Consider the following 57,671-nt stretch of genomic DNA (forward strand, 5'->3'; position numbering starts at 1 on the left):
CGGACGCGTCTTGGATTGCTTAAAAGAAAACGGCTTGGAACAAGACACCATCGTAATTTTTTATAGTGATAACGGCGGCTTGGCGACCGCCGAAGGCTCGCCGACCACCAACAAACCGCTGTGCGAAGGCAAAGGCTGGATGTATGAGGGCGGTACCAGAGAGCCGTTGATCGTGCGCTGGCCGAGCTATATCGCCGCCAACTCGATTATCGAAACCCCGATCACCTCCACCGATTTCTACCCGACGTTGTTGGAGTGCGCCGGTTTACCGCTCTTGCCACAGCAACATTGCGACGGAATCAGCATTTTGCCGACCCTGACCGGCGAAAGCCAACAAAGCGATCGTGCGCTGTACTGGCACTATCCGCACTACAGTAACCAAGGCTGCACGCCCGGTTGCTCGGTGCGGGAGGGCGAATGGAAATTACTGGAGTTTTTCGAGGACAATAAACTGGAATTGTATAATGTTTATCACGACATTGCCGAAACCAACGATGTCAGCCGCCAACATCCGGACATTACCGCCCGCCTCAAAGCCAAACTGGATCAATGGAAACAGCAGGTCGGCGCCAGAATTCCACAGCCGAACCCTAACTATCAACCCTAGGGCTTCCTGACAATTCGATTTACGGGACACCCTAAGACTTGAGCAAACAAAGTGCGGTCTGAACCGACCGCACTGCACTGCTCGATGCCAACAGAGGAACGCTATGCCGACCACTCACACTTTTTCGCCCCACCAATTGCAACATTGCCAAGTGACCTTACTACACACGCTGGAAAAGGGCACGGTTATCTACTCGCAGGGAGAAAGCGCAAAAGAGTTCTATTTTGTGCAGCAAGGCTTGATCGGACTGTATCATCTGCTGGAGAGCGGCAAAGAGAGCCTGCTGCGCATCTACCGCCACAATGATTATTTCGGCTTCCGCACCCTGTTCGGTGAAAATTGCTATCATTGCAGCGCAAAAGTACTGGCCAATGCCGAAGTGCTACATATTCAACCGGATAACATCCCAAATTTTATTTTGCACAACCCCGAAGTCAGCCATTTTCTACTCAAAAAATTGGCTAACGAACTGCAAGACGCCGAACACCGCCTCGCCAAAGCCGCCTATAACAAAAGCTTGGATCGCGTGATCGACAGCATTTATTTTCTCACCGAAAACTACCCCGATTATCCTTGGACTTATCGTGAAATCGCCGAATACGCCGGCTGCGAAACCGAAACCGCAATCCGAATCAGCAAAGAGCTGAAACGCAACGGTTTGCTCAAAAACACCCCGCACCCGTCAAAACTACAAAAATCAGCCGGTTAAAACTAGTGAAAGCCATTGCGAAATATCCCAAAACCATAAAAATTTACGAATAATAAATTAATATAACCGTGCTTTTAACTGCTACAGAAACTACTAAAAAAATAAATTTAGATAAAAATTATATTTCTATTTTAGAATAGGTGATTTGACTAGTTTTTATCAAAAATTAATCAAATAAAATCTATACCATACATCGTCTAAATTCAGTTGGCGTCATTGCATATCTTTTCTTAAATAACCTATTAAAATTTTCAATATTATTAAACCCAATAAATTGACTAATCTCTGACACTGTTATATTAGTTTCTTTTAGTAAGATCTCAGCCTTATTAAACTTTATATCTTGTACAATCTCAGTAAAGGATTTCCCAGTGTAATCTTTAATCAACTTTGAACAATATGGCATAGAATAATAAAATTGTTTTGCTACAATCGATAACGAAACCGATTGGTAATTGTCCATAATGAAATTTAATATTTTGCTTATTTCATCACTATTTTTCGATTGGTAACGAGGCAGTATAATACGATCTTCATACTTCTGTAATAACTTAGCAAATAGAATCATTAATTGGTTAGTTAATATCAATTCATAATAATTATTTTTCTGCTGAAATTCTGACAACATTTCCAACACCATTTTTTTGATTTTTTGATCTTGTGCAGTGGCAATCACTAAAAACGGGCTATATTTTTGCGCATATAAAAACTGATTAAAAAATATCGAAATAATATTATTGTCACATAACATATTAAAGAAAATATCGTTAAAAGTGCTACGGCGAATCACAATATTAATCACGATACTCTCGTCAAATACCGCAATCGCATGCTTAATATTCGGCGCAATCAGACAAAAATCCCCGGCTTCCATCACCAGCGTCTGCTGCCCTATTTTCTGTTGGCAACGCCCGGAAAGCACATAAGAAAATTGAAAGAAGATATGACTATGCCAAAACTCCGGCGTAAAGCGATTATGCTTGGTTAATACGACATTATTCTTGCTATTTTCATCAAAAAACCATTCATCATGCATATGCTGATAAGAACATTCTTTGATATCAGGGATAATCAAACGCCGCTCAAGTGCGTCTTTTAGGTTGAGCGAAGCTAAAAATGCCTTCAACTCAGCCGGTGTTTGACGAGCAAGATAGTACTGCCGGTAAAACAGTTCATCCTCGTTAAAATCCATAAGTAATTGTTCTAATTCAGTAATACCCATCTCTCATTCCATTTTGTGATCTTTATCAAGAATTCGATAAAGAATATAAAACATCAATAAACTTGATTATAAAACTCAATATACATAATTTTATGCGTGATTAAAATTCATTTGTAGATTGATGATTAACTATTTTTAAGTAGAGGTAAATATGGAAAAACGTTCTCCTGACCTCCCCAAAGTCAGCCGCAGAAATTTTTTAAAAGGCTCGACTGCAGGATTAACAACAGTTGCAACCGGTATCTCGCTGCCATTTGCTAGCAAAGCCAAACAAAAGCCGATGCAGGCGCAAGACATTGTGCCGGACAAAACCGTTTGGAGTATGTGCTCTGTCAACTGCGGTAGCCGTTGTGCCTTAAGATTACATGTCAAAAATGATGAAGTGTATTGGGTGGAAACCGATAATACCGGTGATGACTCTTACGGCAATCATCAGATCCGAGCCTGTCAGCGTGGGCGTTCCATGCGTCGAAGAATGAATCACCCTGATAGGTTAAATTATCCCATGAAACGGATCGGCAAACGTGGAGAAGGCAAGTTTGAACGAATTTCATGGGATGAAGCCTTAAATACTATTGCCGATAATCTAAAACGTATCGTTAAAGATTATGGCAATGAAGCGGTGTATATCAATATTGCATCGGGTGTGGTCGGTGGTAATATTACCCGAGCTTATTATTCTATTATGAATCGCTTTATGAATAGCTACGGTGGACATTTAGATTTTTACGGCAGTTACAGTGATGCTCAAATTTCCCGAGCGATGCCATATACTTACGGTTCAAATTTAGGTAATAGCTCTTCGGATATTGCCAACACCAAATTGGTGGTGCAGTTTGGTAATAATCCGGCAGAAACCAAAATGAGCGGTGGCGGCATTACCTATCATTTAACGCAAGCCCGAGAGCAATCTAAAGCGAAAATGATTGTGATCGATCCGCGTTATACCGATACCGCAGGTGGGCGTGAAGATGAATGGATCCCGATTCGTCCGGGCACGGATGCGGCTTTAATTGCTGCGCTGGCTTATGTGCTAATCACAGAAAATTTGGTGGATCAGCCATTCCTAGATAAATATTGCGTAGGCTATGATGAAAAAACCTTACCGCCTTCCGCACCAAAAAACAGTCATTATAAAGCCTATATTTTAGGTGATGGTGATGACGGCATTGCCAAAACCCCAAAATGGGCGGAACAAATTACCGGAATTCCAGAGGCAAAAATTATTCAATTAGCCCGTGAAATTGGCTCAACTAAACCCTGTTTTATTACACAAGGATTGGCACTACAGCGCAAGTCAAATGGAGAATTAGCTAGCCGAGCAGTCGCAATGTTGCCGATTTTGACGGGTAATGTAGGTATTCATGGGGGCAATTCCGGTGCACGTGAAAGTACATATACGCCCACACTAACTCGTTTTCCTATCTTAAAAAATCCGGTGAAAGCCAAAATTTCTTGTTTTACATGGACTGATGCCATCGAAAGAGGGGCAGAAATGACCGCACTTAAAGACGGCGTACAAGGCAAAGAAAAGTTGGATGTACCGATTAAATTCTTATGGAATTATGCCGGTAACACCATCATCAACCAGCATTCCGATATCAACCGTACCCATGAGCTGTTACAAGATGAATCAAAATGCGAAATGATCGTGGTGATCGAGAATTTTATGACCAGCTCGGCAAAATATGCGGATATTTTATTGCCGGATTTAATGACTACCGAGCAGGAAGATATAGTACCGAATAACGATGCTTGCAATATGGGTTATTTGATTTTCGGACAACCTGCCACATCGGCAAAATTTGAACGTCGTTCAATTTACGATATGTTATCCGATTTGGCTAAACGCTTAGGACAGGATACCTACCAAGCTTTTACCGAAGGACGAACACAGTCTGAATGGCTACAATTCTTATACGCAGATATGCGAGCCAAAGATCCTAATTTACCTTCTTATGAAGAATTCAAACAAATGGGGATTTTCAAACAACAAGACCCGAGAGGGCATTTTGTGGCATATAAAGATTTCCGTGAGGATCCTGAAAATAATCCATTAAAAACGCCATCAGGCAAAATTGAAATTTACTCTGAGCGTTTAGCGGAAATTGCCAATACATGGAAGCTCGATGAACAATCAGTCATTCATCCTTTACCGATTTATCATAGCGGTTTCAATGGCTGGGATGATCCGAAACGCAACACTTATCCATTCCAACTTATTGGTTTCCATCATAAAGCGAGAACTCACTCAACCTATGGCAATATTGATGTATTGCAAGCGATGACAAGGCAAGATGTGTGGATTAATTCCGTGGATGCGCAACGTTTGGGCATCAACAATGGTGATATGGTACGAGTATTTAACGAAATCGGTGAAACACGTTTAGCCGCCAAAGTCACACCGCGCATTATGCCAGGGATTGTGGCAATGGGGGAAGGGGCTTGGCATACTGCAAATGTATGGGGAGATAAGATTGATCATAATGGTTCGATCAATGTCCTCACCACCCAACGCCCTTCGCCACTGGCGAAAGGTAATCCGCAGCATTCTAATTTAGTGCAAGTTGAAAAATTATAAGGAGTAACGCATGGAACAATATGGTTTTTACTTTGATAGTCAACGTTGCACCGGCTGTAAAACTTGTTCGTTGGCATGTAAGGATTACAAAGATTTAGGTACGGATGTGAATTTCCGCCGTATTTATGAATATGTGGGTGGTGATTGGTTACAACAGCCGAACGGTTGTTGGGAGCAAAATGTGTTTGCTTATTACACCTCAATTTCTTGTAATCATTGTGATGAGCCGGCTTGTACTAAAGTCTGCCCGACCGGTGCCATGCACAAAAATGAAGATGGTTTTGTGATAGTGGATGAAGGTATTTGTATCGGCTGTCGCTATTGCAATATGGCGTGTCCGTATGACGCACCGCAATATGACGCACAGAAAGGACATATGACCAAATGTGACGGCTGTTATTCACGGGTGAAAACAGGACAAAAACCAATCTGCGTCGAATCTTGTCCATTACGCGCCTTGGATTTTGCCCCGATTGCGGAATTGCACGCGAAATACGGCGATGTGGCAGGAATTGCCCCTTTACCTAATCCGAGTTATACCCAACCGAATTTGGTGATTACGCCAAACAAAAACAGCAAACCGAGTGGTGATCAAACCGGTTTCCTAGGCAATCCACGGGAGGTATAAAATGAACGGCTTGCATGAACTACCTTTAATTATTTTCACCGTGTTGGCACAGTCTGTGGTCGGTGCAACGTTGGTACTGAGTTTGTCCCAGAACGAGATTAAACAAAAGAATACAAAACTATTTATTTTATTAGTCTTAATGGCAGCCGGTTTTCTTGCCTCAATTATGCATTTAGGTTCTCCGCTGCGCGCTTTTAATTCGTTGAACCGTATCGGCGAATCGATGCTCAGCAATGAAATTGCCAGTGGCTCAGTCTTTTTCGCCGCACTCGGATTATACTGGTTGCTGACGGTATCAGGCAAAATGCCGGCAAACCTTAACAAAATTTGGCTGATTGTTACCGCACTTCTCGGCTTGGTGTTTATGTATATGATGAATCAGGTATATCATATCAGCACGGTGCCGACTTGGAATAGCAGCCTGACCAGTTATAGTTTTTACCTGACTGTTATGACAGCCGGTTTTTGTTTAGGCTATGCCCTGTTTCGACAAGCGGCATGGCTACGTACAGTGATTGTTATTGGGATCTTTGTGATTGCAATACTGATCGTTTATCAAAGCCTTGAGCTGGCGGCAATTCGCTCATCAGTACAAAATGCCCTAGATCTAGTACCTGATTATATGCTCTTAAACATGATACGCTTATGTTTACTGGCTGCCGGCGCTTATCTTCTCTTTCGCACCACCCCGTCGTTACTCTATCTTGCTGCGATCTTGATGATTGCCGCTGAAATGATCGGACGGATATTATTCTACGGCTTGCACATGACCGTCGGCACGGCGGTTGCCGGGTAGAATTACAACACACTTTATTAGGGTGTCGCCATACACCCTAATAAATTTTCCTTTCTATTATACCCCTTCAGATATTGGTTTTTAAGCTGAATAAATCTTCGCCCGCCCTGCTTTTCTTGCTTTCTCAGTCGCAGAGTGTCAAACTGAGCACATTCCCCATAACAACAATAAAAACAACGTAAAAAAGGAGACATTATGTCAAAAGATCCCAATTATCAGGCGGAAGCGGAGAAATATGAAAATCCGATTCCAAGCCGTGAGTTTATTTTACAGACCATTCGCCAACACAATGCGCCGATGAAGCGGCAGGATATTCTGACCGCACTTAACATCACTGACGAAGAACAAATCGAAGGTATGCGCCGCCGTTTGCGTGCGATGGAAAACGACGGGCAGTTGGTGTTTACCAAACGCCAATGCTACGCACTGCCGGAAAAATTATCGCTGCTGAAAGGCACGGTGATCGGGCATCGCGACGGTTACGGTTTTTTGCAGGTGGAAGGCTCGGTCGGCGGTAAAAAAGAAGACGATTGGTTTATTCCCAACGGACAGATGCAGCGCGTGATGCACGGCGATTATGTACTGGCGCAGCCGAACGGGTTTGATCGCCGTGGGCGGCAGGAAGTGCGGATCGTGCGGATCTTGGAAAGCCGTAAAAAACAGATTGTCGGGCGTTTCTTTATGGAATCCGGCATTGCCTTTGTCGTGCCGGACGACAGCCGGATCAGCCACGATATTCTGATTCCGAACGAACACCGCATGGGCGCACGCATGGGGCAGGTGGTGGTGGTCGAGCTGCAACCGCGCACCCGCAACCATAATCCGGTCGGGATTATCACCGAGATTCTGGGCGACAATATGGCACCGGGCATGGAAGTGGAAATCGCACTGCGCAACCACGATATTCCGCATATTTTCCCTGAAAATGTGTTGAAACAGGTGGACGGCTTAAAAGAAGAGGTCAGCGAAGAAGCCAAACAAGGACGGATTAATCTGTGCGATCTGCCGTTAGTCACCATTGACGGTGAAGACGCACGCGATTTTGACGATGCGGTTTATGCACGCAAAAACGGCGACAGCGGCTGGAAGCTATGGGTGGCGATTGCCGATGTGAGCTATTATGTACGCCTGAAAACCGCACTTGATGCCGAAGCACGCAATCGCGGTACGTCGGTTTACTTCCCGAACCGCGTTGTGCCGATGTTGCCGGAAGTGCTGTCGAACGGGCTGTGCTCGTTAAATCCGCAAGTGGACCGGTTGTGTATGGTCTGCGAAATGGACATTTCCAAAAAAGGCAAAATGACCGGCTACAAATTCTACGAAGCGGTGATGAATTCCCACGCCCGTTTGACCTACAGCAAAGTGTGGCGGATTTTAGAGGGCGACGAAGAATTGCGCCAACGCTACGCCCTGCTGGTACCGCACTTGGAAGAGTTGTACAGCTTGTTCAAGGTGCTGCACGACGCGCGCCAAAAACGCGGTGCGATTGATTTTGAAACCATCGAAACCCAGTTTATTTTTAATCCGCAAGGCCGAATCGAACGGATCGAACCTGTGGTGCGCAACGATGCGCATAAGATCATCGAAGAGTGTATGATCCAAGCCAATATTGCGGCGGCAACTTTTGTGGAAAAAGCGCAAGAGCCTGCGCTGTTCCGCATTCATGCCGGTCCGGGAGAAGAAAAATTGATGGGCTTCCGCAGCTTCCTCAACGAGTGCGGTTTAACCCTCGGCGGCGGTTTGAAACCGACACCGGCGGATTACGCCGAATTGATGACACAGGTGAAAGAGCGCCCCGATCATGAGCTGATTCAAACTATGTTGTTGCGCTCGCTCAGTCAAGCGGTGTATTCCGCCGACAATATCGGGCATTTCGGCTTGGCATTGGACAACTACGCCCATTTCACCTCGCCAATCCGCCGCTATCCTGACTTGAGCCTGCACCGCGCGATTAAATATCTGATCGCCAAGCAGCAAGGCAGCAACAAACGTTCCACCAGCGGCGGCGGTTTCCACTATCTGTTGGACGAAATTGATCTGCTCGGCGATCACTGCTCCACCACCGAACGCCGTGCCGACGACGCCACCCGCGAAGTCGCCGACTGGCTGAAATGCGAATATATGCAGGATCACGTCGGCGAAGAGTTCGACGGCATAATCTCCAGCGTCACCGGCTTCGGCTTGTTTGTGCGCCTGAACGACTTCTTTATCGACGGCTTGGTGCATATCTCTACCCTCGATAACGACTATTACCAATTCGACAGCGCCGGACAACGCCTAATCGGCGAAAACAGCGGCATGTATTACCGTATCGGCGACAAAGTGCGGATCAAAGTCAGCGCCGTCAGTCTGGAACAGAAGCAGATCGATTTCGCAATGGTATCCAGCGAACGCAAACCGCTGCGCGAAGGCAAAACCGCCAAAGATCGCCTTAAGAAAAATGTGCGCTATGCCGAAAGTTTGGAAAAACGCCTGCGCGACGGCAGAAGCGGCAAAGCCGATCCGGCACGCGCCGAGAAAAAGAAACCGTCGCGCAAAAGCGGCGCATTCAGCAAAAGTAAAAAACGCAAATAACCCGATATAAGGAGAACGCCTATGACTGACTTTATCAAAACACGAGCCGCCGTAGCCTGGGCGCCGAATGAACCGTTAAAAATCGAAGAATTGGATTTGATGCCGCCGCAAAAAGGCGAAGTGTTGGTGCGGATTGTCGCCACCGGTGTTTGTCATACCGACGCTTATACTTTGTCCGGCAAGGATTCGGAAGGGATTTTCCCTTGCGTGCTGGGACATGAAGGCGCCGGTATTGTCGAAGCGGTGGGCGAAGGCGTGACCAGCGTGGCGGTCGGCGATCATGTGATTCCGCTTTACACCGCCGAGTGCGGCGAATGTAAATTCTGCCGTTCGGGTAAAACCAACTTATGTTCCTCCGTGCGTGAAACCCAAGGCAGAGGCTTGATGCCGGACGGCACGGTGCGTTTTTTCAAAGACGGACAGCCGATTTATCACTATATGGGCTGTTCGACCTTTTCCGAATATACGGTGGTTGCCGAAGTCTCATTGGCAAAAGTGCAAAAAGAAGCTCCGTTGGAAGAGATCTGTCTGCTCGGCTGCGGCGTTACCACCGGCATGGGTGCGGTGATCAACACCGCTAAAGCGAAGAGCGGTGACAGCATTGCGATTTTCGGACTGGGTGGGATCGGCTTGGCGGCGATTATCGGTGCGCGCATGATCGGCGCCAGCCGGATTATCGGCATTGACGTCAATCCGGAAAAATTTGAAATGGCGAAAAAACTGGGCGCAACCGAATGTATCAACCCGAACGATTTCGACAAACCGATTCAGGAGATGATTGTCGAAATGACCGACGGCGGTGTGGATTATTCGTTCGAGTGTATCGGCAACGTTGATGTTATGCGTGCCGCGTTGGAATGCTGCCACAAAGGCTGGGGCGAATCGGTGATTATCGGCGTTGCCCCTGCCGGAGCGGAAATCCGCACCCGCCCGTTCCAACTGGTCACTGGTCGCGTGTGGCGCGGTTCGGCATTTGGCGGCGTGAAAGGGCGCACTCAATTGCCGAAAATTATTCAGCAATATTTGGACGGCGAATTTGCCTTGAGTGACTTTATCACCCATACCATGCCGCTGGAGCAGATCAACAGCGCCTTTGATTTAATGCACGAAGGCAAATCTATCCGCAGCGTGATTCATTATTAACGCTACAAAGTGCGGTCTGACCGCACTTTTTCCTTTCTGTGTGAGGAACTTATGACCACATTGACACTGATCAGCAGTAATAAAATGTTCGATGGACTACATCAACGCTACCGCCATTTTGCCAATAGTACCCAATGCGAGATGACCTTTGCCGTCTATCTGCCGCCGCAAGCACAAAACGGCGCAAAAGTGCCGCTGCTCTATTGGCTGTCGGGCTTAACCTGTAATGATGAAAATTTCTCTACCAAAGCCGGCGCACAGCGCTTGGCGGCGCAATACGGTTTTGCGCTGGTGATGCCGGACACCAGCCCGCGCGGCGACAATGTGGCAGATGACGATCACTATGATTTGGGGCAAGGCGCCGGATTTTACCTGAATGCCACTCAACAACCTTGGGCTGAACATTACCGTATGTACGATTATATCGTCGAGGAATTGCCGTCCTTACTGGCACAGCACTTTCCCCTGAATGGACAAGCGGCGATTTTCGGGCATTCGATGGGCGGACACGGTGCGTTGATGATTGCGTTGAAAAACAGCGAACGTTTCAGTTCTGTTTCCGCCTTTGCGCCCATCGTCAATCCAAGCGAAACGCCATGGGGACAAAAAGCCTTTTCTGCCTATTTAGGCGACGATCGGGCGGCATGGGCGCAATATGACAGCTTGCAACAACTGGCTCATGCCAAACGCAAACTGCCGATATTAATCGACCAAGGCGACGCCGATAATTTTTATCCTGAGCAGCTGCAACCGCAAAAATTCGTACAAAGTGCGGTTGAACACGGTTTTGCGATCGAATTTAATCTGCATTCGGGTTATGATCACAGTTACTATTTTATCGCCAGCTTTATCGAACCGCACTTTGCGTTTCATGCCAAATATTTCGGCGCATAATCCGGCGGCTTTTATGGTATCTTAACTAAAATCATTTCTGGCTAATAACACATTATGAGCGAAAATATTTACGGGATTCACGCAGTATCCTCTTTTTTAAACACTGCGCCAGAGCGGGTTATCGAAGTCTATGTGCTGAAAGGGCGAGAAGATAAACGTTTGCAACCGTTGTTAAATCAACTGCACGCTTTAGGCATTGCGGTGCAGCAGATGAATCGGCAAACGTTGGATAAAAAAGCCGACGGTGAGGTACACCAAGGCATTATTGCGCGGGTACAACCGGCGAAAGAGTTGAACGAAAACGATCTGGACGCCATTTTAAGCGGCAAAAGCGCACCGTTTTTACTGGTGTTGGACGGTGTCACCGATCCGCATAATCTGGGGGCGTGTTTGCGCACCGCCGATGCGGCAGGGGTGGACGCGGTGATTGTGCCGAAAGACAAATCGGCGCAACTGACCTCGACCGCGCGCAAAGTGGCGTGCGGTGCGGCGGAAACGATGCCACTGGTTCGGGTGACCAACCTTGCGCGCACCTTGCGTGATCTGCAACAAAATCATAATATCTGGGTGGTCGGCACGGCAGGCGAAGCCACGGAAACGCTATATCAAACCCAACTCGACGGTGCGATTGTGCTGGTGATGGGTGCCGAAGGCGAAGGCATGCGCCGCCTCACACGCGAACATTGCGATCAACTAATCAGCATTCCGATGGCAGGCAGCGTTTCTTCGTTAAATGTTTCCGTCGCCACCGGGGTGTGCTTATTTGAAATTGTGCGCCAGCGGATAAAGTAAGCCCTGTTGTATTTCCCTTCTCCCTTGATGGGAAAAGGTGTCCGAAGGGCAGATGAGGGTGAAATAAAGCAAATTTGTACCCCTCATCCTGATTTTAGCTTCTGAACGAAGCCAAAATCTGTCTTTCTCCCACAAGGGGCGAAGGAATAATCAAAATTTCGTATCTCAACCTACTGTTTTAAAAGGATAAACAATGAAATACCGTGTCGTTGCATTTGATTTAGACGGAACCTTACTCAACAGCCAAGGCGAAATCCTGCCGAGCAGCATTGAAGCGATTAATGCCGCCCGTGCTAAAGGCGCTAAAGTCATACTGGTAACCGGTCGTCACCACACCGCAGTGAAACCCTATTATCATCAGTTGCAACTGGATACGCCGATTATCTGCTGTAACGGCACTTATATTTACGATGTCGCCGGCGACAGCACCCCAGTGGCAAATCCGTTCACTTGGCAGCAGGCTCGCAAAGTGATCGATACCGCGGAACAATTAGGCATTCACCTGCTGATGTACACCCGTGATCAAATGACCTTCACCGAATTTAATCCGCATATGCGCAAATTTTCCCAATGGGTGGCGCAATGCCCGGAAAATGTACGCCCGAATTTGCAACAAATCAGCAGCTTTTACGCGCCGCTGGCTAATCGGCAGGCGATTTGGAAATTTGTGATCAGCCACCCTGACCGTGCGTTAATGGAAAGTGCGGTCGCGCAATTGCCAAGCGAACAGTTCAGCTGCGAATGGTCGTGGGTTGATCGGGTCGATGTCGCCAACAACGGCAACAGCAAAGGCGGACGCTTGCTGGAGCTGTTAAAAAGCTGGAATGTCGATCCGCAGCAGGTGATTGCCTTCGGCGACAACCATAATGACATCAGTATGCTGACCGCTGTCGGCTTGGGCGTGGCAATGGGCAATGCCGAAGCCGACGTGAAAGCACAGGCGAAATTGATCACCACCGACAACGATCAAAACGGTATCCAACAGGTTTTGGCAAAATATTTATAAAATTTTTACCGGTTAAGATTTTTTTAAGAACTCTTTGGTTTAATACACTCAACAAAGCGTTACAGACAAGCACCGAAGTGCTTACGCCTTGTCAACATTTGATGAAAATTAAACTCGGAGAGTAACTATTATGAAAAAATTAGCCCTAACTTCAGCCCTTTTATTAGCCGTCAGCGGCGGTGCATTAGCCGCTACACAAAGTGCGGACGGCACGCAACCGACCTTTGGCGGCGAGCGCGTTATGCAAAAACATGACGGTAAACGCAGCGACAAACACCAACGCGGCGGATTCGCCGGTGAGCAGGCGGCGGTAACCAAAGTGGCCGATGTTAAAAACCTGAAAGATGATGCCCGTGTGGTATTGGAAGGGTTCATCGAGCAACAGGTCGGCAAAGACGACTATGTGTTTAAAGATGACAGCGGCAGCATCGAAGTGGAAATCGAGCGTCGTGCTTGGGCAGGACAGGAAGTGACCCCGAGTGATAAAGTGAAATTATTCGGCGAAGTTGACCAATCTTGGAACAAGACCGAAGTTGAAATCCACCGCGTAGTGAAAGTAAAATAAGCCAAACGCAAACCGCACTTTATAACACAAAGTGCGGTTTTTTCTCAATATCATAAATAGCGGAAACCCTCTCCTATGCGCATACTCCTTATCGAAGACGATCCATTAATCGGCGACGGTTTGAAAATCGGGCTGACCAAATTCAATTACAGTGTGGATTGGTTTCAAGACGGCAAAACCGGCTTTGAAGCGCTAAACAGTGCGCCTTATGATGCGGTGGTGCTGGATTTAACCCTGCCGAAAATGGACGGCATGGATATTTTGCAGCAGTGGCGCAAGCAAAACCAAGATGTACCCGTGCTGATTCTGACCGCGCGCGACAGTTTGGAGCAGCGTGTTTCCGGTTTGAAACAGGGCGCGGACGATTATCTGTGCAAGCCTTTTGCCCTGAGCGAAGTGGCGGCACGGCTGGAAGCGCTGATCCGCCGCCGTCACGGCAACCTGAATCCGGTCATCACCCACGGCAACCTCAGCTTCGAACCCGATGCCAGAGTGGTTAAAATCGACGGGCAGGCGATCAACCTGACGACCCGCGAATTTAAACTGTTGGCGCTGTTTTTATCCAATAAAGAGCGGGTGCTGCCACGCTCGCTTATCGAAGAAAAACTGCATAGCTGGGACGATGAAATCAGCAGCAATGCGTTGGAAGTGCATATCCATAACCTGCGTAAAAAACTCGGCAACCACGTTATCCGCACGGTGCACGGTGTCGGCTATACTTTAGGCAAAGCCGATGAAAATTAACAGCTTACGCCTACGGTTGATTATTATCCTCTCTTTCACCTCACTGTTACTGTGGTGCGTGGCGGGTATCATCGCTTGGAGCAAGGCGAAAGACGAAACCGACAAAGTGTTTGATGCGCAACAAATTCTATTTGCCCAACGGTTGGCAACCTCCAATCTGAGACAAATTCTAATTCAACAACACAACGGCAAAATGCCCGAAGCCTTTAAACCGCCGCGCCACATACGCAAAAAAGTGTTGGACGACGATGCCTTGGCATTTGCGATTTTTACCCGTCAAGGCGAAAGGGTGCTGTCGGACGGTAATAACGGCGATCATATCACCTTTTCACCGACGCGCGGTTTTGCCAAACAAACAATTGATGATGATTCTTGGCGTATTTTCTGGCTTCCTGCTGCCGGTGGCGAATTAATGATTGCTGTCGGGCAAGAGCTGGAATACCGTGAAGACATTGTATCCGATATGGTTTTCAGCCAACTGTGGGTTTGGCTCGCCGGCTTGCCGGTGTTGCTGGCGTTAATCGCCTTTGTCGTCAGCCGTGAATTGGCGCCGCTCAAACGCTTACGCCAAGAACTGCACCACCGTTCGCCGGACGATAACAGCCCGATCGAAATTCCGTCATTGCCGTCGGAGATCCAGCCGGTGGTCAACAGCCTGAACCACTTTTTTGACCGCACTTCGTCAATGCTGCTGCGCGAGCGCCGTTTTACCTCTGATGCCGCCCATGAACTGCGCAGTCCGCTGACCGCACTTCGGGTGCAGACCGAAATAGCACAACTCGCCGGCGACGACAGCACAATGCGCGATCAGGCGTTAAACCATTTAACCCACGGCATTGACCGCGCCACCCAGCTGATCGAACAGCTGCTCACGCTTTCGCGTTTGGATTCGGTGGTCGAGCTGGACAATCAGGAAACGATAAAATGGCAGGATTTGGTCGAATCACTACTCGGCGAACGCTATTTTGCCGCCGCCAAAAAACAGATTGCCTTGGAATTTCAACAACATGCCCAACCGCCGTTACAACAAGGACAACCGCTATTGATTTCCTTGATGTTACGCAACCTGATCGACAATGCGATTCACTACTGCCCGAACGGCAGCCGGATTGTGGTGTCGTTATACCGTGATCGGATTACGGTAAGCGACAACGGCAACGGCGTTGCGCCGGATGATCTGCTGAAATTGGGGCAGCGCTTTTACCGTCCTGCCGGCCAAAATGAAAAAGGCAGCGGCTTGGGCTTGTCGATCGTGAATCGAATCGCAGAATTACACCACTATTCAGTTAAATTCAGAAATATTATTCCAAAAGGATTTGAAAGCGAGATCCGATTCGAATAATCCAAAAGTGGTATTTGACATCGTTGTTAAAAATCTGTATTAATAAAATTGAAAAGCAGTAAATCCTTGCTTCAATTCTGATTGAAACCAACTAAATGGAGGGATTATGCCTAGAAAATTGCGTAAAAACTTAGGAACGCTCGATCGTATTATTCGAATTCTACTGGGGATTACCTTGTGTATCTTAAGTGCGGTCAAAATTATCGGCCCTTGGGGATACATTGGTGTGCTGATCACCATCAGCGGCTTGCTAAGTTATTGTTTAATTTATAAATGGCTAGGCATCTCTACCTGCGTCAATAATTGCGAAATCGATTTTGATGATGAGCATACTTGATATTGATTGATACAGTTGATACACACGCTCTTATGAACCGCACTTTAATAAAAGTGCGGTTTTTATATTGAAAATCAGGCTGAGAATCGGGTTGAAAAACGATAAACCCTAACGCAAAAACGCCGGAATCTTGCTTTCATATTCGCTGATCGCGTCGGCATGCTGCAATGTCAGACCGATGTTATCCAAACCTTCCAATAAGCAGTGGCGACGGAATTCGTCCAGTTCAAAGTGATAGACTTTGTCGCCGACGGTGACGGTTTTGGCAACCAAATCGACGTGAATCTGTTTGCCTTCGTTTGCCCACACCCATTGGAAAATCTCTTCCACTTGCTGCTCGCTCAAACGGATCGGTAACATATGGTTGTTCAAGCTGTTGTTGTAGAAAATATCGGCGAAGCTCGGGGCGATCATCACTTTAAAGCCATAATCCGCCAACGCCCAAGGGGCGTGTTCCCGCGACGAACCGCAGCCTAAATTTTCGCGCGCCAATAAAATCGTTGCGCCTTGATATTGCGGATAATTCAACACAAATTCCGGATTCGGTTGCGTGCCGTCCACATCGAGATAACGCCATTCGTGAAACAGATGCTTGCCGAAGCCGACACGGGTGATCGCTTGCAAGAATTGTTTCGGGATAATCGCATCGGTATCCACATTGGCGGCGTCCAGTGGAACGACTAAACCTGAAAGTTGTTTAAAACCTGCCATTGTGAACTCCTTAATTTAATGAAACTTGACGAATATCAACGAATTTGCCGAATACTGCGGCGGCGGCGGCCATTGCCGGACTGACCAAATGGGTGCGTCCGTTGCGCCCTTGGCGACCTTCAAAGTTACGGTTGCTGGTCGAGGCGCAACGTTCCCATTCGCCCAAACGGTCATCGTTCATGCCTAAGCACATCGAGCAGCCCGGATTACGCCACTCGGCACCGGCTGCGATAAAGATTTTATCCAAACCCTCTTGTTCCGCCTGTTCTTTGACTAAACCGGAGCCAGGCACGACCAACACACGTTTGACATTATCGGCTTTTTTGCGCCCTTTCATCACCGCTGCCGCCGCGCGCAAGTCTTCAATCCGCGAGTTGGTGCAAGAGCCGATAAACACTTGATCAACCGCTACTTGAGTTAAATCGGTATTCGCTGCTAAGCCGATATAATCCAGCGCTTTTTCTGCCGAACCGCGCACCACCGGATCCGCCATTTCCGCCGGATTCGGCACTAATTGATCGATACCGATCACTTGTCCCGGATTCGTGCCCCACGTCACTTGTGGCGCAATGTCTTTGGCTTCCAGCACCACCACCGTATCAAACTCTGCACCGTCGTCGGTTTTTAAGGTTTTCCAATATGCCACGGCGTCGTCCCAATCTTTGCCTTGCGGCGCATGTGGGCGACCTTTTAAGTAGGCAAACGTGGTTTCGTCCGGCGCAATCAAACCGGCTTTCGCCCCCAACTCGATCGCCATGTTGCACACGGTCATACGTCCTTCCATCGATAAATCGCGGATTGCTTCGCCGCAGAATTCGACCACATGCCCTGTGCCGCCTGCCATTGTGGTTTTGCCGATAATCGCCAGCACAATATCTTTAGCGGTAATGCCTGCGCCGACTTTGCCACGCACTTCGATTTTCATGCTTTTGGCACGGGCTTGCTTTAAGGTTTGGGTGGCTAAAACGTGTTCCACTTCGGACGTGCCGATCCCGAACGCCAATGCGCCGAAAGCACCGTGGGTTGCGGTGTGCGAATCGCCGCAGACAATGGTCATACCCGGCAAGGTTAAACCTTGCTCCGGCCCCATAACGTGGACGATGCCCTGTTCTTTGCTGTTCATATCAAACAACGAGATGCCGGTGGCTTTGCAGTTTTTATCCAATTCCAACACCTGAATCCGTGCCTGCCCTTCCAATTTATTCACGTCACGCTCTTGGGTGGAAATGCTGTGATCCATCGTGCCGAAAGTTTTACCGACTTGGCGCACTGGACGGTTTGCCACGCGCAAGCCGTCAAAGGCCTGCGGGCTGGTCACTTCGTGGATCAAATGGCGGTTGATATACAGAATCGGGGTTTCGCCGTCCGCTTCATAAACGACGTGAGAGTCGAACAGTTTTTGGTATAAAGTCTTTTTCATTGTGTCATCCGTAAATATGTAAATTCGTGAGTTTTTAATTAAATCGCCGCCGCAATCAAATCGCCCATTTCCGTTGTGGAAACCGGTTGGCTGTCGTCGGCTAAATCGCCGGTGCGATGACCTGCGGCTAACACTTTTTGTACCGCACTTTCAATCGCTTGCGCCGCGTCTTCCAAATTGAAGCTGTAACGCAACATCATTGCCGCCGATAAAATTTGTGCAATCGGGTTAGCGATATTTTTGCCTGCGATGTCGGGAGCAGAACCGCCAGCCGGTTCATATAAACCGAAGCCTTGTTCGTTCATACTGGCGGACGGCAACATGCCCATCGAGCCGGTGATCATCGCACACTCGTCGGAAATAATATCGCCGAAAATATTCGAACACAGCAGCACATCGAAGAACGACGGCTGTTTGATCATCTGCATAGTCGCATTGTCGATATAGATATGATCCAACCACACTTCCGGGTAATCTTTTGCCACTTCATTCACCACTTCGCGCCACAACACCGAGCTGGTCAGCACGTTGGCTTTATCCACCGAGGTGACATGCTTGGTACGTTTAAGTGCGGTTTCAAACGCGATACGCGCGATACGTTCGATTTCATAGCGGTGATAGACTTCGGTGTCATAGGCTTTTTCCATTGCGCCTTCGCCTTCGCGTCCTTTCGGCTGTCCGAAGTAGATGCCGCCGGTCAATTCGCGCACCACCACCATATCAAACCCGGTTGCGGCAATGTCGGCACGCAGCGGACAGAATTTTTCCAAGCCTTTGTAGAGTGTCGCCGGACGCAAATTACAGAACAGAGAAAAGTGTTTTCTTAACGGCAACAGTGCGCCACGCTCCGGCTGTTCCGCCGGCGGCAGCTTTTCCCATTTCGGTCCGCCGACCGAACCGAACAAGATCGCATCCGCCGCTTCGCACCCCTGCAACGTCACATCTGGCAACGCCTTGCCGTGATTATCAATCCCGGCACCGCCGACATCAAAATGGCTGTAGTTCAACTTAAACTGAAATTTTTGCTGCACCGCATCTAACACTTTGATTGCTTGCGCCATAATTTCAGGGCCGATACCGTCGCCGGCTAACACTGCTACGTTGTATGTTTGCATTTTTTCTTCCTCTGTTTTCATTTTTTCGTTCCCTTCTCCCCTTGTGGGAAAAGGACAGATTTGAGCCTCGTTCAGACGCTTAAATCAGAATGAGGGGAATATTCGCTTACATCACCCTCATCCGCCCTGCGGGCACCTTCTCCCGTCAAGGGAGAAGGGAATTGTCTTATTTCTTGGCTTTTAAATCCGCCACTTTATGTGCGCGATAAATCGCATTAATCGCGTGGATTAAGGCTAACGCCGACGATTCGATAATATCCGTTGCCAAGCCGACGCCGTGGAATTTGCGTCCTTCATGTTCCACCACAATATCCACCTGCCCCAACGCTTCCGCCCCTTCGCCTTTCGCGGTCAGATTATAGTGCGACATCGTCACGTCCAAACCGGTTAATGCCAAAATGGCATTATAAGTGGCATCGACAGGTCCATTGCCGCCGGTGGATACCGTACTTAATTTTTCGCCGTCCAGCTCCAATTGCACAAACGAAGTCGCCGGAAATTCGCTGACCGAATGGGCGGAGATTTTGTCCAGTTTTAAGCGATCTGCTTCGCCTTGCTGCATATCGATAAACGCCAGCGCTTCCAAATCGTAATCGAATACCTGACCTTTTTTATCCGCCAGTTTCAAAAACGCTTCATATAATTTATCCAAATCGTAATCGCTTTCCACATAGCCCATATCCGCCATATGCCCTTTCACCGCCGCACGGCCGGAACGGGCGGTCAGGTTCAGTTTCTCTTTTTTCAGCCCGATTGATTCCGGCGACATGATTTCGTAGGTATTTTTGTTTTTCAGCATGCCGTCTTGGTGAATGCCGGACGAATGGGCAAACGCGTTCGCGCCGACAATCGCTTTGTTCGGCTGAATCGGCATATTGCACAACTGGCTGACCATTTGGCTGACACGGTGGATCTCTTGGGTGTTAATCCGCGTATCTACCTTGAACATATCCTGACGGGTCTTGATCGCCATCACCACTTCTTCAAGTGCGGTATTGCCGGCGCGTTCGCCGATGCCGTTAATGGTGCATTCAATCTGGCGTGCGCCGTTCAGCACCGCAGTCAACGAGTTGGCGGTCGCCATGCCCAAATCGTTATGGCAATGCACCGACACAATCGCTTTATCAATATTCGGCACGCGGTTCATCACCTGATGAATAATGTTACCGTATTCGGTCGGTAAACAGAAACCGACGGTATCGGGAATATTGACCGTGGTTGCACCGGCATTAATTGCGGCTTCCACAATACGACAAATATTATCGATCCCGGTACGACCGGCATCTTCGCAGGAAAATTCCACATCATCGGTGTAACGGCGCGCGCGTTTCACCGCTTGCACCGCACGCTCAACCACGTCGTCAAAGGTGCTTTTCAGTTTGGCTTCCACATGCAAGGCGGAACTGGCGATAAAGGTATGAATACGGAAACGCTCGGCTTCTTTCAAAGCTTCGTAAACCGCATCGATATCGCGATCCACCGCACGCGAAAGTCCGCAAACAATCGAGTTTTTGATATGGCGCCCGATGGTCTGCACCGATTCAAAATCGCCTGAAGACGACACCGGAAAACCCACTTCCATCACGTCCACCCCCAAACGCTCCAGCGCCAGCGCAATTTGCAACTTCTCCCGCACCGTCAAACTGGCACTCAACGCCTGCTCGCCGTCGCGCAGGGTGGTATCAAAAATAATCACGTTATCACTCATAACATTTTCCTTAGTTTCCGTTCTTCAATGATGTTTCGGTTGCCCAAAGTGCGGTTTATAAATGCAAAAAACCCGCAACGTTGTGCGGGTTTAAAATTCGTGTGAATTGCAATTTGCCAATTATCTTCCACAGTCGAGCCGCACGATCAGTTTGCGAGCAAGAGGAGGAGAGATAAGGTAACAAATTGCGTTTTCATCTGTATTCCGATTTAAGTATGCTATTCTACGAATTCAATGAGGGTCATTTTTACTTGAGAACCGCACTTTGTCAATCCATTACTTGAGATTTTTCTCTAAAAAAAGGCGGTTTATTGCTTTTTAAAAAGCATAAAAATTTATTTTTCACGAAAAAATTAGTACATAATATCAATTTCATTCGCATTATCAGATTTAATCAATTTTTAAACGTTTCCTGACAGAATAGTATACTAATTTAAGACTTTTACTATTTTGCCATAGTATGTTCAATGGTATGAAACAATAATTTAAATGGCTATATAAATTTTCATATAACGAAATTTAACGATTCTAACACATCATTTTCCTGTAAACCAAGTCAGTGAAAATTATAACCACTAGGCTTATAATTCAATTTAAAATCAAATTCTTAGATAAATAATCCGTAAAAATACCCATTATCACGCCGATTTTCACACATTATTTTCCCCATAAAAATTAATGAGATTTGATTCACATCAAACTATACCGCGCTTTTTTGATTAAGATTGACAACAATATAATCATAACGAGTTAAAACATAAGAGGTATTTTCATGTGGGGTAAAAAGAAGGGGCTATTATTCGGGATCTTTCTCTTTCTATTAGGCGGGCTGGCTTTCCGGCTCACTCAAGGTATTTTTCATAAAACCAACTCAACCGAATTTTGCGTCAGCTGCCATTCGATGAGCATTCCGCAAGAAGAATGGGAAGGCAGTGTCCACTTTGCCAACAGTAAAGGAATTCGGGCGGAGTGCGCCGATTGCCACTTGCCGCCGGACAGCTGGCACTACGTTAAGGCAAAAGTGATGGCGGTGAAAGATGTGTGGGGCGAAATCACCGGCAAAATTCCGGATCAAGAGGCTTATGAAGCCCATCGTCTGGAAATGGCGCAAGCGGTTTGGAAAAGTATGAAAGAACAGGATTCCGCCACTTGCCGCACTTGCCATAAAACCGAGGCGTGGATTCTCGGTGATCAGTCCGAACAGGCGCAAACCATGCATAAACTGGCGGCAGAAACCAATCAAACCTGTATCGATTGCCATAAAGGTCTGGTGCATTTTATACCGGACATTCCGACCGATTCCAGCGCCGCAACGGGCGAATTGAGCCGCCACGCCGGTGATTTCAGCGCGGAAAATGCTGAACTTTACGCCTTCAATATTTCCGCCGCGAAAACCGGCACCGGTGAAATCCGCTTAATGCCGTTTGCCAAGCTGAGCGACTGGCGACAAGAGGACGACACGCTGCACGCCGTTGTGAATGGCTGGCAACAAAGCGGTGCGGAAAACCTGCTGTATCAACAAATGGGCAAGCGCATTCTTGTCGGCGTGCTTGATGATAATGCCAAAACCGATGTCAGCGTAATCAGCAGCATACACGATACGGTGACAAATTCCGATTGGCAGCAGGTCAAACTCACGGTTTCCCTGCCTAAAACAGCGTTGACAGCCAATCTGGACGCGCTCAATGCTTACGGCAAAAGTTTGGATCAAACCCATTGCAGCACTTGTCACGCGACGATTCCGGCTGATCACTACACCGCCAATCAATGGGTCGGCGTGATTAATTCGATGAAAGACCGCACTTCGATGAGTGATGAAGAGGTGCGCGCAGTAACGATTTATTTGCAACACTTTGCGAAAGATATGCCAGCAGCGGCAACATCCGGAGTACACTAATTTTCCCTCTTACACTCACGATTAACAGGAGAAACAAGATGAGTCATACTAAAAAAATTAACGGCAGCCGTCGTCAGTTTCTGAAAAACACCTCATTGGGTTCGGTCGGACTCGCCGCAAGCGGCGGTATCGGCGGTAACCTATTGCTATCGAATAAAGCGGCAGCGGCAGAAAGCAGCACGGTGATGTCCGCCGCCCACTGGGGGCCGATTGGTATTGTGGTTGAAGACGGTAAAGTGGTGAAATCCGGACCGGCAATTGAACCAACCATCGCCAATGAATTGCAAAGCGTTGTTGCCGAGCAAGTCCATAGCGACGTGCGGGTGAAATACCCGATGGTACGCAAAGGCTATTTGGAAAATCCGGGCAAAAGCGACACCAGCTTGCGCGGACACGACGAATGGGTGCGCGTGTCTTGGGATAAAGCGTTGGAACTGGTGCATAACGGCTTAAAACAGGTGCGTGATAGCCAAGGCCCTTCCGGCGTCTTTGCCGGTTCTTACGGTTGGTACAGTTCCGGTGCGTTGCACGCCAGCCGCACTTTATTACACCGCTATATGAACCTGACCGGCGGATTTGTCGGCACCAAAGGGGATTATTCCACCGGTGCGGCACAGGTCATCATGCCGCATGTGATGGGAACCATCGAAGTTTACGAACAACAAACCAGTTGGGAAATGGTGCTGGAACACACCGAGATTGTGGTGCTGTGGTCGGCAAACCCGATGACCACTTTGCGTAACGCCTGGACTTCAACCGATCAGCAAGGTACGGATTATTTCAAAAAACTGAAAGAGAGCGGTAAACGGGTGATCTGTATCGATCCGGTACGCAGCGAAACCTGTGAATATTTGGGTGCCGAATGGATTCCGGTAAATACCGCAACCGATGTGCCGCTCATGCTGGGTATGGCGCACAGCTTGATTAGCGAAAACAAGCAAGACGGCGAATTCCTCAAAAAATATACCATCGGCTATGATAAATTCGAAGCCTATCTGCTCGGCAAAGCCGAAGACGGCGTCGTCAAAGATGCGGCTTGGGCAAGCCAAATCTGCGGCGTTCCGGCAGAGACGATTAAACAGCTGGCGCTGGATTTTGCCGCCAAGCGCACAATGTTAATGGGCGGTTGGGGCATGCAGCGCCAACGCCACGGCGAACAAACGCACTGGACACTGGTCACATTAGCTTCCATGTTGGGTCAAATCGGCTTGCCGGGCGGTGGGTTCGGTTTAAGCTACCACTATGCCAACGGCGGCGTTCCCACTGCGACAGGCGGGATTTTAGGGGCGATTTCGGCCAATGCTTCCGGCGAAAGCGGCGGTCAAACTTGGTTAGACGAAACCTCCAAATTAAGTTTTCCACTAGCGCGAATTTCCGATGCCCTGCTCAATCCGGGCAAAGTGATTCAATATAACGGCACTGAAATCACCTATCCCGATATCAAATTAATTTATTGGGCGGGCGGCAATCCGTTTACCCACCATCAAGATACCAACACCTTAATCAAGGCGTGGCAAAAACCGGATACGGTGATTGTAAATGAAATCTATTGGACGCCAACCGCGCGTATGGCGGATATCGTGTTGCCGGTCACCACCTCTTTCGAGCGCAATGATTTAACCATGAGCGGCGATTATTCGATGTTGAATATCTTCCCGATGAAACAAGCGGTCGAGCCGCAATTCGAAGCGAAAAGCGATTATGATATTTTCGCCGCATTAGCGAAATTATCCGGCGTAGAAGAGAAATTTACCGAAGGAAAATCCGAAATGGATTGGTTGAAAGGGTTCTACCAATCCGCCTATGACGCGGCACGCAAAAACCGCGTGGTCATGCCGCGTTTCGAACAGTTCTGGGAAGCGAATCAACCGGTCACGTTCAAAATCGGCGACAAAGCCAAACAATGGGTGCGCTATGCCGAATTCCGCGCCGATCCGTTACTCAATCCGCTCGGAACGCCGTCCGGCAAAATCGAAATCTATTCCGACACCGTTGCCAAAATGGGCTATGACGATTGCAAAGGCCACCCAAGCTGGTTAGTGCCGGAGGAATACGCCGGCAACACCACCGCCGAAGCGCCGTTAGCGCTGGTGACACCGCACCCTTACTATCGTCTGCACAGCCAGCTGTGTTTCTCAACCGCACTTCGCGAGAAATACACGGTAAACGGACGCGAACCGGTGCTGATCCACCCGGACGATGCACAAGCGCGCGGCATTGCCGACGGCGATCTGGTGCGTTTGTTCAATCAACGCGGGCAAGTGCTTGCCGGCGCAGTTGTCACCGACGGTGTTATCAAAGGCACGGTCGCACTGCATGAAGGGGCTTGGTACGATCCTGCCGATTTGGGCACCGCAGACAAACCATTGTGTAAATTCGGCAATCCGAATGTGCTGACCATGGATATCGGCACTTCAAAACTGGCGCAAGGCAACTCGCCGAACACCGCCATTTTGCAAGTGGAGAAATATCAGGGCGAAGCCCCGCCGGTCAGTGTATTCAGTGAACCGAACTATACCGACGCCTAATTTGGCTCTGCTTTGGCAAAATCCCGATCACATTTGATCGGGATTTTTTTATGCTGGCCATGCGCTTATTTGCTTAAGCAAAAACCGCACTTTGCTTCTTACAGCCAAAGTGCGGTTTGATCGGATTAAGTCATTAACCTTATTCCACTGTGACCGCTTTCGCCAAATTACGCGGTTGATCGACATCGGTGCCTTTGATTAAGGCAACGTGGTATGCCAACAATTGCATTGGAACAGTGTAGAAAATCGGTGCCACCACTTCATCGACTTCCGGCATGGTGATGATTTTCATGTCGTCGGTGGAGCTGAAACCGGCTTTTTCATCGGCAAACACATATAACTGCCCGCCGCGCGCGCGGACTTCTTCGATATTGGATTTCAGTTTTTCCAACAATTCGTTGTTCGGCGCAACCACGACAACCGGCATATCCGCATCAATTAACGCTAACGGACCGTGTTTCAATTCACCGGCAGCGTAGGCTTCGGCATGGATATAGGAAATTTCTTTCAGTTTTAACGCTGCTTCCATCGCAATCGGGTAGTATTCGCCGCGCCCTAAGAACAGGGTGTGGTGTTTCTCGGCAAAATCCTCCGACAATTTTTCAATTGCGCCGTCAAATGCCAACGCTTGTTCGATTTTCGCCGGCAGGCTTTGCAATGACTTGATGATTTCACGCTCTTTTTCAGTCGAAATATTGCCGTTTAATTTACCGATTGCCAGCACCAACAACAGCATGGTTGCCAGTTGGGTGGTGAACGCTTTGGTCGATGCTACACCGATTTCGACACCGGCGCGGGTCATAAACGCCAAATCCGATTCACGCACCAAAGAAGAACCGGAGACGTTACAGATCGTCATCGCCGACATATAGCCTTTTTCTTTCGCCAAACGCAATGCAGCCAGCGTATCGGCGGTTTCACCGGATTGGGAAAGGGTCAGCAACAGGCTGTTCGGACGGGTGACAAATTTACGGTAACGGAACTCAGAGGCGATTTCCACGTCACAGCTCACGCCTGCCAACGCTTCGAACCAATAACGCGCCGCCATACCGGAGTTGTAAGAAGTACCGCACGCGACAATTTGCACATGCTCGACTTTCTCCAAAATTTCGCGTGCGCCGTTGCCGATACTTTCGATAATCACGCTGTCATTGGCGATCCGCCCTTCCAGCGTATTAACGATGGCGGTCGGCTGTTCGAAAATTTCTTTCTGCATAAAGTGGCGGTATTTGCCTTTTTCCGCCGCATCGTTTTCTAAGTTGGATTCATGCACTTGGCGCTCAACTTTATCACCGTCACGGCTATAAATATCAATTGTACGGCGGCTGATCTCAGTAATATCGCCCTCTTCCAAGAAGATAAAACGACGGGTTACGCTTAACAGCGCCAGCTGGTCGGAAGCCAAGAAATTTTCCCCCAAACCAAGCCCGATAACCAGCGGACTGCCGGAACGCGCGGCGATTAAATGCTCCGGCTGCTCACGGTGCAACACCACCATGCCGTATGCACCGGTCAGTTGCTTCACGGTTTTTTGCACCGCTTGCAACAGCGTATCGGAAGTGCGGTATTCCCACTCGACCAAATGCGCAATCACTTCGGTATCGGTTTGCGAGGAGAACACATAGCCGCGCGCTTGTAACGTTTCGCGCAGCTCTTCATGATTCTCGATAATGCCGTTATGCACCACCGTAATATTGCCGGAAACATGCGGATGCGCATTGGCTTCCGACGGTTCGCCGTGAGTCGCCCAACGGGTGTGCGCAATGCCGGTGCCGCCGATTAGCGGCTGTTTGGCGACGGCATCGTCTAACGCCTTCACTTTGCCTAAACAACGCACCCGTTGCAGATTATGCTTGTCATCGACAACCGCCACACCGGCTGAATCATAACCCCGATATTCCAAGCGGTGTAAACCTTCGATCAAAATTTCCGCCACATCACGTTGTGCTACCGCACCAACAATTCCACACATCGTTTTTTCCTCTATTTAACAAATAAAAATAATAAAAATCAGTTTCCTGCGCTCAGTTCGCTGCAATTAGTTTGCCAGAATCACTTCAACATTATGCCGTTCAATCTGCGCAATCATCTCGCTAGCGATACCTTTATCGGTTACCAGCACATCAATTTGAGCCCAACTCAATTCTAAATTCGGCATTTTGCGCCCGATCTTTTGCGACTCGACCATCACTACCACTTCACGCGCGGTTTCCGCCATCACTCGACTCAAACCGACCAATTCGTTAAAAGTGGTCGTGCCACGCGTTAAATCAATGCCGTCGGCGCCGATAAACAGTTGGTCGAAATCATAAGAACGCAGCACCTGCTCGGCCACTTGCCCCTGAAACGATTCGGAACGGATATCCCAAGTTCCGCCGGTCATCAGCAGGGTCGGTTCGTTTTCCAGTTCGGTCAATTGGGTTGCCACCGCCAACGAATTGGTCATCACCACCAAACCCTGTTTCGGATTAAGCTGCTTAATCAGCGCAGCTGTGGTGCTGCCGGAATCAATGATAATCCGGTTATGGTCACGAATACGGTCAGCGGCGGCTTGGGCTATCGCCAGCTTACTTTGTGAAAACGGCTCATCGGATTCATCACTCAGAATCTCGCTGGGCATCAGGATCGCCCCGCCATAACGGCGCAGCAACAAACCGCTGCTTTCAAGTGCGGTCAGATCCTTACGAATCGTCACTTCCGAAGTATTAAAATGTTGCACCAGCCGCTCGACCGACACTTCCCCCTGCTGTTGTAGCAGTTGCATAATCAAATGACGGCGCTGCGTACTATTTCGTTTTGACAAAATATCTTTCCAAACGGTTGTTTTAAGTTTCGGTTCGGAATTATATAGAGATAAATACGCGAATGCAACCTTATTTGCTCATCAAACTATCAATTGGAGCAATAAGTAATGAAAAGGGGGAGAGTTAAAATTCAGATATAAAAAAACCTCTGTAAACGACAGAGGTTCTTCAATTCGGGACTATCCGTGGTTATTTGATCGCATCTTTCAATGCTTTACCGGAAACAAACGCAGGCACTTTAGCCGCTGCAATTTGGATTTCCTGTCCGGTTTGTGGGTTACGACCGGTACGGGCTTGGCGTTGGTTCACTTTAAATGTACCGAAACCGATTAATTGAACCGGATCGCCTGCCTTCAAGCTGTCAGTAATCGCAGTTAAAGTCGCTTCTAAAGCTGCTTTAGCTTGTTTTTTGTTTAACTCTGCAGCAGATGCAATTGCATCAATTAATTCTGCTTTATTCATAAGATAGTACCCCTTGTTATTGATGTTTAAGTTAAGCTTTTGTATGGATTGAATATCTGGATATTCTTGGTGCAATAGCTGTCTAAAAACAGTATGGTAAGATTAATCTAAGTTGCTTGAGATTGAAAGCCATAAATCATTAAATCTTACGAAAAATCACTCTCATTGGTCAATTTTTATACCGATATTGCTAATCGCCTCTTCCCGCAACTCATTTTTCAGGCTTAGCAGCAGTTCCACGTCCCTTTCTTCCGCTTCGTTCAGGGTGCGGTAAATCAACCACTGCACGTCCAACTCCTGTTGAATGTCGTCCGCTTGCTTCAGCTCCTGCTCATTCAAAGTGCGGTCTTGCTCGGTCTCCAGTAACGCCGCCACGGTTTGCAACGAGAGCTTGCTGACCAAAATCGCCTGCTCCAAACTGGAACCTGAAATAACGGCGTGCAGGGTGTGCGATAAACCTTCGCAGGCGTCCGCCGCCGGAAATACGCCGTAAGCGTCGTATTCGTTAACATCGGGAATAATCGCTTCCAGCTTTTCCAGCTGCGATTCAAAATTAATTTTCGCTCCTTTAACGGTCAGATATTCCCAAATTAAATTGAGAATGTTGTGATAAACTTTGCTGTCCTGCGCTTTGTCTTGCATTTGGCAGAAAAGCTGAAAATTAGGATACATTCTTTCGCACAGGCACAGCATAAAGGTTAAATGCTGCCAGCTTTCGAAATGTTCCAAACGCTTATGAATCGGGTTTCGCATGGTTTATTTTCCTGTTTGATGATAAGGCTGGGAAAAACGGTGCACCGCATCGACCAAATAAGCCGGGCTTTGCTGCGGTACGTCTTGATGAATGCCGTGTCCCAGATTGAAAACGTGGCCGCTGCCTTGCCCGAAGTCGCTCAAAATCTGCTGCACTTCCTGTTCGATCCGCACTTTATCGGCATATAGCACGCTCGGATCCATATTGCCCTGCAATGCGACTTTATGCCCGATTCGCTGCCGTGCGTCCGCCAGATTGACTGTCCAATCCAAACCGACCGCATCACAACCGGTGGCGGCGATCGCTTCCAGCCACAAACCGCCGCCTTTGGTGAATAACGTCACCGGCACGGTTCTGCCGCGATATTCGCGAATTAAACCGCTAACGATTTTGTGCATATATTGCAACGAGAAATCTCGATAATCCCGGTGCGCCAACACGCCGCCCCAAGTATCGAAAATCATCACCGCCTGCGCACCGGCTTCAATCTGCGCATTAAGATACAAAATCACGCTGTCCGCCAGTTTGTCTAACAGTTGGTGCAGCAAGTGCGGTTCGGCATACAGCATCTTTTTGATTTTGGTGAAGGCTTTACTGCTGCCGCCTTCCACCATATAGGTTGCCAGTGTCCAAGGGCTGCCGGAAAAGCCGATCAGCGGCACACTGCCGTCAAGTGCGGTATGAATGGTGCGTACCGCATTCATCACATATTGCAGCTCTTGCTCCGGATCGGGAATCGGTAAATTGGCGACATCCCGTTGGTTTTCAATCGGTTTGGCAAATTTCGGCCCTTCGCCGGCGCCGAAGCTTAAGCCCAAGCCCATCGCATCGGGAATCGTCAAAATATCGGAGAACAGAATCGCCGCGTCCAACGCATAACGTCTTAACGGTTGTAAGGTCACTTCGCACGCCAGCTCCTGATTGCGGCACAATGACATAAAATCGCCGGCTTCGGCTCGGGTCGCCTTATATTCCGGCAAATAACGTCCCGCTTGGCGCATCATCCAGATTGGCGTCATGTCGACAGGTTGGCGCAATAACGCCCGTAAATAACGATCATTTTTTAATTCGATCATGATGAAATAGCTTCCTCAGCGCAAATCGCTTGTGTTAGTTCGATTAATTTTCTGGCAATTGTGCCTTGTGGCGGTAAGGTCGGTAACGGCGAATCGTACCTGAACCAGCCGGCATCATTTAATTCTTCTTTTTGAATGCGGATTTCGCCGCTGTCATAATCGGCTAAAAATCCCAACATTAAGGAGTTTGGAAACGACCACGGTTGGCTGCCGATATAACGGATATTCTTGATTTTTAAACTGCTTTCTTCAAAAACTTCGCGCTCAACGGTCTGCTCCAGCGTTTCGCCGACCTCGACAAAACCGGCTAGGGTGGTATAGATTTTTTCTTGTGAGTGACGGGCGTGATTGGCCAATAAAATGCTATCGCCATTACGCACGGCGACAATGATCGACGGGGCAATCATCGGATAAGTGCGGTGGTGGCAGTCGGTACACTCCACCGCCCACTCTTGCGGCGTCATCGCAACGGTTTCGCCGCCGCACACGCCGCAAAAACGGTGGGTTTTCCAAAAATAATTCAAGGCGACACCACGGTTCAGCAGGTTAAAAATCCGCTCCGGCAGCACCAGTTGATCACGCAGGGAAAAATACTCGCGCGGATCGTCAAACTCCTCGACCAGCCAAAGCGGCGCGTCTTGGTATTCGCCGATCACCATACCGCTTTTCGCGGTCAGCGCCAGCTCCTCCGCCGTGCCGTAAGGCAGTTTTTCCTGTTGTAGATAAAGATGACTGCCTTTAGTCAACAGCCAATACCCAAAATCCTTCGCTTGTAAGCGCTGCATTTCCACTCCACCCTGCACAAATTCGTGCGTTATTATAATACGAAAGGCATTAAAAAACCTATAAAAAAGCCCAAAGTGCGGTGCACTTCGGGCCTTTGTTCAGCACGGTACGATTATTCGAACTCAGCCGACATATTCAACAATTCAGCCAAATTCGCGGTGGCTTCGTCGCTGTCAAACTTGCTGTCGATCTCTTCCAACGGCACGTTTTCCGCTTTAACACCTTTGCCGTGTTTACCGTTGTGGCGGTTTTGGTGATAAACATAACCGGTACCCGCCGGAATCAAACGACCCACAATCACGTTCTCTTTCAAGCCACGCAGTTCATCACGTTTGCCGGCAACCGCCGCTTCGGTCAATACGCGCGTGGTTTCTTGGAACGACGCCGCAGAGATGAAGGACTCGGTTGCCAAAGAGGCTTTGGTGATACCCAGCAATTCGCGTTCGAATTCCACCAACGGTTTGCCTTCGGCTTCGCGCTGGCGGTTGACGATTTTCACGCGCGCCACTTCCACTTGCTCCCCTTCGAGGAATTCGGAGTCATGGGCTTGGGTAATAATCGCTTTACGCAACATTTGACGTACGATGACTTCAATGTGCTTATCGTTAATTTTCACCCCTTGCAAGCGGTAAACTTCCTGCACTTCGTTGACGATATACTCGGTCACAGCACGGATACCGCGCAGACGCAGAATATCATGCGGCGTTTCCGCCCCTTCGGAGATAATATCGCCGCGGGAAACCAGCTCGCCTTCGAACACGTTCAGTTGACGCCATTTCGGAATCATCTCTTCATACACTTCGCCTTCGCTCGGTGTAATCAACAAACGGCGTTTGCCTTTGGTTTCTTTACCGAAAGACACGATACCGGAAATTTCCGCCATAATCGCCGGCTCTTTCGGTTTGCGCGCTTCGAACAAGTCGGCAACGCGCGGCAAACCACCGGTAATATCTTTGGTTCCGGCGGACTCCTGCGGAATACGCGCCAACGGTTCCCCGATATTGATTTCGGCGTTGTCGTCCAAGGTCACAATCGCTTTACCCGGTAAGAAATATTGCGCCGGCACGTCCGTACCTGCGATTAATACCGGATTGCCTTTGGCATCGACGATACGCAACGCCGGACGCAGATCTTTACCGGCAGTGGCACGTTCACCCACATCTTGCACTACAACGGAAGAAAGACCGGTCAATTCGTCGGTTTGGCGACTTACGGTTATACCATCGATAATATCCACGAATTGTACGAAACCTTCCACCTCAGAGATAACCGGCATGGTATGCGGATCCCAGTTGGCGATGATTTCGCCGGCATTCACTTCGCTGCCGTCGTTTTTACTCAGGCTGGCACCGTAAGGCACTTTATAGTTCTCTTTGGTACGACCGAACGCATCAATCACCGTTAATTCGGTATTACGCGAGGTGATCACCAACTTGCCGCTCTTGTTGGTAACAAATTTGGCGTTCGCCAAACGAATGCTACCGTTGTTTTTAATCTGAATGCTGGATTCGGACGCCGCTCTCGATGCCGCCCCCCCGATGTGGAAGGTACGCATCGTTAACTGTGTACCCGGCTCACCGATAGACTGCGCCGCGATAACCCCGACGGCTTCCCCGTTGTTGATGATATGGCCACGCGCCAAATCACGGCCGTAACATTTGGCACACACACCAAAATCGGTTTCGCAAGTTACCACAGACCGCACTTTGATACTGTCAACGGAATTGGCATCGATCACGTCGCACAATTTTTCATCGATCAAGGTGTTGCGTGCAATTAAGACTTCGTCCGTCCCCGGAATTAATACGTCTTCCGCCACCACACGCCCCAAGACGCGATCACGCAAGGCTTCTTTGACATCGCCGCCTTCGATTAACGGGGTCATTACAATGCCTTCTTCGGTGCCGCAATCATCTTCCACGATCACCAGATCTTGCGCCACGTCAACCAAACGACGGGTCAGATAACCGGAGTTCGCCGTTTTAAGTGCGGTATCCGCCAAACCTTTACGCGCCCCGTGAGTGGAGATAAAGTATTGCAGTACGTTCAAACCTTCACGGAAGTTCGCAGTGATCGGCGTTTCGATAATCGAACCGTCCGGACGTGCCATCAAACCACGCATACCCGCCAGCTGACGAATCTGTGCCGCAGAACCCCGCGCACCGGAATCCGCCATCATAAAGATACTGTTGAACGAAGCTTGTTTTTCCAGATCGCCGTCACGGTTGACCACTTCTTCGGTGGACAGATTTTCCATCATCGCTTTGGCAACACGTTCGTTCGCCGCCGCCCAGATATCGATTACCTTATTGTAACGTTCACCGGCGGTTACCAAACCGGATTGGAACTGTTCCTGAATCTCTTCAACTTCGCTTTCCGCGGCGGAAATAATCTCGTTTTTCTGATCCGGAATCACCATATCGTCGATACCGACCGAAGCACCGGAACGTGCCGCATAAGCGAAACCGGTGTACATGATTTGGTCGGCAAAAATAACGCTGGCTTTCATGCCCAAACGGCGGTAGCAGGCGTTGATTAGACGAGAGATCGCTTTTTTGCCCAACGTTTGGTTAAACAATTCGAACGGCATGCCTTTCGGTGCAATCATCCATAAAATCGCACGGCCGATTGTCGTTTCGGTCAAGGTAGTCACCGCTTCAAATTCATTACTGGAGGATTTGACATATTCGGTGATCCGCACTTTGACCCGTGCGTGCAGTTCCGCTTCGCCGGTGCGATAAGCTTTTTCCGCTTCCAACGGGTTTTGCAGATACATACCTTCGCCTTTGGCATTGATTTTTTCACGGGTCATGTAGTACAGACCCAAAACCACGTCTTGCGACGGCACAATAATCGGCTCACCGTTCGCCGGTGATAAGATATTGTTGGTGGACATCATCAACGCACGGGCTTCCAGTTGCGCTTCCAGCGTCAATGGCACATGAACCGCCATTTGGTCTCCGTCGAAGTCGGCGTTAAATGCCGCACACACCAACGGGTGCAACTGGATCGCTTTACCTTCGATCAACAACGGTTCGAACGCTTGGATACCCAAACGGTGCAAGGTCGGCGCACGGTTCAACAAGATCGGGTGTTCGCGGATTACGTCAGCTAAAATATCCCAAACAATCGCATCTTCACGCTCGACCATTTTCTTCGCCGCTTTAATCGTAGAAGCATAACCTTGGCTTTCTAATTTGGCATAGATAAACGGACGGAACAGTTCCAACGCCATTTTCTTCGGCAAGCCGCATTGGTGCAAGTGCAGGTATGGACCAACGGTAATAACCGAACGGCCGGAGTAATCCACACGTTTACCCAACAGGTTTTGACGGAAACGCCCTTGTTTCCCTTTGATCATATCGGCAAGGGATTTCAACGCACGTTTGTTCGAACCGGTGATCGCACGACCACGGCGACCGTTGTCCAACAACGCATCGACCGATTCTTGCAGCATCCGTTTTTCGTTGCGCACGATAATATCCGGTGCAACCAGATCCAATAAGCGTTTCAAACGGTTGTTACGGTTGATTACGCGACGGTACAGATCATTCAGATCAGAAGTCGCAAAACGACCGCCGTCCAACGGTACTAACGGACGCAGATCCGGCGGCAGTACCGGCAATACGGTCAGCACCATCCACTCTGGATTGTTACCGGATTGGATAAAGGCTTCCAACAGTTTCAAACGTTTGGTGATTTTTTTGCGTTTAGTTTCCGAGCTGGTTTCTTGCAACTCTTCACGCAAGGTTTCGCACTCATGTGCCAAATCCATTTGTTGCAATAAATGTTGGATCGCTTCCGCACCCATTTTGGCTTCGAATTCATCTGCCCAACGGTCTTCCGCATCCATAAACTGTTCTTCGGTCAATAATTGACCGCGTTCCAAATCGGTCATGCCCGGTTCGGTAACGATATAGCTTTCGAAATACAGCACGCGCTCAATATCACGCAGCGGCATATCCAACAATAAACCGATACGGGACGGCAGGGATTTTAAGAACCAGATGTGCGCTACCGGCGAAGCCAATTCGATATGGCCCATGCGCTCACGGCGTACTTTGGTTTGGGTGACTTCAACACCGCACTTTTCACAAATGACACCACGATGTTTCAGGCGTTTATATTTTCCGCATAAACATTCATAGTCTTTTACCGGTCCGAAAATACGCGCGCAGAATAAACCGTCACGTTCCGGTTTAAAAGTGCGGTAGTTAATGGTTTCCGGTTTTTTCACTTCACCGAATGACCATGAGCGGATCATGTCAGGCGAAGCCAGACCAATTTTAATCACATCAAAATCTTCAGAAGATTTCGTTTGCGCTTTCAAAAACTTAACTAAGTCTTTCACAGATTTGCTCCTGTCGGAGTTAAACTTAATTCAAGTGCGGTCAACCGCACTTGAGCATACTTTCTATCTTTTCGGGCTTTCCCGTGGCAATCCTATTGATCTTCGTCCAGATCAATATTGATACCCAAAGAGCGGATCTCTTTCAACAATACGTTGAAGGATTCCGGCATTCCCGGTTCCATTTGGTGAGCGCCGTCCACGATGTTTTTATACATTTTGGTACGTCCGTTCACGTCATCGGATTTCACGGTCAACATCTCTTGCAGGGTGTAAGCCGCACCGTATGCTTCCAGTGCCCAAACTTCCATCTCCCCGAAACGTTGTCCCCCGAACTGCGCTTTACCACCCAACGGTTGCTGGGTAACCAAGCTGTAAGAACCGGTGGAACGGGCGTGCATTTTGTCGTCAACCAAGTGGTTCAGTTTCAACATGTACATATAACCGACCGTTACCGGACGCTCGAATTTTTCACCGGTACGACCGTCGAACAGCGTGATCTGACCGGAGGTCGGCAGATCCGCCAACTCCAACAAGCCTTTGATTTCGCTTTCGTGCGCACCGTCAAATACCGGTGTTGCCAACGGCATACCTTTGCGCAGGTTTTGCGCCAAACGCATCACTTCATCATCGGTAAAGGTGGACAAATCCACTTTTTGGCTATCGCCGCCCAAGTCATAGGCACGCTGGATATAGCCACGCAATTTGGCAACCGACTGCTGTTGTTTAATCATGGCGTTGATCTTGTCACCGACACCTTTGGCAGCCAAGCCCAAGTGGGTTTCCAAAATCTGTCCGATGTTCATACGCGACGGTACGCCCAACGGGTTCAACACGATATCGACCGGCTGACCGTTTTCGTCATACGGCATATCTTCCACCGGATTGATTTTCGAGATAACCCCTTTGTTACCATGGCGACCCGCCATTTTATCACCCGGCTGAATTTGACGCTTAACAGCAAGATATACTTTAACAATTTTCAATACACCCGGTGCCAAATCGTCACCTTGAATGATCTTGTTACGTTTAATCTCCAGTTTGCGTTCAAACTCTTTACGCAGCTCTTCGTGTTGTTCCGCCAGTTGTTCCAATTGGTTTTGCTGGTTTTCATCGGCTAACGATTGCTCCAACCATTGGCTACGGCTTAATTTATCAAGCTGTTTCTCTTCAATACCGTTGTTTAACAACAGATTGCGTACACGGGTAAACAAGCCGGCTTCTAAGATTTCCAGTTCTTCAACCAAATCTTTTTTGGCTTGTTTCAACTGCATTTCTTCGATTTCTAATGCACGTTTGTCTTTTTCAACGCCGTCACGGGTAAACACTTGCACGTCGATTACCGTACCGGAAACACTGTTCGGTACACGCAAGGAGGAATCTTTCACGTCGGAGGCTTTTTCGCCGAAGATCGCACGCAGCAATTTTTCTTCCGGCGTTAATTGCGTTTCACCTTTCGGTGTCACTTTACCGACCAGAATATCGCCGCCTTTCACTTCAGCACCGATATATACGATACCGGACTCGTCCAGTTTGCTCAGTGCCGCTTCACCGACGTTAGGGATATCGGCGGTAATTTCTTCCGCACCTAACTTGGTGTCACGCGCCACCGCAGTCAATTCCTGAATATGAATCGTGGTGAAACGATCTTCCTGCACCACACGTTCAGAAACCAACATCGAGTCTTCGAAGTTATAACCGTTCCATGGCATAAACGCCACGCGCATATTTTGTCCCAACGCCAGCTCACCCAAGTCGGTTGACGGACCGTCCGCCAGCACTTCGCCGCGCTCGATCGGTTCGCCCAACGAAATGCAAGGCACTTGGTTGATACAGGTGTTTTGGTTGGAACGGGTGTATTTAGTCAGGTTATAAATATCAATACCCGCTTCACCCGGTACGGTTTCGTCTTCGTTGACTTTAATCACAATTCGTGACGCATCAATGTATTGCACATAACCGCCGCGTTTGGCAACCACCGTTACCCCGGAGTCCACCGCCACCGCTTTCTCGATACCGGTTCCGACTAACGGTTTATCGGCACGCAAAGTCGGCACGGCTTGACGTTGCATGTTCGCACCCATCAAGGCACGGTTGGCATCGTCGTGTTCCAAGAACGGAATCAACGCCGCCGCAACAGAAACCACTTGTTGTGTGGAGATGTCCATATAATGAATTTCATCGGCTTTATACAGACCGGACTCGCCATGTTCACCGCGACAGGTCACAAAAGTATCGGTAAAGCGTGAATTTTCATCTAAGTTGGAGTTCGCCTGCGCAATCACATATTTGCCTTCTTCAATCGCCGACAAATATTCGATCTCTTCGGTCACTTGCCCATTGACCACTTTACGGTATGGGGTTTCCAAGAAACCGTAATCGTTAGTGCGCGCATATACGGAAAGCGAGTTGATCAAACCGATGTTCGGCCCCTCAGGGGTTTCAATCGGACAGACACGACCATAGTGAGTGGCGTGAACGTCACGCACCTCAAAGCCGGCACGCTCACGGGTCAAACCGCCCGGACCTAACGCAGAAATACGGCGTTTGTGGGTCACTTCCGACAACGGGTTGTTTTGATCCATAAATTGTGACAATTGGGAAGAACCGAAGAACTCTTTCACTGCCGCCGAAATCGGCTTGGCATTGATCAGATCTTGCGGCGTTACCCCGTCCAAATCACCTAAAGAAAGACGTTCTCTAACCGCTCTTTCCACCCGCACCAAACCGATACGGAATTGGTTTTCCGCCATCTCACCGACAGAGCGGATACGACGGTTGCCCAGGTGGTCGATATCATCGACTTCGCCACGACCATTACGGATCTCGATCAGCTTTTTCATCACCATCACAATGTCGTCATTGCTCAGGATACCGCTGCCTTCCCCTTCAGGAATATTCAAAGAGCGGTTAAACTTCATGCGGCCGACCGCAGACAGATCATAACGATCGCTAGAGAAGAACAGATTGTCGAACAGGGATTCCGCCGCTTCTTTTGTCGGTGGCTCGCCCGGACGCATCATGCGGTAAATTTCAACCAAGGCGCTTAAACGGTCATTGGACGGATCAACGCGTAAGGTTTCAGAAATGTAAGGACCGTGATCCAAATCATTGGTAAACAGCACTTCGATATCTTTATAACCAGCCTGACTCAGTTTCGCCAACATTTCCAGATTGATTTCACTGTTAGCGCTACAGATAATTTCACCGCTCTCAAGATCAACATAATCTTTCGCTACAATTTTGCCGACAATATATTCAGTCGGCACGACAACTTGAGAGATATTATCCTTTTCCAACTGACGGATATGCCGTGCGGTAATCCGACGGCCGCGTTCAATATACACCGTGCCGTTGGCTTCGATATCAAAGCTGGCGGTTTCACCGCGCAGACGTTCAGGCACCAATTCCATCATCAATTTATTGTCATTGATACTAAAATTCACTTTCTCAAAGAACAGTGCCAAAATTTCTTCGGTGGTGTAATTCAGGGCGCGCAAAATGATGGTCGCTGGTAATTTACGACGACGGTCGATACGGGCAAACAAGTTATCTTTCGGATCGAATTCAAAATCCAACCATGAACCGCGGTAAGGAATAATCCGTGCGTTATACAGCACTTTACCTGAAGAGTGGGTTTTACCTTTATCGCTGTCGAAGAACACACCCGGACTACGGTGCAATTGCGATACGATAACACGCTCGGTACCGTTAATTACAAAAGTTCCGTTATCGGTCATCAATGGGATTTCGCCCATATAAACATCGTTTTCTTTGATGTCTTTCACGGTTCCCGGCGCAGCATCACGATCGTAGCTGACCAAACGCAGTTTCACTCTTAACGGCGCAGAATAAGTGGTTCCGCGAATTTGACATTCACGCACATCAAAGACAGGCTCACCCAGTTTATAGCTCACATATTGCAATTCCGTGCTACCGTTATTGCTGACAATCGGAAACACGGAGCGAAATGCAGCTTCCAGGCCTTGCTGACCTTCCGGATCTTGCTGAATAAATTTATCGAAAGAGTCGATTTGGATTGTTAATAAATAAGGTACATTTAAAACTTGTTGGCGTTTGCCAAAGTTTTTACGAATACGTTTTTTTTCGGTATAGGAGTAAACCATAGGGTTCCTCTGCTGGCTGATCGGTGACCCAAAATTCGCGCACACTTGCGATCAAGTTAACAAGGTGGCAATGCTATCGATACCGTTTGTTGGTACCGCACTTTTTTACTATTTTACTAGCAAAACTTTTGTGCAGGCTTAATAAAATTATGGTTAATTCCTATTTTATCAAGCAGTTATAGAGATGAAAAAACGGCATATTCACTTCTATTTTTTAAAGGCACAAAATGGCTAGCGGTCGAAACCGCTAGCCATCCGCCTAAAACAGGCTGTAAACCAAATAAAATTAATTATTTAAGTTCAACAGAAGCGCCTGCTTCTTCTAATGCTTTTTTCAGTTCTTCAGCTTCAGCTTTAGAGATACCTTCTTTCAGCGCTGCCGGTGCAGATTCTACCAAATCTTTAGCTTCTTTCAAGCCTAAACCGGTCGCACCGCGTACTGCTTTGATAACGGCAACTTTGTTAGCACCCGCTGCAGTCAAGACTACATCGAATTCAGTTTTCTCTTCAGCTGCTTCTGCTGGACCTGCTGCTACGGCTACTGCCGCTGCTGCTGCAGAAACACCGAATTTTTCTTCCATTGCAGAAATTAATTCTACGATTTCAGTTACAGTTTTAGAAGCAATCGCTTCAATGATTTGTTCGTTAGTTAATGACATGACAATCAATTCCTAAAGTAAATAAATTAAACGAGGTAAGAAACGCTTTAATAATTAAGCGGCTTCTTGTTGTAATTTGTCGCGTAATGCCGCAAGAGTGCGAGCAAGTTTGCCTGCTGCAGCTTCTTTCATAGTACCCATCAAACGTGCAATTGCTTCGTCGTAAGTCGGCAATGTTGCTAAGAATTCAACATCTTGGATTTTACCTTCGAAAGCGGCACCTTTAATTTCAAACTTATCGTTTGCTTTTGCAAAATCTTTGAACAAGCGTGCTGCTGCACCCGGATGTTCGTTAGAAAAAGCGATAAGTGTCGGACCTGTCATCACGTCTTTTAAACACTCGTAGTCAGTGCCTTCTACCGCACGGCGCAATAAAGTATTACGCACAACACGCATATTAACACCGGCTTCACGCGCGGTTTTACGCAATTCAGTCATTTTATCCACAGTTACACCACGGGAATCCGCGATCACTGCCGATAGGGCACCTTTGGCTGCTTCGTTTACTTCAGCAACAATTGCTTGTTTGTCTTGAAGATTTAATGCCATTGGCTTTTAGCTCCTGAATACACTCCGGTTTCCCGGATTTAAATTACCCGATATCATGGATACCAAGCGCTCTTTCGGTGCGCAGAAGCAGAAATAATCTATCATTCTGTTCACCATCTACGCAGGATAATTAAGAACTTACCAAGGTAAACTCCCCTGCGGTCTTGGATGGGGCTTGAATAAGGTCAAGCACCAACCAGAAGTTTCCGATTAAACAACAATCAGAAAATAAGGGAACGAATTATAAACACAATTCATTCCCCTGTAAAGGTTTATTAGTTCAGGCTGGTTTGATCGATAGTTACGCCTGCGCCCATAGTGGTGGACAGACTAACTTTCTTGATAAACACGCCTTTGGAAGATGCTGGTTTGGCTTTGACTAATGCAGCCAATAACGCTTCCAAGTTTTCTTTGATTTGAGCAGTTTCAAAGCTCACTTTACCGATAGTGGTATGGATAATACCATTTTTGTCGTTACGGTAACGAACCTGACCGGATTTCGCGTTTTTAACCGCTTCCGCCACGTTAGGAGTTACAGTACCCACTTTCGGGTTTGGCATTAAGCCGCGCGGGCCCAGGATTTGACCTAATTGACCGACAACACGCATTGCGTCCGGAGAAGCAATCACGACGTCGAAGTTCATTTCGCCTTTTTTGACCAGTTCAGCCAAATCGTCCATACCGACCAAATCCGCACCGGCTGCTTTTGCCGCTTCAGCGTTAGCGCCTTGGGTAAAGACGGCAACACGCACATCACGACCGGTACCGTGTGGCAATACGGTTGCGCCACGCACGTTTTGATCGGATTTACGCGCTTCGATGCCCAGATTTACGGCAACATCGACACTTTCAACGAATTTAGCGGTAGCTAATTCTTTTAACAATGCTACTGCTTCGTTGATTTCATAAGATTTGGTTGAATCTACTTTTTCTTGGATCGCTTTCATGCGTTTGGTTAGTTTAGCCATCTGATTAGTCCTCCACTACCAAGCCCATTGAACGAGCGGTACCTTCAATAGATTTCATTTTGGTTTCGATAGTCGCACCGGTCATATCCGCCGCTTTTACTTCAGCGATTTCTTGAAGTTGTTGACGAGTTACCTTGCCCACTTTTTCTTTATTTGGTTTACCTGAACCGGATTTAACGCCAGCGGCTTTTTTCAGCAATACTGCTGCCGGTGGAGTTTTAGTGATAAAGGTGAAAGAGCGGTCTGCATAAACAGTGATAACTACTGGAATCGGCAGGCCTTTTTCCAGGCTGTCTGTACGCGCGTTGAACGCTTTACAGAATTCCATGATATTCACACCTTGTTGACCCAACGCTGGACCAACCGGTGGACTTGGGTTTGCCATACCGGCTGCAACTTGCAGCTTAACGTAGGCTTGTACTTTCTTTGCCATTTTAATTTCCTCTTGACGGGTATTATCGCCTTGCGGCTCCCCTGTTTTGTAAAGGGCGGTATTCTAATCAAACACCGCCTAATTTTCAAGCATTTTACCGTAAAATACTTGAGAAATTTTTAGCCGTGGCCAGATAAACGGATCAGACCGCTTTTTCCACTTGGCGGAATTCCAATTCGACCGGCGTCGCACGCCCAAAGATAGAAACCGATACTTTCAAGCGGCTCTTGTCGTAATCGACTTCTTCCACTGTGCCGTTGAAATCCATAAACGGTCCCTCGGTAACACGCACTTCTTCGCCCGGTTGGAACAGGGTTTTCGGTCTTGGCTTGTCACCGTCTTGTTGCAGACGATTCAAAATAGTATCGGCTTCACGGTTTGAAATCGGCGCCGGTTTGTCAGGCGTACCGCCGATGAATCCCATTACACGCGGCACACTACGCACCAAATGCCAGGTATCATCATTCATTTCCATTTGCACCAGTACATAGCCCGGGAAGAATTTACGTTCGCTTTTACGGCGCTTGCCAGCAATATTTTCTACGACTTCTTCCGTTGGTACCAGCACATCACCGAACTGATCTTCCATGTTGTGTTGCTTGATATACTCGATCAGTGTTTTAGCGACACGGCTTTCAAAACCGGAAAAAGCCTGTAACACATACCAACGTTTTTTAGGTGCTGTATTCTCACTCATAAATTAAAATCTCAAGTTGGTGATAAACGATATAACGGCAATAATTAAAGAATCGAATCCCCAAAGCACTAATGAGGTGACCACGGTTACGCCAAATACAATCAATGTTGTCTGTGTTGCTTCGGAACGTTTCGGCCATACGATTTTTCTCAGTTCACCACGCGATTCTTTCAGGAATCCGATGGCTTTTTTGCCTTCATTAGTCAAAGCAGCTAATCCCAGCGCCAATGCCATCAGCACCACAATCGCGACAACACGCACGGCTAAATTAAAGTTTTCACCAAAATAGGCACTACCGACTGCGGCCAGCACGATTAATGCAACAACCAAGACCCAAAGCAAGCTGTTTGCCGATTTGCCTTTACCTTCGGGATTTTCTATAAGTGTTTGTTTTTTAGTATTTTCTGAACTCATACTTTGTTTATATCCGAATCAGTGAATAACTGTATATTTTTGAACGTGCGATTGTATCATTTTATTTCTTTATTTCATATTAAAATTATAAAGCACAATCATTTTTCTACGACTTGTTCTGACGAACTTTATCTATCAACCGCACTTTTGTTTTTCAATAAAGGCAAAAGTGCGGTTGATAAATTATCAGCGATAAAAAAGCACGCTTTACAGCGTGCTTCTTGTGTCGGCTGGTGTGCTACGATTATTTGATAATTTTAGCCACAACGCCTGCACCAACGGTACGGCCACCTTCACGAATCGCAAAGCGTAAGCCTTGGTCCATCGCGATTGGGTGAATCAGGCTAACAACCATTTTGATGTTGTCGCCAGGCATTACCATTTCCACGCCTTCCGGTAACTCGATAGTGCCGGTTACGTCTGTGGTACGGAAATAGAATTGTGGACGGTAGCCTTTGAAGAACGGAGTATGACGACCGCCTTCATCTTTCGACAATACATACACTTCTGATTCGAAGTCTGTGTGCGGCGTGATTGAAGCCGGTTTCGCCAATACTTGACCACGTTCGATTTCTTCACGTTTAGTACCACGCAACAACGCACCGATGTTCTCACCTGCACGACCTTCGTCTAACAGTTTACGGAACATTTCAACACCGGTAACGGTGGTTTTGGTGGTTTCTTTGATACCGACGATTTCAACTTCGTCACCGGTACGCACGATACCGCGCTCAACACGACCGGTAACAACGGTACCACGGCCTGAGATGGAGAATACATCTTCGATTGGTAACAGGAACGGTTGGTCAATCGCACGCTCCGGCTCAGGGATATAAGTATCCAAGTGCTCCGCCAATTCGATGATTTTCGCTTCCCACTCCGCGTCGCCTTCCAACGCTTTCAGCGCAGAACCGCGTACGATTGGGGTGTCATCGCCCGGGAAGTCGTATTGAGACAGAAGTTCACGCACTTCCATTTCAACCAGTTCCAGCAACTCTTCGTCATCAACCATGTCGCATTTGTTTAAGAATACGATGATGTAAGGTACACCTACTTGGCGACCTAACAGGATGTGCTCACGGGTTTGTGGCATCGGGCCGTCGGTTGCCGCAACAACCAAGATAGCACCGTCCATTTGCGCCGCACCGGTAATCATGTTTTTAACATAGTCGGCGTGTCCCGGGCAGTCAACGTGTGCGTAGTGACGGGTTGGGGTGTCGTATTCAACGTGTGAGGTGTTGATGGTGATACCGCGTGCTTTTTCTTCCGGCGCGTTATCGATTTGATCGAATGCACGCGCAGCTCCGCCGTANGTTTTTGCCAATACGGTGGTGATAGCAGCGGTTAAAGTTGTTTTACCATGGTCAACGTGGCCGATTGTTCCCACGTTAACGTGCGGTTTTGTACGTTCAAATTTTTCTTTAGACACGATTAAGTTTCCTTATGTGAATTCTACAAGCCTTGCGGCTTGTAGATTTGTTTAACAAAATTACTTCGCTTTGCGCGCTTCAATTACAGCATTTGCCACGCTGGTCGGTGCTTCCGCATACTTCAATGGTTCCATTGAGTAAGAAGCGCGACCTTGGGTTTGCGAACGAAGGTCCGTTGCATAACCAAACATCTCTGAAAGTGGAACTTCAGCATTGATTTTAACAACAAATTCATTACTTTCTTGACCGTTCACTAGGGCACGACGACGGCTCAAGTCACCGATGACATCACCCACATAATCCGGCGGTGTTTCCACTTCGACTTTCATGATTGGCTCAAGCAATACCGGTTTCGCTCTCATATAACCGGATTTGAACGCCAAAGAGGCAGCCAATTTAAACGCCAACTCGGAGGAGTCGACATCATGGTAAGAACCGAAGTGTAAACGCACACCCAGATCCACTACAGGATAACCTGCCAACGGACCGGATTTCAATTGTTCTTGAATACCTTTATCAACCGCAGGGATATATTCGCCAGGGATTACACCACCTTTGATTTCGTTCACGAACTCGTAACCAGGACCTTCCGGCTCTAATGGGTACAAGTCGATAACCACATGACCGTATTGACCACGACCACCGGATTGTTTAGCGTGTTTACCTTCGACATCTTTCACGGTATCACGGATTGTTTCACGGTAAGATACTTGTGGTTTACCGATGTTCGCTTCAACTTTAAATTCACGACGCATACGGTCAACCAAGATATCTAAGTGTAACTCACCCATACCGGAGATGATGGTTTCGCCTGACTCTTCATCAGTATGTACACGGAACGATGGATCTTCTTGTGCTAAACGACCTAAAGCAATACCCATTTTTTCTTGGTCGGCTTTGGTTTTCGGCTCAACGGCTACGGAAATGACCGGCTCAGGGAACTCCATACGCTCCAATACGATTGGCGCATTTTGATCGCACAGGGTGTCACCGGTACCGACATCTTTCAGACCGATTGCCGCTGCGATATCACCCGCGCGAACTTCTTTGATCTCTTCACGTTTGTTAGCGTGCATTTGTACGATACGACCGAAACGCTCGCGCTTTTGTTTCACGGAGTTCATCACGGTATCGCCGGAATTGATTACACCGGAATACACACGGAAGAAAGTCAAGTTCCCCACAAACGGGTCGGTTGCAATTTTAAATGCCAACGCAGAGAACGGCTCGTCATCAGACGGGTGACGCTCACCTTCGGTTTCATCAAGATTGATACCTTTGATCGCCGGAACATCAGTCGGCGCCGGTAAAAATTCGATTACCGCGTCCAACATCGCTTGTACACCTTTGTTTTTGAAGGCAGAACCACAAGTAACCAAGATGATTTCACTGTTCAACGCACGTTGGCGCAGACCGCTCTTGATCTCTTCTTCGGTCAGCTCTTCACCGCCCAAATATTTTTCCATCAGCTCTTCGGAAGCTTCCGCTGCTGATTCGATCAGGTTTTGTTGCCACTCTTCAGCCAAATCTTGCAACTCCGCCGGAATTTCTTCATAGTCGAAAGTCATCCCTTGATCGGCTTCATTCCAGTTGATCGCTTTCATTTTGATCAAGTCAATCACGCCTTTGAAGTTTTCTTCGGCACCGATTGGCAGTTGTAAAGGAACGGCATTACCGCCTAAGCGTGTTTTGATTTGTTCAACCACACGCAAGAAGTTTGCACCGGTACGGTCCATTTTATTGACGAATGCAATACGCGGAACCTGATATTTGTTCGCTTGACGCCATACGGTTTCAGACTGAGGCTGCACACCACCTACAGCACAGTACACCATTACCGCCCCGTCAAGTACACGCATTGAACGTTCTACTTCGATCGTAAAGTCAACGTGTCCCGGGGTGTCGATGATGTTGATACGGTGTTGAGGGAATTGGTTTGACATTCCGCTCCAGAATGCTGTTGTTGCAGCGGAAGTAATGGTAATACCACGCTCTTGCTCTTGTTCCATCCAGTCCATAGTGGCGGCACCATCATGCACCTCACCGATTTTATGACTGACACCGGTATAGAACAGAATACGCTCACTGGTAGTTGTTTTACCCGCATCGATATGAGCACTGATACCGATATTACGATAACGCTCAATTGGAGTTGTTCTAGCCACGATTATTTCCTCTCGTTAGGCGTTGAAAAAGAATTTTGTTTGCAACAGGCTTGAGAACCCCAAGCCTGTCGTACGGATGATCAATAACGTCAAATTACCAACGGTAGTGAGCAAACGCTTTGTTGGCTTCAGCCATACGGTGAACGTCTTCACGTTTCTTGACTGCTGCACCTTTGTTATCAGCCGCGTCAGACAATTCGTTGGCTAAACGTAGCGCCATTGATTTGTCACCACGCTTACGCGCAGCATCAACGATCCAACGCATGCCCAAGGCATTACGGCGAACCGGACGAACTTCAACCGGCACTTGGTAAGTAGAACCACCAACGCGACGAGATTTAACTTCGACGGTCGGACGCACGTTTTCCAGTGCGATTTCAAATGCTTCCAAATGATCCTTACCGGTGCGCTCGGCTAAGGTATCCAACGCATTGTAAACGATTTTTTCAGCGATAGACTTTTTACCGTCTACCATTAATACATTAATGAATTTTGCAAGTAATTCTGATCCGAACTTTGGATCTGGAAGGATCTTGCGTTGACCAATTACACGACGACGTGGCATGGCATTTCTCCGTTTATTTTCTTCAGGTTACCCAAAACTCTATGACTGGAGTTATGGTTTATATTATATGTTTAGCTAAAATATGAACGTTTGGCCTTACTTAACGGAGATCCATTAAGCTTTAGGTCTCTTAACGCCGTATTTTGAACGCGCTTGTTTACGATCTTTAACGCCTGCACAGTCTAATGCGCCGCGTACGGTGTGGTAACGCACACCCGGTAAGTCTTTAACACGACCACCACGGATAAGTACAACACTGTGCTCTTGAAGGTTGTGACCTTCGCCGCCGATGTATGAGGTTACTTCGTAACCATTGGTTAAACGAATACGGCATACTTTACGTAATGCGGAATTCGGTTTTTTAGGTGTAGTAGTGTATACACGAGTACACACGCCACGTTTCTGCGGACATGCTTCCAAAGCAGGAACGTTGCTTTTTACAACCTTTTTAACACGCGGTTTGCGTACTAGCTGGTTGATAGTTGCCATTAAAAAAGCTCCAGTTTATTAATATTATTCATAAAAGAATGTAAAAGATAATTCCATTCAATAATAGAATGGACGCGGAATTTTAGACCTTGAAAGGGAGAATGTCAAGAATTAGCGCACAATCGACTGATCATTTTCTGCTCAGGTTTCATTCTGCCGTCGCTAACCGCACTTACATACACTTAACGTACTGATTTAACGTGCCAATTGCGGAAAGCAGCGTTCGGTCAGGCTGACCCACTCCGACAGGCTCAAAGCAGTGACTGCCAAGTGCGGTGCAAGATGATCGAGGTTGAGGTTACGCGCCTGCAAATCCTGTTGCAGAACATAAATCCTACCGTCGCAATCCTGTAGTTCGGCTGCATATTTGATTAATGCCCACACCCCGTCCTGCCAAAACAGCAAGGCATCATCACAGCCTGCCGCCTGTGAATATTGGCGGAATGCCATGGCATCATAGCTTGGGTGTGCAAAAGTATAAAGCATCATCGCCTCTGAAGAAGTCGTCCTAGAAAGTCAGCACTTTTTCTGCCGTTGCCAGCTTTTGCATTAACTCGTCGAATGGCAAAAGCCGAGTCTTGATTAAGCTGTTTTCGTGCGCCAAAGCATATCTTTGCCATGCGTCTTGCGCCGAATAGCGTTGTTCAATTTCATACAGATCCAACAGTTTAAATGCCGCCAGAGTGTCTTTTTGCCATAGTAAGTGCGGTTGGGACTGCATGCGCAGATTCAACACGCCCTCTTCGACAAAAAAAACGCCGATTTGGTCTTCGTCAACAAATGCCGTTGCCGCCAATAGCGCATCCAACCCTTCACGGGTAGCCGATGATCCGAACGGAGATTGGGTAAACACAAAAGCCAGTTTCATACGGTGATCAATCTGTCTGCCTCCAATACCGCACGGCTGAATTCCCCCAAACCGGCAAGTTCAAAACCGTCGGCCAAATTATTCTGCGCCCCGTCAACCGCACTTTGCGGCGAAACCACGCCGCGGCGTTGTGCGGCGGCGACGCACAAGTTCAACCGCACTTGATGCTGTTGTGCGAACGCTTGCCATTGCGCCAATAAATTGGGCTCGTCATTGGCGGGATAAGTAAAAGCATTGCCGTGATACACTCCGTCACGGTAAAAAAAGATCTGCGTCAGTTGGTGACCATTTGCCAGCAGTGCTTGTGCCAGTTGCAACGCCAGTGCCGAACCTTGTCCGCCATACAGCGGTTGTGTGACTTGCAAAACGTAGCGCATTACAATTCGGTATCATCCTGTTTGATTTGACGGATATACAAATAGACCGTATGGCGTGAAATATCCAACCGCTCGGCAACTTGGTGAATCGCATCTTTAATATCAAAAATGCCTTTTTCGTATAATGAAATCACAATCTGTTTATTTTTACTGTTGTTGGCGACATTACTGTCGGCGTTAATCTCTTCGATGGTATGTTCAACAGTCTGCGATACCAAGTCTTCGACCGAATTGGCAAAATTGACCGCCGCGGATAATTCAGGCTGTGTGCCGGTCGGAACGAACGATTGCACAACTTGCGATAACGGGGCGTCCAAATTCATATTGATACACAATAAGCCGATAATCCGTTTCTCATGATTGCGGATCGCAATAGTCACCGACTTCATCAACACATTGCCTTTCGACTTGGTGAAATAGGGTTTAGACACATTATCGGTTTGCATATGGTGCAATGAGCTTAATGCCAAATCGGTGATCGGCGAACCAACTTTACGGTTGGTATTATGCCCGTTGGCAATATAAATCGCCGAACGCTGTAAATCTTCTAAAGAGTGCAAAACGATTTCACAATGATTACCAATCAATGCCGCCACACCGTCAACAACGGCAAGGTAGGATTGCAGAATGGCATGATCCTGTTCAGTAAAAGGTCGTGTATCCTGTACCATAAAATTTTATCGGTAAAAAATAAAGGTTAAAGGCTGATGATAACAAGACTACCGCACTTGAGCGGTAGTCCGTTCTATTTTAGATTGATTATTGCTTCTCTGCCGCTTTGGTCGCATCTAACAACTCAATATCGAATACCAACGTGGAGTTCGGCGGGATATTGCCGGTTGCATGTTCACCGTAAGCCAATTCCGGCGGAATAACCAATTCGATTTTTCCCCCTTTTTTGATTAACGGAATCCCTTCAATCCAACCGGGGATCAGCTGGTTAAGTTGGAATTCAATCGGTTCGCCGCGTTGCAGCGAGCTGTCAAACACTTCACCGTCAATCAATTTGCCCTGATAATGCACTTTCACCGTATCGGTCGGTTCAACCTGTGCGCCTTCGCCTGCTTTCTCAATACGATACAGCAGACCGGACGGCATGCTTTTCACCCCGTCCTTTTTAGCATATTCTTTACGGAATTCAGCGCCTTTGTCGGCATTTTCTTGTGCTGCCTGCGCTTCTTTCTTGGCAACGACCGCCCCCAACTCTTGATCTAACTGACGCAATTGCTGTTCCAATTGCTGATCATTCAACTTGCTTTTGCCGTCTAGGGTTTGTTGTAAACCTGCGATAATCTGCGCTTGGTCGTAAACGATCAAATCTTTTTGTGAATCAACCACTTGTTGAATGTTCTTGCCCATTAACACGCCAAGCGCGTAAGATGACTCTTCAACGAATTTAGGATCCTTTAATGTTTCGCCTGCTGCCAAGACCGACGTTGAAACCGCACTTGCGATCAATAACGCAACAACCGATAATTTCTTTTTGATTAACATTTCTGTTTTCCCCTTTATAGTTTGGAGTGGTTTAGATGAATCATCTTATACTATATATTTGATGCCGAATAGGTTAAAGTACATTTTTTATATAGGGTCAGTTTTTACAAAAATCAATATGCCATCATTTAATAACCTGCAACAACAAATCACCGAACTGGAAATGAAATTAACCTTTCAGGAAGGCACTATCGAAGATTTGAACCAGTCGTTGATCGAACAACAATTTATAATCGACCGCCTGCAACAGCAAGTGCGGTTATTGGCGAGAAAATTGGTCGATCTGCAACCGTCGAATATTGCGTCCCAAGCGGAAGAAACACCGCCGCCGCACTATTGAAATATTACGCCGAAGGCGGCTGCATTTTTTCTTCTACGATTTTCAGCGCCCCTTTGGCAATCATGCGCAATTGTAAAATCAGGCGTTGTTTTAACGCTTCCCGCTCTTTATTGTTCATATCCAACGCATGTGAGCCGGCGGTAAAAACAATGGTTACCATGCCTTCCGCCTGCACATAAGCCAAATAACGCGAATCTTTTCCCTGCACGTCAATATATTCGGTCAATTCCGCCACAAAATGCTGAATTTCACGCGCCGCCGCGGTGCGGAACTCTTGCGACGTGCCGGAACTTTCGCGCAGCAGTAAGCGAAACATATTCGGTCGCTCGGTGATAAACTCAAAAAAGGTTTCCACCGAAATCACAATCACACTGCCGCCGCGCTCAATCCGTTTGCGTGCCTGACGCATCAACTGACGCAGAATCAAACCGGCTTCATCTACCATCGTCAAGCCCAATTCGTCCATATCGCGAAAATGGCGATAAAATGACGTCGGCGCAATCCCTGCCTCACGCGCCACTTCACGCAGACTCAGATTGGAAAAACTTTTTTCCGCACTCAATTGGTTAAAAGCGGCATCAATCAACGCACGGCGTGTTTTTTCTTTTTGTTGAGCACGAACTCCGGCCATAAACTTTCCCATTACTTAACTGAAACAAGGTTTATCTGAATGCCTAAGACAACATCGGCATCACCGCCGCCTGAATAATTTTGGCAATGCGTTCATAGCGGGCGCGTAATGGTGAGCCGGGACGATAAACCAAAATGATACCGCGGTGCGGCCGTGGCTCGCTGAACGGAATATATTCGACGCCCTGACGATTGCCCTCATTGATAATTGCCAACTTCGGCATCAGGGTCACGCCGGTATTGGCTGCCACCATATTGCGCAACGTTTCCAGACTGGTTGCCTGGAAATGGCTGTTTTCGCGTGCGCCGGCGGTAAAGCAATAATCCATTGCCTGTTCGCGCAGACAATGGCCGTCGTCCAACATCAAAATCTCATGATTTTTCAACACGCTTAAGGCTAAAGACCGCTCTTTTGCCCACTCGTGTTTCGGCGACACCGCCAGCATCATCTCTTCTTTAAACATCGGCACTTCAATAAAATTCGCCGTTTCAGGCACTTGTGCCAAAATAGCACAATCCAGTTGCCCCATTTCCAGTTTTTCCAGCAGATTTTGGGTTTGCGCTTCATATAAATACAACTCCAATTCCGGAAAATCCTGTTCCAGCACCGGCAGCATACAAGGCAGCAGATACGGCCCCAAGGTCGGGATCACGCCGATATGCAGCGGCCCGCTCATCTCTTTGCCCTGATTACTCGCCATTTCGCGGAAAATTTGCACTTCCAACAAAATTTTGCGCGCCTGATCCACCAACAACATGCCTGATTGGGTAAATAAGACTTTGCGGCTGGTGCGTTCCAACAATAAAATGCCCAGCTCGTCTTCCAGTTTACGGATTTGTCCGCTAAGTGTCGGCTGGCTGACATGGCACGCATCCGCCGCTTTACGAAAATGTTTATATTCCGATAATGCAACCAAATATTCCAAATCCCGAATATTCACAACAAACCCCTATACATTATGAGTAAAAAATAACCGCGCCGAATAGATAACGGCGATTAAAAAAGAAAAAGTCAATCGGTCATAACTATAACACAGCGCTCATTATAATCTATTCCAATTATTTAACCGCACATTTTTTCCGTTCCATTCAAACCACAACCGGCATAATTTAGCGGTTTTTCGCCCGAATTTGGGCTTTCTTACGATTAAATCCGCCGGAATCAACGCTTCTGCGCTGACAACCAACGGCAACAATGGTAGGATTAGCGCATTCCAATCTGCTTTTCCATATAAAAATTATGAATAAAACCATTAGAATTGCAACCCGACAAAGTCCGCTGGCGATGTGGCAGGCCGAATTTATTAAAGCACGCCTGCAAACCCTTTACCCAGCCTTAAACATTGAACTGATCCCGATGGTCACCAAAGGCGACATCATTTTGGATACCCCGCTGGCAAAAATCGGTGGCAAAGGGCTGTTTGTCAAAGAGTTAGAGCTGGCACTGCTGGAAAACCGCGCCGATTTGGCGGTACATTCGATGAAAGACGTGCCGATGGAATTTCCACAAGGGCTGGGATTAAGCGTGATTTGCGAACGGGAAGATCCGCGCGATGCCTTTGTTTCCAACCGTTATACCGCACTTGACGATCTGCCGCAAAGTGCGGTGGTCGGCACTTCGAGTCTGCGCCGTCAAGCGCAATTAAAAGCCTTGCGCCCCGATCTGCAAATCCACTCCTTGCGTGGCAATGTCGGCACACGCTTGGCCAAATTAGATAACGGCGAGTATGACGCAATTATCCTGGCAGCGTCCGGCCTAAAACGGCTCGGCTTGCAGCAACGAATCCGTTCCACGCTTTGTGCGACCCAATCACTGCCGGCGGCAGGGCAAGGCGCTCTCGGAATCGAAACCCGCCTTGACGATCACGAAATCAACCAACTGCTACAACCGCTCTTGCACCCGCAAACTGCCTGCTGCGTCACTGCCGAACGCGCCATGAACCGTCACCTGCAAGGCGGTTGTCAAGTGCCGATTGCCGGCTATGCCGAGCTGCAAGACGGACAAATCTATTTAAAAGCGCTGGTTGCCAATACCGACGGAACGCAAATTTTGCGCGCGGAAGGACATGCCGTGCCTGAGCAAGCGGAACAGTTGGGAATCGAGGTGGCACAACAGTTGCTGGCGCAAGGTGCAGCGCAAATCCTACAAGCGATTTATCATCCGTAGCGGAGCAAAAAGCAGATGGCTATTTTGATCACACGTCCGCAACCGAACGGAGAAGCGCTTTGCCAATTGTTGAATCAACATGGTTTTGCCACCCTTTATGCGCCGTTATTCAGCATTGAAAAAGGCAGTGAATTGAATCAGCTGCCGACCTTGTTGCAAAATTTGCCGAGCGGCGCATTCGTTTTCGCCGTATCTAAAAATGCCGTCAGCTATGCCAACCAAGTGCTGAGCAATATCGGCCTGCACTGGCGTCCCGATCTGCATTATTTCAGTGTCGGCAGGCGGAGTGCCGAATATTTCACCGCATTGAGTGAAAATCCGGTGTATTATCCGCACCCCGATGAAAACAGCGAAGGATTGCTCGCGTTACCGCTTATGCAGCACTTGAACAATAAAAAAGTGCTGGTTTTGCGCGGCAACGGCGGCCGTGAGCTGTTTCGACAACAAGCCGAAGCACGAGGTGCAAGCGTCGAAGTTGTCGAATGTTATCAGCGAATTCCGAAAGAATATGATAATATTCAACAAATCAGCGTTTGGAAACGTGCCGGAATCAGCACTATTGTGGTGACCAGCCAGGAAATTTTGCGCTATTTGGTGGAATTTGTACCAAAAAATGACCATAATTGGTTGACACAGTGCCATTTAATTACAATTAGCCCGCGTATCACCCGATTAGCCAAAGAGTACGGTTGGCAACATATCAGCCAAACCGTGCGCGCTGATAATGCTGCAATATTGGATACGCTGTTATCATTGAAAAACGAATTGAATTAGCAGAGGTAGGATAGATGAACGAGAAAAACACCCCAATTTCCGGTAATCAAACGCAACCAGAGCAAAAACCGACGACTGTGCCGCCGTCCGGCAAAACAGGCACTGACACCGCAGCGGCTACAGAAAAAATGGCTAGTGGAAAATCGACTGCCAAAAGTGCGGTTGACAAAAGTGCGGTTGACAAAAAATCGACGGTGAAAGAATCTCAAGCTAAGCAATCCGCTTCCGCTGATAATCAAAAGGCGTCCGATAAAAATCAAACTACGCCAAAAGCACCGCTAAAAAACAACACTTCCGAGAAGAACAACATGTCCGAAAAAGCGTCCGTAAAAACAACAGAAACCGCAACAGACAATAGCAAAAACGAGCATAAACCGGCACCGGTCAAATCCGGCGGCAAAGGGTTATCCCTGCTGGCAATTTTAATTGCGCTGGGAATCGGCGCCGGCGGTTATTTTTGGGGCAATCAACAACTCACTGCCGTGCAGCAGCAAGTTGCCGCATTATCAGCCGAATTGGGTAACCTGAAAGGTCAGGAGCAAACGGCAAGTGCGGTTCAAGGCGCGGCTGTTGACAATAGCGAAGCGCTAAAACACGCGTTGGAAAGCCAGCTCGCCACATTGCAGCAGGCGCAGGATAATGCGCAGCAACAGACGCAGCGTGAAATCCAACAACTGACCGCCGCTCTGGATCTGCAAAAAACGGAAAACGGCGAATTGCGTAATCAATTGAATAAATTAAGTTTTAACAATAAAACCGATCCGAACGATTGGTTGATGTCGGAAGCTGATTTTCTGCTAACCAACGCACAGCGTAAATTGGTGCTGGACAATGACATTGATACGGTGGTTTCCCTATTGCAGGAGGCCAACCAGACCCTGCAACAAGTGTCCAGCTCGCAAGCGTTATCGATTCGAACCGCTATCAGCAACGATTTGACTCAGCTGCAAAACGTCAATGACGTTGACCAAGATTTGATTATGTCGCAACTCAGCCTCTTGGTTTCGCAAGTGGATAACTTAAAAGTGCTGGCATTGAACCCGACAAATAAAACCAGCAACGAAGTCAGCAGCTCAATTGACGACTGGCAAGAGAATCTGGAAAAAAGCGCCTCTTCTTTCCTGTCTCACTTTATCCAAGTGCGGAAAAAAGATCCGAACCGTCCTGAATTTTTAGCGCCGGATCAAGATATTTTTCTAAAAGAGAATATCCGCCTCAGCCTACAGGTTGCTCTGTCCGCCGTACCCCGGCAGCAAAACGAGGTTTATAAACAATCGCTCAATTCGGTCGCCAGTTGGATTCGCAGCTACTTTGACACCGATGATTATTCGGTACAACAATTCCTGCAACAAGTTGATCAGTTGAAAGATCAATCGATCTATGTCAACGCGCCACAACAACTAAGTGCCTGGCAAGCAATCGGTACGCTATTGAATCGTGATCACCGCACTTTAGAACAATTCTCCAGTTCCGAAGCGGCAAAAGCGAAAGCCGCACAAGAAAAAGAAGCAAATCAAAAAGCAGAAGAGGCTCAAAAAGCGGAAGAGGCAACAACAGCACCACAAGACAGCAATCCGCCGGCAAGCAATGCCGAGGAAAACACCGAGCAAACCGACAGCAACCTGCCTGCGCAAGTTACTGCCGAAGATACTCGCGCTGACAATACCGCCATGGTAGGCGAAACACCGGCTGCTGCGCCAGAAAACAGGGCAACCGAAGCCGTGCCCGATGCTACTGACACCGCCCCTGCCCCAACCACCGAATCTGCACAATAGGAGCTACCATTATGTTTAAAGTACTCTTTCTCATGCTGATTTTATTAGCGGGTTTGGTCGCCGGCCCTTACCTTTCCGGTAAACAAGGCTATGTATTGATTTCCACCGCCAACCATGACATTGAAATGACCATTCCGACCTTGGTTATCCTGTTTGTGCTATCCCTTGCGGTGGTGTATTTAATTCAGGCGGCCATTTCCCGTTTCTGTAGCCTGAACAAAAGCACCTACGGCTGGTTTTCCCGCCGCAAACGCCTGAAAGCGGAAAAACAAACCCTTGCCGGATTAATCAAAATGGACGAAGGCGATTATGCCAAAGCGGAAAAATTAATCGGCAAAAACGCCAAGCACGCCAGCGAGCCGGTATTAAACTTTATTAAAGCGGCCGAGGCAGCACAACAGAAAGGCGATGAATTCAGCGCCAACAAATATCTGATCGAAGCGACCAAACTGGCAGGCAATGATAATTTAATCGTCGAGCTAGCCCGCACCCGTATCTTATTGCAGCAAGGCAAATTGTCTGCGGCACGCAGCTCCATCGACAGCCTGCTGTTATTAGCGCCGTATAATCCGGAAGTGTTGCGTTTGGCCATCGAAATCTACCTACAATCCAAAGCCTATACTTCATTGGACGAACTGTTCTCTCGGGTTGAAAACAAACTGAACTATACGCCGGAAAAACTGAATCAGCTACGCCAACAAATCGAAGACGGCTTGCAAGATGAGAAACTGAATGAAGACGGCGTAGACGGGCTGTTAGCGTGGTGGGAAGAACAACCGCGCAAACGTCACAACGACATTTACGCCAAAATCGGCATGGTAAAACGCTTAATCGCCGCCAACGATCACGATTCCGCTTATCAAATCGCATTGGAAACCATCAAAAAAGTCGATAGAAAAACTGACCGTCTGGCATTACTGCAACAGCTACCGCACTTGCAATTGGAAAGTGACAGCAAGCTGATCAAAATCCTTGAAAAACAGCTGCGTAATGAAAACGACGATGAATTGAAAGTGGCTTACAACCGCGCATTGGGCTATCTGGACATTCGCCTCAACGAATTCGAATCGGCGAAAACCTATCTCAACAATGTGCTGGCAGCACCGCACTTGGTGAAATCCAGTGACTTCACTATGGCGGCTTACACCTATGAACAGCTCAATGATCCGAGCAACGCACAAAAAGTGCGGGAACAAGGTTT

Annotated in this window: 51 protein-coding genes (2 of these 51 only partly in view); 21 read left to right on the forward strand and 30 right to left on the reverse strand. The window is 48.0% G+C overall.

Annotated elements, in window-relative coordinates; genetic code table 11:
• Window positions 1-607: the end of a sulfatase gene (locus B8880_RS06900; protein WP_084256882.1), read on the forward strand. It extends 803 nt beyond the left edge of the window; the window shows 607 of its 1,410 coding nt (coding positions 804-1,410); its start codon lies off the left edge, out of view; it ends in the stop codon at window positions 605-607.
• Window positions 608-710: 103 nt separating this feature from the next.
• Window positions 711-1,316, forward strand: coding sequence for a Crp/Fnr family transcriptional regulator (locus B8880_RS06905; protein WP_084256883.1), 606 nt, complete (start codon window positions 711-713; stop codon window positions 1,314-1,316).
• Between the two features lie 181 nt (window positions 1,317-1,497).
• Here B8880_RS06905 and B8880_RS06910 read toward each other — a convergent pair whose 3' ends face one another.
• A complete protein-coding gene (locus tag B8880_RS06910) occupies window positions 1,498-2,538 on the reverse strand; it encodes an AraC family transcriptional regulator (RefSeq protein ID WP_084256884.1) in 1,041 nt (346 codons plus the stop codon).
• A 151-nt stretch (window positions 2,539-2,689) separates the two neighbouring features.
• Between B8880_RS06910 and B8880_RS06915 the strand changes: the two genes are divergently transcribed.
• The 12 genes from B8880_RS06915 to B8880_RS06970 all read left to right on the forward strand — a co-directional run bounded on the left by B8880_RS06915 (window position 2,690) and on the right by B8880_RS06970 (window position 15,940).
• Window positions 2,690-5,119 (forward strand): DmsA/YnfE/YnfF family dimethyl sulfoxide reductase, encoded by a 2,430-nt coding sequence (locus B8880_RS06915; RefSeq protein ID WP_084256885.1) that lies wholly within the window; start codon window positions 2,690-2,692, stop codon window positions 5,117-5,119.
• Between the two features lie 10 nt (window positions 5,120-5,129).
• Complete coding sequence (locus tag B8880_RS06920; RefSeq protein WP_084256886.1) at window positions 5,130-5,747, forward strand: DMSO/selenate family reductase complex B subunit; 618 nt, start codon at window positions 5,130-5,132, stop codon at window positions 5,745-5,747.
• A 1-nt stretch (window position 5,748) separates the two neighbouring features.
• Entirely contained in the window at window positions 5,749-6,543 is a 795-nt protein-coding gene (locus B8880_RS06925) for a DmsC/YnfH family molybdoenzyme membrane anchor subunit (protein ID WP_084256887.1), read from the forward strand.
• A gap of 195 nt (window positions 6,544-6,738) precedes the next feature.
• A complete protein-coding gene (rnr, locus tag B8880_RS06930; RefSeq protein ID WP_084256888.1) occupies window positions 6,739-9,117 on the forward strand; it encodes a ribonuclease R in 2,379 nt (792 codons plus the stop codon).
• Between the two features lie 21 nt (window positions 9,118-9,138).
• On the forward strand, window positions 9,139-10,260 hold the full coding sequence (locus B8880_RS06935) for an S-(hydroxymethyl)glutathione dehydrogenase/class III alcohol dehydrogenase (RefSeq protein WP_084256889.1): 1,122 nt from the start codon (window positions 9,139-9,141) through the stop codon (window positions 10,258-10,260).
• Between the two features lie 51 nt (window positions 10,261-10,311).
• A complete protein-coding gene (gene fghA, locus B8880_RS06940) occupies window positions 10,312-11,154 on the forward strand; it encodes an S-formylglutathione hydrolase (RefSeq protein ID WP_084256890.1) in 843 nt (280 codons plus the stop codon).
• A gap of 54 nt (window positions 11,155-11,208) precedes the next feature.
• Entirely contained in the window at window positions 11,209-11,946 is a 738-nt protein-coding gene (gene rlmB / locus B8880_RS06945; RefSeq protein ID WP_084256891.1) for a 23S rRNA (guanosine(2251)-2'-O)-methyltransferase RlmB, read from the forward strand.
• A gap of 193 nt (window positions 11,947-12,139) precedes the next feature.
• Window positions 12,140-12,952, forward strand: a complete 813-nt coding sequence (locus B8880_RS06950) for a pyridoxal phosphatase (RefSeq protein WP_084256892.1) — start codon at window positions 12,140-12,142, stop codon at window positions 12,950-12,952.
• A 130-nt stretch (window positions 12,953-13,082) separates the two neighbouring features.
• Entirely contained in the window at window positions 13,083-13,517 is a 435-nt protein-coding gene (locus B8880_RS06955; RefSeq protein ID WP_084256893.1) for a YgiW/YdeI family stress tolerance OB fold protein, read from the forward strand.
• 75 nt (window positions 13,518-13,592) lie between these two features.
• Window positions 13,593-14,261, forward strand: coding sequence for a response regulator (locus tag B8880_RS06960; protein ID WP_084256894.1), 669 nt, complete (start codon window positions 13,593-13,595; stop codon window positions 14,259-14,261).
• Window positions 14,251-15,603 (forward strand): quorum sensing histidine kinase QseC, encoded by a 1,353-nt coding sequence (gene qseC / locus B8880_RS06965; RefSeq protein WP_084256895.1) that lies wholly within the window; start codon window positions 14,251-14,253, stop codon window positions 15,601-15,603. Before B8880_RS06960 ends, qseC begins: the two co-directional genes overlap by 11 nt.
• A gap of 106 nt (window positions 15,604-15,709) precedes the next feature.
• On the forward strand, window positions 15,710-15,940 hold the full coding sequence (locus B8880_RS06970) for a YgaP family membrane protein (protein ID WP_084256896.1): 231 nt from the start codon (window positions 15,710-15,712) through the stop codon (window positions 15,938-15,940).
• Between the two features lie 108 nt (window positions 15,941-16,048).
• Here B8880_RS06970 and leuD read toward each other — a convergent pair whose 3' ends face one another.
• The 4 genes from leuD to leuA all read right to left on the reverse strand — a co-directional run bounded on the left by leuD (window position 16,049) and on the right by leuA (window position 20,894).
• Window positions 16,049-16,651 (reverse strand): 3-isopropylmalate dehydratase small subunit, encoded by a 603-nt coding sequence (gene leuD / locus B8880_RS06975; RefSeq protein WP_084256897.1) that lies wholly within the window; start codon window positions 16,649-16,651, stop codon window positions 16,049-16,051.
• 10 nt (window positions 16,652-16,661) lie between these two features.
• Window positions 16,662-18,071, reverse strand: coding sequence for a 3-isopropylmalate dehydratase large subunit (gene leuC / locus B8880_RS06980; protein ID WP_084256898.1), 1,410 nt, complete (start codon window positions 18,069-18,071; stop codon window positions 16,662-16,664).
• Window positions 18,072-18,109: 38 nt separating this feature from the next.
• Window positions 18,110-19,186, reverse strand: a complete 1,077-nt coding sequence (gene leuB, locus B8880_RS06985; RefSeq protein WP_084256942.1) for a 3-isopropylmalate dehydrogenase — start codon at window positions 19,184-19,186, stop codon at window positions 18,110-18,112.
• Window positions 19,187-19,352: 166 nt separating this feature from the next.
• Window positions 19,353-20,894: a 2-isopropylmalate synthase gene (gene leuA, locus B8880_RS06990; RefSeq protein WP_084256899.1), complete on the reverse strand. Its 1,542-nt coding sequence runs from the start codon at window positions 20,892-20,894 to the stop codon at window positions 19,353-19,355.
• A gap of 772 nt (window positions 20,895-21,666) precedes the next feature.
• On the opposite strand from leuA, the gene B8880_RS06995 reads away from it, so the two are divergent.
• Window positions 21,667-22,791: a NapC/NirT family cytochrome c gene (locus B8880_RS06995; RefSeq protein ID WP_084256900.1), complete on the forward strand. Its 1,125-nt coding sequence runs from the start codon at window positions 21,667-21,669 to the stop codon at window positions 22,789-22,791.
• A gap of 38 nt (window positions 22,792-22,829) precedes the next feature.
• A complete protein-coding gene (gene torA / locus B8880_RS07000) occupies window positions 22,830-25,319 on the forward strand; it encodes a trimethylamine-N-oxide reductase TorA (protein ID WP_084256901.1) in 2,490 nt (829 codons plus the stop codon).
• A 139-nt stretch (window positions 25,320-25,458) separates the two neighbouring features.
• On the opposite strand, the gene glmS is transcribed toward torA, so the two are convergent.
• The 23 genes from glmS to fkpA form a co-directional block, all read right to left on the reverse strand.
• Complete coding sequence (glmS, locus tag B8880_RS07005; RefSeq protein ID WP_084256902.1) at window positions 25,459-27,291, reverse strand: glutamine--fructose-6-phosphate transaminase (isomerizing); 1,833 nt, start codon at window positions 27,289-27,291, stop codon at window positions 25,459-25,461.
• Window positions 27,292-27,357: 66 nt separating this feature from the next.
• Window positions 27,358-28,122, reverse strand: a complete 765-nt coding sequence (locus B8880_RS07010; protein WP_260337739.1) for a DeoR/GlpR family DNA-binding transcription regulator — start codon at window positions 28,120-28,122, stop codon at window positions 27,358-27,360.
• Window positions 28,123-28,312: 190 nt separating this feature from the next.
• Entirely contained in the window at window positions 28,313-28,585 is a 273-nt protein-coding gene (locus tag B8880_RS07015; protein ID WP_084256904.1) for an HU family DNA-binding protein, read from the reverse strand.
• Window positions 28,586-28,747: 162 nt separating this feature from the next.
• Window positions 28,748-29,338 (reverse strand): YjaG family protein, encoded by a 591-nt coding sequence (locus tag B8880_RS07020; RefSeq protein ID WP_084256905.1) that lies wholly within the window; start codon window positions 29,336-29,338, stop codon window positions 28,748-28,750.
• Window positions 29,339-29,341: 3 nt separating this feature from the next.
• Entirely contained in the window at window positions 29,342-30,415 is a 1,074-nt protein-coding gene (gene hemE / locus B8880_RS07025; RefSeq protein WP_084256906.1) for a uroporphyrinogen decarboxylase, read from the reverse strand.
• A complete protein-coding gene (nudC, locus tag B8880_RS07030) occupies window positions 30,412-31,200 on the reverse strand; it encodes an NAD(+) diphosphatase (protein ID WP_084256907.1) in 789 nt (262 codons plus the stop codon). Before nudC ends, hemE begins: the two co-directional genes overlap by 4 nt.
• A gap of 113 nt (window positions 31,201-31,313) precedes the next feature.
• On the reverse strand, window positions 31,314-35,552 hold the full coding sequence (rpoC, locus tag B8880_RS07035; protein WP_084256908.1) for a DNA-directed RNA polymerase subunit beta': 4,239 nt from the start codon (window positions 35,550-35,552) through the stop codon (window positions 31,314-31,316).
• Window positions 35,553-35,644: 92 nt separating this feature from the next.
• Window positions 35,645-39,676 carry a DNA-directed RNA polymerase subunit beta gene (gene rpoB, locus B8880_RS07040; protein ID WP_084256909.1) on the reverse strand — a complete coding sequence of 1,344 codons (4,032 nt, stop codon included), beginning with the start codon at window positions 39,674-39,676 and terminating at the stop codon, window positions 35,645-35,647.
• Between the two features lie 290 nt (window positions 39,677-39,966).
• Complete coding sequence (rplL, locus tag B8880_RS07045; RefSeq protein WP_084256910.1) at window positions 39,967-40,335, reverse strand: 50S ribosomal protein L7/L12; 369 nt, start codon at window positions 40,333-40,335, stop codon at window positions 39,967-39,969.
• 54 nt (window positions 40,336-40,389) lie between these two features.
• Complete coding sequence (gene rplJ / locus B8880_RS07050; protein WP_084256911.1) at window positions 40,390-40,884, reverse strand: 50S ribosomal protein L10; 495 nt, start codon at window positions 40,882-40,884, stop codon at window positions 40,390-40,392.
• A 275-nt stretch (window positions 40,885-41,159) separates the two neighbouring features.
• Complete coding sequence (gene rplA, locus B8880_RS07055; RefSeq protein ID WP_084256912.1) at window positions 41,160-41,852, reverse strand: 50S ribosomal protein L1; 693 nt, start codon at window positions 41,850-41,852, stop codon at window positions 41,160-41,162.
• 4 nt (window positions 41,853-41,856) lie between these two features.
• A complete protein-coding gene (rplK, locus tag B8880_RS07060; protein ID WP_084256913.1) occupies window positions 41,857-42,285 on the reverse strand; it encodes a 50S ribosomal protein L11 in 429 nt (142 codons plus the stop codon).
• 142 nt (window positions 42,286-42,427) lie between these two features.
• Window positions 42,428-42,982 (reverse strand): transcription termination/antitermination protein NusG, encoded by a 555-nt coding sequence (gene nusG, locus B8880_RS07065; protein WP_084256914.1) that lies wholly within the window; start codon window positions 42,980-42,982, stop codon window positions 42,428-42,430.
• 3 nt (window positions 42,983-42,985) lie between these two features.
• Window positions 42,986-43,396: a preprotein translocase subunit SecE gene (gene secE / locus B8880_RS07070; RefSeq protein ID WP_084256915.1), complete on the reverse strand. Its 411-nt coding sequence runs from the start codon at window positions 43,394-43,396 to the stop codon at window positions 42,986-42,988.
• A gap of 244 nt (window positions 43,397-43,640) precedes the next feature.
• Window positions 43,641-44,825, reverse strand: coding sequence for an elongation factor Tu (gene tuf, locus B8880_RS07075; protein ID WP_084255730.1), 1,185 nt, complete (start codon window positions 44,823-44,825; stop codon window positions 43,641-43,643).
• A 60-nt stretch (window positions 44,826-44,885) separates the two neighbouring features.
• A complete protein-coding gene (gene fusA / locus B8880_RS07080; RefSeq protein ID WP_084256916.1) occupies window positions 44,886-46,991 on the reverse strand; it encodes an elongation factor G in 2,106 nt (701 codons plus the stop codon).
• Between the two features lie 94 nt (window positions 46,992-47,085).
• On the reverse strand, window positions 47,086-47,556 hold the full coding sequence (gene rpsG, locus B8880_RS07085; protein ID WP_034616418.1) for a 30S ribosomal protein S7: 471 nt from the start codon (window positions 47,554-47,556) through the stop codon (window positions 47,086-47,088).
• Window positions 47,557-47,670: 114 nt separating this feature from the next.
• A complete protein-coding gene (rpsL, locus tag B8880_RS07090; RefSeq protein ID WP_034616415.1) occupies window positions 47,671-48,045 on the reverse strand; it encodes a 30S ribosomal protein S12 in 375 nt (124 codons plus the stop codon).
• 195 nt (window positions 48,046-48,240) lie between these two features.
• The gene (tusB, locus tag B8880_RS07095) at window positions 48,241-48,531 is read right to left on the reverse strand and encodes a sulfurtransferase complex subunit TusB (protein ID WP_159460733.1); all 291 of its coding nucleotides are present in this window, start codon (window positions 48,529-48,531) and stop codon (window positions 48,241-48,243) included.
• Between the two features lie 22 nt (window positions 48,532-48,553).
• A complete protein-coding gene (gene tusC, locus B8880_RS07100) occupies window positions 48,554-48,913 on the reverse strand; it encodes a sulfurtransferase complex subunit TusC (RefSeq protein WP_084256918.1) in 360 nt (119 codons plus the stop codon).
• The gene (gene tusD / locus B8880_RS07105) at window positions 48,910-49,290 is read right to left on the reverse strand and encodes a sulfurtransferase complex subunit TusD (RefSeq protein WP_084256919.1); all 381 of its coding nucleotides are present in this window, start codon (window positions 49,288-49,290) and stop codon (window positions 48,910-48,912) included. Before tusD ends, tusC begins: the two co-directional genes overlap by 4 nt.
• Window positions 49,290-49,961: a helix-turn-helix transcriptional regulator gene (locus B8880_RS07110; protein ID WP_084256920.1), complete on the reverse strand. Its 672-nt coding sequence runs from the start codon at window positions 49,959-49,961 to the stop codon at window positions 49,290-49,292. Before B8880_RS07110 ends, tusD begins: the two co-directional genes overlap by 1 nt.
• Window positions 49,962-50,049: 88 nt before the next feature.
• Window positions 50,050-50,784 (reverse strand): FKBP-type peptidyl-prolyl cis-trans isomerase, encoded by a 735-nt coding sequence (gene fkpA, locus B8880_RS07115; RefSeq protein WP_084256921.1) that lies wholly within the window; start codon window positions 50,782-50,784, stop codon window positions 50,050-50,052.
• Window positions 50,785-50,902: 118 nt separating this feature from the next.
• Between fkpA and B8880_RS07120 the strand changes: the two genes are divergently transcribed.
• Entirely contained in the window at window positions 50,903-51,124 is a 222-nt protein-coding gene (locus tag B8880_RS07120; protein ID WP_084256922.1) for a SlyX family protein, read from the forward strand.
• Between the two features lie 4 nt (window positions 51,125-51,128).
• On the opposite strand, the gene fabR is transcribed toward B8880_RS07120, so the two are convergent.
• Entirely contained in the window at window positions 51,129-51,755 is a 627-nt protein-coding gene (fabR, locus tag B8880_RS07125; protein ID WP_084256923.1) for an HTH-type transcriptional repressor FabR, read from the reverse strand.
• A gap of 43 nt (window positions 51,756-51,798) precedes the next feature.
• Window positions 51,799-52,695 carry a DNA-binding transcriptional regulator OxyR gene (gene oxyR, locus B8880_RS07130; protein WP_084256924.1) on the reverse strand — a complete coding sequence of 299 codons (897 nt, stop codon included), beginning with the start codon at window positions 52,693-52,695 and terminating at the stop codon, window positions 51,799-51,801.
• A 299-nt stretch (window positions 52,696-52,994) separates the two neighbouring features.
• Between oxyR and hemC the strand changes: the two genes are divergently transcribed.
• The 4 genes in view from hemC to B8880_RS07150 are tightly spaced (at most 15 nt apart) and all read left to right on the forward strand, a layout consistent with a single transcriptional unit that may run on beyond the window.
• Window positions 52,995-53,921, forward strand: coding sequence for a hydroxymethylbilane synthase (gene hemC, locus B8880_RS07135; protein WP_084256943.1), 927 nt, complete (start codon window positions 52,995-52,997; stop codon window positions 53,919-53,921).
• Window positions 53,922-53,936: 15 nt separating this feature from the next.
• Window positions 53,937-54,695 (forward strand): uroporphyrinogen-III synthase, encoded by a 759-nt coding sequence (locus tag B8880_RS07140; protein ID WP_084256925.1) that lies wholly within the window; start codon window positions 53,937-53,939, stop codon window positions 54,693-54,695.
• 14 nt (window positions 54,696-54,709) lie between these two features.
• The gene (locus tag B8880_RS07145; protein ID WP_084256926.1) at window positions 54,710-56,470 is read left to right on the forward strand and encodes a uroporphyrinogen-III C-methyltransferase; all 1,761 of its coding nucleotides are present in this window, start codon (window positions 54,710-54,712) and stop codon (window positions 56,468-56,470) included.
• Window positions 56,471-56,481: 11 nt separating this feature from the next.
• Window positions 56,482-57,671, forward strand: partial view of a heme biosynthesis HemY N-terminal domain-containing protein gene (locus tag B8880_RS07150; RefSeq protein WP_084256927.1) — the 5' portion only. 70 nt of this gene lie beyond the right edge of the window; only the first 1,190 of its 1,260 coding nucleotides appear in the window; the start codon lies at window positions 56,482-56,484; its stop codon lies beyond the right edge, outside the window.

It is taken from the genome of Pasteurella testudinis DSM 23072, from assembly GCF_900176075.1.
GTDB classification, from domain to species: Bacteria; Pseudomonadota; Gammaproteobacteria; order Enterobacterales; family Pasteurellaceae; genus Chelonobacter; species Chelonobacter testudinis.

Bases quoted from the DNA above. Each gene is read 5' to 3' on its own strand.
- B8880_RS07020 (WP_084256905.1), bottom strand. From the start codon at position 29,338: ATGCGAAACCCGATTCATAAGCGTTTGGAACATTTCGAAAGCTGGCAG.
- B8880_RS06910 (WP_084256884.1), bottom strand. From the start codon at position 2,538: ATGGGTATTACTGAATTAGAACAATTACTTATGGATTTTAACGAGGAT.
- leuB (WP_084256942.1), bottom strand. From the start codon at position 19,186: ATGCAAACATACAACGTAGCAGTGTTAGCCGGCGACGGTATCGGCCCT.
- leuA (WP_084256899.1), bottom strand. From the start codon at position 20,894: ATGAGTGATAACGTGATTATTTTTGATACCACCCTGCGCGACGGCGAG.
- B8880_RS07120 (WP_084256922.1), top strand. From the start codon at position 50,903: ATGCCATCATTTAATAACCTGCAACAACAAATCACCGAACTGGAAATG.
- B8880_RS06955 (WP_084256893.1), top strand. From the start codon at position 13,083: ATGAAAAAATTAGCCCTAACTTCAGCCCTTTTATTAGCCGTCAGCGGC.
- B8880_RS07015 (WP_084256904.1), bottom strand. From the start codon at position 28,585: ATGAATAAAGCAGAATTAATTGATGCAATTGCATCTGCTGCAGAGTTA.
- tusC (WP_084256918.1), bottom strand. From the start codon at position 48,913: ATGAAACTGGCTTTTGTGTTTACCCAATCTCCGTTCGGATCATCGGCT.
- B8880_RS06905 (WP_084256883.1), top strand. From the start codon at position 711: ATGCCGACCACTCACACTTTTTCGCCCCACCAATTGCAACATTGCCAA.
- leuC (WP_084256898.1), bottom strand. From the start codon at position 18,071: ATGAAAAAGACTTTATACCAAAAACTGTTCGACTCTCACGTCGTTTAT.
- B8880_RS06950 (WP_084256892.1), top strand. From the start codon at position 12,140: ATGAAATACCGTGTCGTTGCATTTGATTTAGACGGAACCTTACTCAAC.
- B8880_RS07145 (WP_084256926.1), top strand. From the start codon at position 54,710: ATGAACGAGAAAAACACCCCAATTTCCGGTAATCAAACGCAACCAGAG.
- B8880_RS06995 (WP_084256900.1), top strand. From the start codon at position 21,667: ATGTGGGGTAAAAAGAAGGGGCTATTATTCGGGATCTTTCTCTTTCTA.
- qseC (WP_084256895.1), top strand. From the start codon at position 14,251: ATGAAAATTAACAGCTTACGCCTACGGTTGATTATTATCCTCTCTTTC.
- hemC (WP_084256943.1), top strand. From the start codon at position 52,995: ATGAATAAAACCATTAGAATTGCAACCCGACAAAGTCCGCTGGCGATG.
- tusB (WP_159460733.1), bottom strand. From the start codon at position 48,531: ATGCTTTATACTTTTGCACACCCAAGCTATGATGCCATGGCATTCCGC.
- rplJ (WP_084256911.1), bottom strand. From the start codon at position 40,884: ATGGCATTAAATCTTCAAGACAAACAAGCAATTGTTGCTGAAGTAAAC.
- torA (WP_084256901.1), top strand. From the start codon at position 22,830: ATGAGTCATACTAAAAAAATTAACGGCAGCCGTCGTCAGTTTCTGAAA.
- rpsL (WP_034616415.1), bottom strand. From the start codon at position 48,045: ATGGCAACTATCAACCAGCTAGTACGCAAACCGCGTGTTAAAAAGGTT.
- leuD (WP_084256897.1), bottom strand. From the start codon at position 16,651: ATGGCAGGTTTTAAACAACTTTCAGGTTTAGTCGTTCCACTGGACGCC.
- fghA (WP_084256890.1), top strand. From the start codon at position 10,312: ATGACCACATTGACACTGATCAGCAGTAATAAAATGTTCGATGGACTA.
- B8880_RS06960 (WP_084256894.1), top strand. From the start codon at position 13,593: ATGCGCATACTCCTTATCGAAGACGATCCATTAATCGGCGACGGTTTG.
- hemE (WP_084256906.1), bottom strand. From the start codon at position 30,415: ATGATCGAATTAAAAAATGATCGTTATTTACGGGCGTTATTGCGCCAA.
- B8880_RS06970 (WP_084256896.1), top strand. From the start codon at position 15,710: ATGCCTAGAAAATTGCGTAAAAACTTAGGAACGCTCGATCGTATTATT.
- B8880_RS06925 (WP_084256887.1), top strand. From the start codon at position 5,749: ATGAACGGCTTGCATGAACTACCTTTAATTATTTTCACCGTGTTGGCA.
- tusD (WP_084256919.1), bottom strand. From the start codon at position 49,290: ATGCGCTACGTTTTGCAAGTCACACAACCGCTGTATGGCGGACAAGGT.
- B8880_RS07140 (WP_084256925.1), top strand. From the start codon at position 53,937: ATGGCTATTTTGATCACACGTCCGCAACCGAACGGAGAAGCGCTTTGC.
- B8880_RS06915 (WP_084256885.1), top strand. From the start codon at position 2,690: ATGGAAAAACGTTCTCCTGACCTCCCCAAAGTCAGCCGCAGAAATTTT.
- rpsG (WP_034616418.1), bottom strand. From the start codon at position 47,556: ATGCCACGTCGTCGTGTAATTGGTCAACGCAAGATCCTTCCAGATCCA.
- rplL (WP_084256910.1), bottom strand. From the start codon at position 40,335: ATGTCATTAACTAACGAACAAATCATTGAAGCGATTGCTTCTAAAACT.
- nusG (WP_084256914.1), bottom strand. From the start codon at position 42,982: ATGAGTGAGAATACAGCACCTAAAAAACGTTGGTATGTGTTACAGGCT.
- nudC (WP_084256907.1), bottom strand. From the start codon at position 31,200: ATGCAGCGCTTACAAGCGAAGGATTTTGGGTATTGGCTGTTGACTAAA.
- B8880_RS06935 (WP_084256889.1), top strand. From the start codon at position 9,139: ATGACTGACTTTATCAAAACACGAGCCGCCGTAGCCTGGGCGCCGAAT.
- rnr (WP_084256888.1), top strand. From the start codon at position 6,739: ATGTCAAAAGATCCCAATTATCAGGCGGAAGCGGAGAAATATGAAAAT.
- rplK (WP_084256913.1), bottom strand. From the start codon at position 42,285: ATGGCAAAGAAAGTACAAGCCTACGTTAAGCTGCAAGTTGCAGCCGGT.
- fkpA (WP_084256921.1), bottom strand. From the start codon at position 50,784: ATGTTAATCAAAAAGAAATTATCGGTTGTTGCGTTATTGATCGCAAGT.
- glmS (WP_084256902.1), bottom strand. From the start codon at position 27,291: ATGTGTGGAATTGTTGGTGCGGTAGCACAACGTGATGTGGCGGAAATT.
- rplA (WP_084256912.1), bottom strand. From the start codon at position 41,852: ATGGCTAAACTAACCAAACGCATGAAAGCGATCCAAGAAAAAGTAGAT.
- B8880_RS07110 (WP_084256920.1), bottom strand. From the start codon at position 49,961: ATGGTACAGGATACACGACCTTTTACTGAACAGGATCATGCCATTCTG.
- rpoB (WP_084256909.1), bottom strand. From the start codon at position 39,676: ATGGTTTACTCCTATACCGAAAAAAAACGTATTCGTAAAAACTTTGGC.
- secE (WP_084256915.1), bottom strand. From the start codon at position 43,396: ATGAGTTCAGAAAATACTAAAAAACAAACACTTATAGAAAATCCCGAA.
- B8880_RS06920 (WP_084256886.1), top strand. From the start codon at position 5,130: ATGGAACAATATGGTTTTTACTTTGATAGTCAACGTTGCACCGGCTGT.
- rlmB (WP_084256891.1), top strand. From the start codon at position 11,209: ATGAGCGAAAATATTTACGGGATTCACGCAGTATCCTCTTTTTTAAAC.
- fabR (WP_084256923.1), bottom strand. From the start codon at position 51,755: ATGGCCGGAGTTCGTGCTCAACAAAAAGAAAAAACACGCCGTGCGTTG.